Genomic DNA, 57,671 nt, shown 5'->3' with positions numbered 1-57,671 from the left:
CGCGCGTTCAAGGACCTGGGCTTCGACTCCCTGACGGCGGTCGAGTTCCGCAACCGGCTGGCCACGGCCACCGGCCTCACGCTGCCCACGACGCTGGTCTTCGACCATCCGTCACCGCGTGCCCTGGCCGATTTCCTGCGCTCGGAACTGCTGGGCGCGGACGCCCCCGCCGCCCCGGTCGCCGCCACGCCGCGCCGGGCCGACGAGCCGATCGCGATCGTGGCGATGGCCTGCCGTTATCCGGGCGACGTGCGCACCCCCGAGGATTTGTGGTCGGTCGTGTCGGGCGAGCGCGACGTCATCTCGCCGTTCCCGGCCGACCGGGGCTGGGATCTGGAGCGCCTGTTCGACCCCGACCCCTCCCACGCGGGCACCTCCTACGCCCGCGAGGGCGGTTTCCTGCACGACGCCGCCGGGTTCGACCCCGCCTTCTTCGGCATCAGCCCCCGCGAGGCGGTCAGCATGGACCCGCAGCAGCGGCTGCTGCTGGAGACCGCCTGGGAGGCGTTCGAACGGGCCGGCATCGACCCGGCCTCGCTGCACGGCTCGGCCACCGGCGTCTACGCGGGCGTGGTCTACACCGACTACGGCTCGCGGGTACGGCTCCCGCCGGACATGGAGGGCTATCTCGGCATCGGCAGCGCGGGCAGCATCGCGTCGGGGCGGATCGCGTACACCCTCGGTTTGCGCGGACCGGCCGTCACCGTGGACACCGCCTGCTCGGCCTCGCTGGTGGCCCTGCACCTGGCGGTCCGCGCGCTGCGCGACGGGGAGTGCGACCTGGCGCTGGCGGGCGGCGCCACCGTCCTGTCGCATCCGGACATCTTCATCGGCTTCAGCCGCCAGCGTGGCCTGTCGGCCGACAGCCGGTGCAAGGCGTTCGCCGCCGCCGCCGACGGCACCGCCTTCGGCGAGGGGGTGGGCCTGCTGCTGGTGGAGCGCCTGTCGGACGCCGTCCGCAACGGCCACCCCGTCCTGGCGGTCATCCGGGGGACGGCGATCAACCAGGACGGCGCGTCGAACGGCCTGACCGCGCCCAACGGCCCGTCGCAGCAGGCGGTCATCCGCGCGGCCCTGGCCGACGCGGGCCTGGCCCCCGCCGACGTGGACGCGATCGAGGCGCACGGCACGGGCACCCGCCTCGGCGACCCGATCGAGGCGCAGGCCATCCTCGCGACCTATGGGCAGGACCGGGACGAACCGGCCTGGCTGGGCTCGCTGAAGTCGAACATCGGCCACACCCAGGCGGCGGCCGGGGTCGGCGGCGTCATCAAGATGGTCCAGGCCCTCCAGCACGGGGTGCTGCCCCGTACGCTGCACGTCGACGAGCCCACCCCCCACGTCGACTGGACGGCGGGCGACGTGCGCCTCCTCACCGAGGCCCGCCCCTGGACCCGGGAGACCGGCCGGACCCGCCGCGCGGGCATCTCGGGTTTCGGCATGAGCGGCACCAACGCCCACGTCGTCATCGAGGAGGCCCCCGCCCCGCGCCCCCAGGCCGAGGCGTCCTTCGGGGATGCGCCGGTGCTGCTGTCGGCGCACAACCCGCAGGCGCTGAGGGAGCAGGCCGTCCGGCTGCGCGACCACCTGGCCACCCGCCCCGGCCTGCTGCCGTCGGACCTGACCCGCACCCTCGCCACCGGCCGCGCCGCGCTCGCCCACCGGGCCGCGGTCGTCACCGGCGACCGCGAGGCGCTGCTCGCCGCCCTCACCGCCCTGGCCGACGACCGGCCGGACCCGTTGCTGGTGCGGGGGCAGGTCAGGCCGCTGGGCAAGACGGTCTTCGTCTTCCCCGGCCAGGGCTCCCAGTGGGACGGGATGGCCCGCGACCTGCTCGCCACCTCCCCCGTCTTCGCCGACCACCTGCACGCCGCCGCCGACGCGATCGAGAAGTACGCGGGCTGGAACCTGATCGACGTGCTCGACGGCCCGTCGCCAGATCGGGTCGACGTCATCCAGCCCGCCCTGTTCGCCGTCATGACCAGCCTGGCCCGCCTGTGGGAACACCACGGCGTGCGCCCCGACGCCGTCATCGGCCACTCCCAAGGGGAGATCGCCGCCGCCCACATCGCCGGAGCCCTCACCCTCGACGACGCCGCCAAGATCGTCACCCTCCGCTCCAAGGCACTACTCGCCCTCGCCGGAACCGGCGGGATGGCCTCCGTCTCGCTGAGCGCGGCCGACGTGGCCGTTTACCTGGCGTCCTACGACGATCTGCACATCGCCGCCACCAACAGCCCCAACGCGACCGTCATCGCCGGGGACGCCGCCCAGCTCGACGACCTGCTCGCCACGCTCGACGCCCGGAGGATCCCGGTCGACTACGCCTCCCACAGCCCCCACGTCCACCGGCTCCGCGACGAACTCCGCACCCTCCTCGACGGCATCCGCCCCCAACCCGCCGCCATCCCCTTCTACTCCACGGTCACCACCGGGACCGCCGACTTCACCCCCGAGTACTGGTTCGACAACCTCGCCAACCCCGTCCGCTTCCACGAGACCCTCACCAAGCTCCTGGACGACGGCCACACCACCTTCGTCGAGGCCAGCCCCCACCCGGTCCTCACAACGGCCGTCCAGGACACCCTCGAACACCCGTCGCTGCTGGTCACGGGCACTCTCCGACGCCACAAGGGCACCCTCGACCAGTTCCACCTGAACCTGGCCGCCCTCCACGCCGACGGCCACCCCGTCACCTGGCACCTGCCGGAGCAGGGCGTCACCGACCTGCCGACCTACGCCTTCCAGCGCGAGCGCTACTGGCTGACCGGCCCCTCGGTGGGCGGTGACGCCGGGGGCCTCGGCCTGGACGCCGCCGAGCACCCCTTCCTGAGCGCGGTCACGGTGCTGGCCGAGACGGGCGCGCTGGTGGTCACCGGCCGGGTCTCGCGCGACTCCCACGGCTGGCTGGCCGACCACGCCGTGCGCGGCACGGCGCTGCTCCCGGCGACGGCGCTGCTCGAACTCGCCCTCCAGGCCGGGCAGCTCTCCGGGGCCGCGCTCCGCGTCGACGAACTCACCCTCGAAGCCCCGCTCCTCCTGCCCGAACACGGCAGTGTGCGCCTCCAGGCGGAGGTGAGCGCCGCCGACGGGTCCGGCCGCCGCCGGGTGACCGTGCACTCCCGGCGGGGCGGCGACGAGGAGTGGACCCGGCACGCCGCCGGAACCCTGACCCCGGCCACGCCCGGCGAACCGGACGGGGCGACCGCCTGGCCCCCGCCCGGCGCCGTCCCCCTGGTGGTCGACGACCTCTACGACCGGCTGGCCGACCTCGGTTACGAGTACGGTCCCGCCTTCCGCAACCTCACCGCCGCCTGGCGGGCGGGCGACACCGTCCACGCGGAGGTCCACCTGCCCGACGGCCACGACGACGACGCCGCCCGCTTCGCCCTCCACCCGGCGCTGTTCGACGCGGCCATGCACGCCATGGCCCTGGGCGGTTTCCTCGGCGAGGGGGTGCGGCTGCCGTTCGCCTGGTCGGGCGTCGACCTGTTCGCCACCGGGGCCACCGCCCTCCGCGCCACCCTGACCCCCGCCGGCGACGACACCGTCACCATCACGCTCGCCGACCCGGCGGGCGCGCCGGTCGCCCGGGTGGAGTCCCTGACCCTCCGCGCGGCCCCCACGGCGCGGACCACCGAACCCACGTCGCTGTACGAACCGACCTGGACCGAGATTCCCTTGGTGCCGGCGGAGACCCCGGACGTGACCGTGATCGAGTGGCCCGCCTCCTCCGCCGACGGCGGGCTCCCCCAGGCCGTGGCCGCGAACGTGCGGGCCCTGGTCGACCGGCTGACCGCCTGGCTGGCGGAGCAGCCCGACCCCGCGTCGCGCCTGGCGATCGTGACCAGGAACGCGGTGGCCGTGCGCCCCGGCGACCACGTCGACCTGGCGGCGGTTCCCCTGTGGGGGGTGGCGAGGTCGGCCGCGACCGAGAACCCCGGCCGGATCGTCGTCGTCGACGTCGACGACGCCTCGGCCGCCGCCCTCCCGGCGGCCCTGGCCGGTGGCGAACCGCAGATCGCCCTCCGCGACGGCGTCGCGCTGGTCCCCCGGCTGACCCGCGTGAGCCGGTCCGCCCCGCTCGACCTGCCCGACGGGGCCTGGCGGCTGGCGACCCCGGGCGGTTCGCCCGACGACCTGCACGCCGCGCCCTTCCCCGAGGCCCTGGCCCCGCTGGCCCCGCACCAGGTCAGGATCGAGGTCCGCGCCGCCGGGCTGAACTTCCGCGACGTCCTCACCGCGCTCGGCATGGTGCCCTCCGCGACCCCGCTGGGCGCGGAGGCGGCGGGCGTCGTGCTGGAGACCGGGTCGGCGGTCGCCGGTCTGGCCGTCGGCGACCGCGTCTTCGGGCTGGCGCCGGGCGCGGTCGGGCCGGTCGCGGTCGCCGACCACCGGCTGCTCGCCCGGATCCCCGAGGGCTGGTCTTTCGCCGAGGCGGCGAGCGTGCCGGCCGTCTTCACCACCGCCTACCACGGTCTGGTCACCCTGGCCCAGGTCCGGCCGGGGGAACGGGTGCTCGTGCACGCCGCCGCCGGCGGGGTGGGGCTGGCCGCCCTCCAGCTCGCCCGGCATCTGGGCGCGGAGGTCTACGCCACGGCGAGCCCCGCGAAGTGGGCCGCGCTGCGTGCCCTGGGCCTGCCGCCGGAGCGCATCGCCTCCTCCCGCACCGACGCGTTCGCCGCGAGCTTCGGCGAGGTCGACGTCGTGCTGAACTCGCTGACCGGCGACCTCCTGGACGCCTCGCTCGGCCTGCTGCCCCCGGGCGGCCGGTTCGTCGAGATGGGCATCGCCGATCCCCGCGACCCCTGCGCGCTGGCCGAGGAGGGGGTGGCGTACCTGCCGTTCGAGCTGCTGGACATGCCGGTCGAGGAGGTGGCCGACGCCTTCAAGGGTGTGCTGGCGCTGTTCGCCTCGGGGGCCCTGCGCCCGTCGCGGGTCGCCACCTGGGACGTGCGGCAGGCTCCGGCCGCCTTCCGGCACTTCGCCCAGGCGGCCCACGTGGGCAAGCTGGTGCTGACGCTGCCGCCCGTACGGGAGGGGACCGTGCTGGTCACCGGCGGGACCGGCACGATCGGGGCGGCGCTGGCCCGGCACCTGGTGGCCGCGCACGGCGTGCGGCACCTGCTGCTGACGAGCCGGCGCGGCCCGGACGCGCCGGGCGCGGCCGGCCTGGCCGCCGAGCTGACCGCGGCCGGGGCCGAGGTGCGGATCGCGGCCTGCGACGCGGCCGACCGGGCCGCGCTGGCCGACCTGCTGGCAAGCGTCCCGGACGACCGGCCGCTGCGCGCCGTGGTCCACACGGCCGGGGTCCTGGACGACGGCGTGCTCGCCTCGCTGACCCCGGAGAAGATCGAGGCGGCGCTGCGTCCCAAGGTCGACGCCGCCTGGCACCTGCACGAGCTCACCGGCGACCTCGACGCGTTCGTGTTGTTCTCCTCCGCGTCGGGCCAGCTCGGCGGCGCGGGGCAGGCCAACTACGCCGCCGCCAACGTCTTCCTCGACGCCCTCGCCGCGCACCGCAGGGAGCGCGGGCTGCCCGCGACCTCGCTCGCCTGGGGCATGTGGCGGGAGGCCAGCGGCATGACCGGTCACCTGGGCGCGGCCGACCTGGCCCGCATCGCCCGGGGCGGGCTCACCCCGATGTCGGCCGAGGAGGGGCTGGCGCTGTTCGACGCCGCCCTGCGGGCCGACCGGCCGCTGCTGGTCCCGGCCGTGCTCGACGAGGCCGCGCTGCGGGCGCGGGCCGAGGCCGGGGAGGTGCCGCCGGTCCTGCGCGGGCTGGTGCGCGCGCCGTCGGTGCGGCGGGCCGCCCGCCACGCGCCGGTCTCCCCCGCCGGCCTGGCCGAGCGGCTGGCCGCGCTGCCGGGGCCCGACCGGGAGCAGGCGCTGCTGACCCTGGTCAGGGAGCAGGTGGCGGCCGTGCTCGGGCACGCCGGAGCCGACGGGGTCGCCGCCGACCAGGCGTTCAAGGAGATCGGCTTCGACTCGCTGACCTCGGTCGAGCTGCGCAACCGGGTGGCGGCGGCGACGGGGCTGCGGCTGCCCACCACGCTCGCCTTCGACTTCCCGACCCCGGCCGCGCTCGCCGCCCACCTGCGCGGCCTGCTCGCCCCCGCCGACGCCACCGACGACACCTCCGACGGCATGGCGGCCGAACTCGACCGGCTGCTGGCCGCCGTGACCACCGACGGACCCGGCTTCACGAAGATCAAGGACCGGCTGCGCGCGGCGTTGTGGCGCTGGGAGGAGGGCTCCCGCCCCGCCGAGGAGCCCGACGACGACCTCGCCGCGGCGACCGACGAGGAGCTGTTCCGCGCCCTGGACGAGGAGCTCGACCCGCTGTGACCCCTGGAGACGACATGACCAGCAACGAGGACCGGCTGCGCGAGTACCTCAAGCGGACCACGACCGACCTGCGCCAGGCCCGGCGCCGCGTCCGCGAACTGGAGGACCGGCAGCACGAACCCATCGCGATCGTGGCCGCCGCCTGCCGCCTGCCCGGCGGCGCCGACGACCCCGAGGCGTTGTGGCGGCTGCTCGACGCGGGCGCCGACGCCGTCGGCGGCCTCCCCGCCGACCGGGGCTGGGACCTCGATTCGTTGTACGACCCCGACCCGGACCACGCCGGGACGGCGTACACGAAGGAAGGCGGTTTCCTGTCCGACGCCGCCCGGTTCGACGCCGCGTTCTTCGGCATGGGCCCGCGCGAGGCGACCGCCACCGATCCGCAGCAGCGGCTGCTGCTGGAGACGGCCTGGGAGACCTTCGAACGGGCCGGGATCGCGCCCGGATCCCTGCGCGGGAGCCGGACCGGCGTGTTCGCCGGCGTGGTGTCGCAGGCCTACGTGCCGCCGCCCGACCGGGTGCCGGACGGCTACGAGGGCCATCTGATGACCGGCAACGCGACCAGCGTGGCGACCGGGCGGATCGCCTACCACCTGGGCCTGGAGGGCCCGGCGGTGACCGTCGACACAGCCTGCTCGTCGTCGCTGGTGGCCATGCACCTGGCCGCCCGGTCGCTGCGGAGCGGCGAGTGCGACCTGGCGCTGGCGGGCGGGGTCACGGTGATGGCCACCCCGGTGCTGCTGGTGGAGTTCAGCCGCCAGCGCGGGCTGGCCCCCGACGCCCGCTGCAAGGCGTTCGCCGCCGCCGCCGACGGCACCGGCTTCGCCGAGGGGGTCGGCCTGCTCCTGCTGGAACGCCTCTCGGACGCCCGGCGCAACGACCGGACCATCCTCGCCGTGCTGCGCGGCTCGGCCGTCAACCAGGACGGCGCGTCCAACGGCCTGACGGCGCCCAACGGCCCGACGCAGGAGCGGGTGATCCGGGCCGCGCTCGCCGACGCCCGGCTCACCCCCGAGCAGGTCGACGCCGTCGAGGCCCACGGGACCGGCACCCGCCTGGGCGACCCGATCGAGGCGGGGGCGATCCTGGCGACGTACGGGCGGGACCGGGCCGAGCCCCTGTGGCTGGGGTCGGTGAAGTCGAACATCGGCCACACGCAGGCCGCCGCCGGGGTGGCCGGGGTCATCAAGGTCATCGAAGCGCTGCGGCACGAGACCCTGCCCCGCACCCTCCACGTCGACGAGCCGACCCCGCACGTCGACTGGGAGAGCGGCGCGGTCCGCCTCCTCACCGAGCCGGTGCCGTGGCCCCGGGGCGAACGGCCGCGCCGGGCCGGGGTCTCGTCGTTCGGCATCAGCGGCACCAACGCCCACGTCATCATCGAGGAGGCGCCCGCGCCCCCGTCCTCGCCCGATGGGGCCGAAGCCGGTTCGCCCGCCGCGCCGTGGCCGCTGTCCGGCCGCACCGAGACCGCCCTCCAGGCCCAGGCGGCCCGCCTGCTCGACCACCTGACCGCCCACCCCGGCCTGGACGACACCGGCGTCGGCCGCACCCTGGCGCTGGGCCGCACCCCGCTCAGGCACCGGGCGGTCGTGCTGCCCGGCGACCGCGACCAGCGCCTGCGCGCGCTGGCCGACCTCGCGGCGGGCCGCCCGTCGCGGCACCTGGTCCGCGCGGTGGCCGCCGAACGCGCCGGCACGGCGTACCTGTTCACCGGCCAGGGCAGCCAGCGCCCCGGCATGGGCCGCGGCCTCTACGAGGAGTGGCCGGCCTTCGCGGCGGCGCTGGACGAGGTCGCCGCCGCGTTCGCCCCCCACCTCGACCGTCCGCTCAAGGACCTGCTGTTCGGCGGCGACCCCGCCGCCCTCGACCGGACCGAGTACGCCCAGCCCGCCCTCTTCGCCCTGGAGGTCGCCCTGTTCCGGCTGCTGGAGCGGCTCGCCCCGCCGCCCACGCGGGTGGCCGGGCACTCGCTCGGCGGGCTGGCCGCCGCGCACGCCGCCGGGGTGCTGTCGCTGGAGGACGCCTGCGCCCTGGTCGCCGCGCGGGCCCGGCTGATGCAGGCCCAGCCGGAGGGCGGCGCGATGACGGCCGTCGAGGCGACCGAGGCCGAGGTCGCCGAGGTGCTGGAGGCCTACCGGGGACGGGTCGGCCTGGCCGCCGTCAACGGCCCGGCCGCCGTGGTCGTCTCGGGCGACGCGGACGCGGTCACCGAGATCGCCGCCGGGTTCACCACGCGGGGCCACCGCACCCGCAGGCTCCGGGTCGGCCACGCCTTCCACTCGCCGCACATGGACGGGGCCCTGGCCGCCTTCCGCGCGGCGGCGGCCCGGGTGACCTTCCACGCACCGGTCATCCCGCTCGTGTCGGAGGTGACCGGCCGCGAGGCGGCGTACGAGGAACTGAAGGACCCTGACTACTGGGTGCGCCACCTGCGCGACACGGTCCGGTTCGGCGACGTGGTCGCCTCGTTGCGCGCCGCCGGGGTGAGCACCTTCGTCGAGGTCGGCCCCGACGCCGTGCTCACCCCGATGGCGGCGCGCGCGCTGCCCGACGACGCGCTCGTGCTCCCGGCGCTGACCCGGGACCGGCCGGAACCGGAGGCGGTGGCGTCGCTGGTCGCCCGGCTGCACGCGGCGGGCGGCGAGGTCGACTGGTCGGCCTGGCATCCCGCGGGCCCGCCCGCCGACCTGCCGCCCTACCCGTTCGAACGGGAGCACTACTGGTGGGGCTCGGACCCGGGGACCGGCCGCCCGGAGGAGCGACCGGCCGAGACGACCCTGCTCGACCTGGTGCGGGTGCACGCCGCCGAGGTGCTCGGCCACGCCGCGCCCGACCAGATCGGCCCCGAGGACAACTTCCTGCACATCGGCTTCTCCTCCTTCAGCGCCCTGGAGGTGCGCAACCGGCTGTGCGAGGCGACCGGCCTGACCCTGCCGCCCGTGCTGCTGTACGACTACCCGACCCCCGCCGCCGTCGCGGGTTTCCTGGAAGAGCGGCTCACCACGTGACGGGCAGCCGGTGGATGCCCTGAACCGAACCGCCCGGCTTGACCCCGAGCGCCTCGACGGGCTCGGTGAGGCGCAGGCCGGGCACCCGGGTGACCAGCTCGCGCAGCCCGATCTCCAGTTCGGCGCGGGCCAGGTTCTGCCCGATGCACTGGTGCACGCCGTGCCCGAAGGCCAGGTGACCACGCGCGTCGCGGTTCAGGTCGAGCGTGTCGGGATCGGTGTAGACGCGTTCGTCGCGGTTGGCGGCGGCGTTGGGCAGGTAGACGGCGTCCCCCGCGCGGATGGTCGCCCCGCCGACCTCGATGTCGGCGGCGGCGACCCGCTGCAGCTCGTCGGCGACCGACAGGAACCGCAGCAGCTCCTCGACGTGGTCCTTGGCCCGGTCGGGATGGTCGCGCAGCACGGCGAGCTGGTCGGGGTGCTCCAGCAGCGTCAGGATGCTGAGCGCCATCATGTTGGCGGTCGTCTCGTGCCCCGCGACCAGCAGGAACATCGAGATCGACGCGACCTCGGCGCGGGTGAGCTGCCCGGTCGCCAGCCGCTCCCGGATGAGGGTGTCGACGACGCCCTCGCCGGGCTCGGCGAGCTTCAGGTCGATCAGTTCGTCGAAGTAGGCGGTGAGCGCCACGGCCGCGTCGGCCGCGTCCTGGGCGCTGCTGGTCGCCATCAGCATCTTCCTGGTCTGCGCCTCGAAGAAGTCGTGGTCGCCGTACGGCACCCCGAGCAGCTCGCAGATCACGGTCGACGGCACCGCGAGCGCGAACTCGGGCACCAGGTCGGCCCCCGGCCCCTTGTCGAGGATCGCGTCGATGCGCTCGGTGACGATGCGCAGGATCACCGGCCGCAGCTTCTTGAGCCCGTTGACGGTGAAGCTCGGGGCGAGCATGCGCCGCTGCACGTCGTGCTCGGGCGGGTCCATGCCGACGAGGGCGACCAGCTTCGAGGCGGCCATCCGGGGCACCAGCACCGGGAAGTCGGCCCGCGACCGGTCCGACGACAGGCGGGGGTCCAGCAGGAGCGCCCGCGTCTCGGGGTGCCCGGTGATCACCCAGGCGGTCCGCCCGTCGTACAGGCGGACGGGCGCGGCGACGCCGGTGGCCCGCAGCCGCTCGTACCCGGCGGGCGGGTGATAGGGGCAACCGCGGTTCATGGGGAAGTCGGGGATCTCACTCATCCGTTCCTCGCACAGTGTCGGTTGGTGGCTCGGTCGGTGGTGCGACGGAGCATGGACGGCGGCGCTGAAGTCGCGCTGAATTCAGCCGCGCTTTAACGGCAGCAGAGGATTCCCGTGATGGGGTTGGACTGTGGGAGCCGAGACGATCTCGCGGGTGCGGGCGCGTCCGGTGGTCGTCCCGATGGCGCGGCCGTTGCGCACCGCGTCGGGCTCGATCACGGCCGCCCCGCTGCTCCTGTTCGACGTGGTCACCGACGGCGGCGTGACCGGCCGCTCCTACGTGTTCGCCTACGATGCGGCGCTGCTGCCCGCACTCGCCTCCGTGGCCGGGGAGCTGGCCCCCGGGCTGGCCGGGAAGGCGCTCGCGCCCGGCGCCCGGATGCGGGAGTTCCAGGCCAGGTTCCGGCTGCCCGGCCTGCAGGGCGTCGCCGGCATGGTGGTGTCCGGCGTCGAGATGGCCCTGTGGGACGCCCTCGGCCACCTCACCGGCCTGCCCGTCGCCACGCTGCTCGGCGGGGAGCCCACGCCGCTGAGGGCCTATGACAGCTACGGGATGATCGACCCCGTCCGGGAGGAGCAGGCCCTCCGGGGCTCGGTCGAGAGCGGGTTCCAGGCGGTCAAGATCAAGCTCGGCCATCCCGACGCCGCCCGCGACGTCGAGGTGGTGGCGCGGGTCCGCGAGATCATCGGCCCCGACGTCGAGCTCATGGTCGACTACAACCAGTCGCTCACCCCGCAGGAGGCCCGCCGCCGCCTCGCCCGGCTCGACGGGTTCGGCCTCTACTGGGTCGAGGAGCCCGTCCAGGCGGAGGACCTCGCCGGGCACGCCTATGTGCGCCGCACCACGAACATCCGCGTCCAGACCGGCGAGAACTGGTGGTTCCCGGCCGGCTGCCACGCCGCCATCGCGGCGGGGGCCTGCGACTTCGCCATGTTCGACATCATGAAGATCGGCGGCTTCACCGGCTGGACCCTCGCGGCGGGCCAGGCCGAGGCGGCCTCGCTGCCCGTCTCCAGCCACCTGTTCGTCGAGGCGAGCGCGCACGCCATGACCGTCACCCCGTCGGCCGACTGGGTGGAGCACCTCGACCTCGCCGGGGCGGTCGTGCGGGAGCCCCACCGGCCGGTCGACGGCCGGATCACCGCGAGAGGGCCGGGCCTGGGCATCGCCTGGGACGACGAGGCGGTCGCGGCGTACACGCCGAGGTTTTGACCATTCCTGGATTGTGGGGAAAAACGTATTCTGCATACGTTTTTGTGATGAAGATCCTGGTCGTGGGGGCAGGAGCGGTCGGCGGCTACTTCGGCGGCCGCCTCGTTCAGGCGGGCCGAGACGTCACCTTCCTGGTCCGTCCCAAACGGGCCCGGCTGATCGGCGAACGCGGGTTGCGGATCGTGGGCCTGGGCGAGGACACGACGCTCCATCCCCGCACGATCCTGGCCGACGAGATCACCTCGACGTTCGACCTGGTCCTGGTCTCGGTCAAGGCCGCCGCGCTGCGATCGGCCATGGACGACTTCGCCCCCGCCGTGGGGCCGGACACGCTGATCCTGCCCGTGCTCAACGGGATGCGGCACCTCGACGAGCTGGCCGGGCGTTTCGGCGAGCGGCGGATCCTCGGCGGGGTCGTGATGGTCAGCACCACCGTCGACGCCGACGGCGACATCCTCCGGCTCGCCGACGTGCAGAGCCTGACCTACGGCTCCCGCACCGGCCCCCCGCCCGACGAACTGGTCGGCGTGCTCGGGGGCGCGGGCTTCGAGACCCGTCTCACGGCGGACATCGTCGGCGAGATGTGGGCCAAATGGGTGTTCATCGCCGCGACCGGCGCGGTGACGTGCCTCATGCGCGCGACGATCGGCGAGGTCGCCTCCACCCCCGGCGGGACGGAGTTCGCCCACGCGGTCGTGGACGAGTGCGCCGCCGTCGCCGAGGCCGCCGGCCACCCGGTGCCGAAGGAGTCGCTCGACGGCACCCGCAAGACGGTCACCGCCCCCCATTCGTCGCTGACGTCGTCGGCCTACCGCGACCTGGTCCGCGGCCGCCCCGTGGAGGTCGAGGAGATCTTCGGCGACCTGGTGCGGCGCGCCCGCCTGCTCGGCGCGCCGGTTCCGCTGCTCAGCCTGGTCACCCTCAACCTGCGCGTCTACCAGAGAACACGGGCATGAACCCGCGCTTCGGCGACTACCAGAACGACATCTACTCGGGCGGCCTGCACGGGCGGGTCCCCCCGCTGCCGATGGCCTTCGCCGAGCTGGAGGCCAGGGCCGAGGCCGCACTGCCGCCGTCGATCTGGTCGTACGTCGCGGGCGGCGCCGGCGACGAGCACACCCAGCGCGCCAACGTCGCCGCCTTCCGCCGCTGGGGCCTGCTCCCCCGCATGCTGGCCGGCGCCGTCGAGCGCGACCTCCATGTCGACCTGTACGGCATGCGGTTGCCCACCCCGATCTTCCTCGCCCCGATCGGGGTGGTCGGCCTGTGCGCCCAGGACGGCCACGGGGACCTCGCCACCGCCCGGGCGGCGGCCCGCACGGGCGTCCCGATGATCGCCTCGACGTTCTCCGTCGACCCTCTGGAGGACGTGGCCGGGGAACTGGCCCCGGCGCCGGGCTTCTTCCAGCTCTACACCCCGGCCGACCGCGACGTCGCCGAGAGCCTGATCCACCGCGCCGAGGCGGCCGGCTTCCGCGCCCTGGTCGTCACCCTCGACACGTGGGTGACCGGCTGGCGCCCCCGCGACCTGAGCACCGCCAACTTCCCCCAGCTCCGGGGCCACTGCCTGGCCAACTACACCACCGACCCGGTCTTCCGGTCCCGCCTGGCCCACACCCCCGAGGACGACCCCCAGGCCGCCACGGCGTACTGGGCGAGAATCTTCGGCAACCCGCTGACCTGGGACGACCTCCCGTGGTTGCGCTCGACCACCGACCTGCCGCTGCTGCTGAAGGGCATCTGCCACCCCGACGACGCCCGCCGCGCCGCGGACGCCGGGATCGACGGCGTCTACTGCTCCAACCACGGCGGCCGGCAGGCCAACGGAGGCCTGCCGGCCCTGGACGTGCTCCCCGAGGTGGTCGAGGCCGCCGGGGGCCTGCCGGTGCTGTTCGACTCGGGCGTCCGCTCGGGAGCCGACGTGGTGAAGGCCCTGGCCTTCGGCGCGACCGCCGTGGGCATCGGCCGCCCTTACGCCTACGGGCTGGCGCTGGGGGGCGCCGACGGGATCGTCCACGTGCTGCGGACGATCCTCGCCGAGGCCGATCTCATCATGGCCGTGGACGGCTACCCGACCGTCGCCGACCTGACCCCGGAAACGCTCCGGCCGGTGGTATCTGGATCATGACGCCGCGTCGACGGTCGCCTTCCGCCAGCCGGACGACACCGTGACGAGCGCCTTCGACGTGGCCGTGACCCGCCAGCGGATCTTCCAGCCGTCGGCCAGCAGACCGGCCGGCACCACCGCCTTCTTGACCCCGTTCGCCATGGTCCCCGGTTTGTAACCACCGCCCCAGATGGGCCCGGTCCCCTGGTCGGGTGCGTCCGGATCGTGCTCGATCTCGAACTCCCCCGACAGCCAGCCGCCGACGGGGTCGTCCATGACCATCACGAACCGGGGTGCCGTCGCGATGAGGGTGCTCTCGTCCGTCCAGAGGGGTTGCATGACGACCCGCCGGAACGCGGGCGCCGACGAGACGGTCATCGTGACCGTCAGTCGCGGCTGCGCCAGCTCGGTGTTCTGCGCCGACGCGAGGCGCGAGTAGCCGTCGTCGAGAGTCTCGTCAGGGTGCTGGAGGACGAACCCGTAGTTGGACGTGCCGTCGACCCACTCCTGCACGATGCCGGTGACCGGCCATTCCACCTGCTCGGCCGGCACGTCGCATCCGGCGGCGGCGATGTACGCGTCATCCGCCGTGGAGCCCGGCTTGTTGCCCCAGTGGAGGAAGCCGTCGGTCCAGGGCTCGACGACCCGCCGGACCTCGATCCCCTCACCGGTCTGGGAGCCGCACGACGGCGCGGAGTAGCTGGCGAGCCGGAGCGTGGCCGACGTGACGACGCCGGCCGGTAGCCCGGACGTGTCGAACCTCAGATAGGCCCGGCCTCTCGTGCTGTCGGGAAAGGCGCCGAGGAAGAGGAGTTCGTGGTCCGGCGGGGCCGGCATGGTCTCGTCGCTGTGCGACGCCACGCTGACGTCCTCGACGGCGGTCAGCAGAGGGAGTGCCCTCCTGCGCAGCAGGGACCGGCGTGACATCAGCGAACTCCTTGAACGGGGAGACGATTGACATTCCGGAATCACAATCGAATGGCCCGGCACCGCGGTCATGAACCCGACCGCGAAGAGGTCGGCCGCCGCGGCGACCGCCGGACGGGTGCGCCCCCGCAGGGCATCCGCCGACGGCCGCCGGGCTTGACCGGATCACTGGTCCAGGTCGACCGTGAACGTCCGCCACTCCGACTGCGACGCGAACGGCCCCCCGTTCGCGCGCACCCGCCAACGCAGCCGCCAGCCGTCCTGCAGCACCCCGGCGGGCACGGTGACCTGCGTTCGCGCCCCCGAGGCCGGGTCGTCCGGCTCGGCGCCCGACCAGATGTGGCCGGTGCCCTGCTCCGGCGCGTCCGGGTCGTGCTCGATCTCGAACGCCACGTACAACGAGTCGACGAACGGGTGGCTTGCGGTGGCGCTGAACGTCGGGGTGAGGCTCGTGGTCACCGTCACGCCGCCGGACTCCTGGGCCGGGGTCATCTCGGGTCCGGTGATCTCGGGGACGACGTCGGACAGGGTGGCGGACTGCCACGGCGACCAGGCGGAGACCGTGCCCGCCGTCACGTTGTGAGCGCGCACCCGCAGGCGGATCTGCCAGCCGAACTCCAGCAGGCCGGCCGGAACCCGGACCACCGGCTTGGGGGTGTTGGACGTCAGGGACGACATGGCGCTCCAGATCAATCCGGTGCCCTGAGCCGGGACGGCGGCGCCGGCGAGTCGTGGTTGTGGAGAGTCATGACGTGGACGTCGTCGACCGGCGCGAGGGTCTTCACGACGACGAGCGTCGGCGTGTCGGCCGTCCCGCCGGAGCCGGCGCGACGGCCGGTCCGGCCACGGTCAGGGCGGCGATCAGCACGCCGAACGCCCTCCTCCGCAGGAGGGATGGTGCAGACATCATCGAGCTCCTTGGGATGCGGAGATGATCTTTGGCATCGCGCAAGGACGCTAACAAAATCCCTGAACAATCGAAATATTGACATTCAGGAAATGAAATTCGAAAGGACCGACAAACCCCGTCTATTAATCACCGGTACGGGCCGGTCACCAGGAACCGGTCGGTCGACACGTATGCGCGTTCGCTCGTTTCCGGATTGATCAGCCGGCCCTGCGGGATGTGCGTCGCCCCCGCCCTGACCAGCAGCGTCGTGCCCGGGATGTGCGCCGTGACGCCGCTGCCCGAGTGGGTGAACAGACCGAGCGCGCGGCCCGGCGGCGGCTTCGGCGCGGCAACCTTCGTCCATTTCCCGGTGCGGTTGCGCCAGAGCGGCTGGTCGAGGCCGTAGTCGAACCACACGCCGCCCGCCCCGTCGGGTTCGATGGCGTCCGGCGCGTGGGTGCGCGGCGGGGTCAGGGTCGTCCACTTCCCGCCGCGGCGCTGCAGGACGGGCATGCGGTCTCCACCGAGCACCGAGTATCCGGCGAGCCACAGGTCGCCGCCCCTGCCCACCACGACGTCGTCGATGTTGAGGTGGCCGCGGACGTCCGCCCGCACGGGGACCGGCACCCGTTCGAGGGCGCGGCCGTTCCAGCGCAGCACGGCGGGCGTGCTGCGGCCGACCGGGGCGTGGTCGGCGGTGCCGGTCTCGAAGCGGCCGAGCACCCAGACCGTTCCCCCCTGGAAGCGGACGCCGCTGACCTTGAGGTCGGCCGGAGTGGGCACCGGGTGCCACCGCTTGCCGTCGTACCGGCTCAGCCGGTCCTTCTCCGACACCCAGGCCCCGCCGGGCACGGCGGCGAGCAGCACGTAGGCCTGCTTCGAGACCGACCGCATCGCCCGCCACCTCGTGCCGTCCCAGCGGTGCGCCCGACCGGACGTGAGCGCCCACACGTCGCCGGAGGGCGAGGCGGACAGCGCGGTGATCGCGCCGGGCATCGGCATCGGCCGCCACCGACTGCCGTCGAAGCGTTCGAGCAGGGCGGGTTGCGATCCGGCGGCCCAGATGTTCCTCGGGCCGACGGCCGCGACCGAGCTGAAGCTGTCGTGCCCCTTCTTCGGCGGGAGGGGGGCGTGCCGCCAGGGCGACGCCTCACCGGCCGAGGCCGCTCCCATGCCGCCCGCCAGCACCGCCGCGATCACGACTGCCCACACGAGCTGCCTCCATCGCCCCGGAAGGTTCCGATTATGGTGCGATCTGCCGTGTGACACGGGTGTTCCACCCAAGTGAACCGGCGAGGGAACGCCTGACCGGGTGTGAGGACGACGAGGTTTCTGGCCGCCGTGCTGGCGGTCGTCGCGGCGCTCGCCGCGTTCACGCCCGAATCCCAGTGGACGGGCGCCAAGTTCTGGGCCTGGGGGCTCAACTCAAGCGGGCAGTTCGGCGACGCGTCCACCGAGGACAGTCCCGTCCCGACGCTGGTGGGCCGGTTGCCCGGCCGTCCCCACGCGGCCCGCATCCGCCAGGTGGCGACCGGCGGCACGTTCAGCGCGGGGATCAACGACCGCGGGGTCGTGTACGTCTGGGGCGACCTCCCCGGCGTGGTCTCCTCCACCACCCCCCGTGAGGTGACCGGCCTGCCCTTCATCAGCTCCCTGTCCGTGGGCGACCGGCACATCCTGGCCCTGGACTCCGACGGCGCCGTCTGGGCGTGGGGCGACAACACCTACCGGCACCTCGGCGACGGGACGACCGTCGGCAGGCCCACCCCGATCCAGGTCCCCGGCCTGACCGGCGTGCGCAGCGTCTCGGCCGGATACCGGTACAGCCTGGCCGTCACGGCCGACGGGGCGGTCTGGGCCTGGGGCCACAACGGCTTCGCCGAGCTGGGCGACGGCACGACCGTCAACCGGCCGACGCCGGTCCGGCTCACCGGCATCTCCGGTGTGCTGACCGCGCACGCCTCCCGCAGCGGCGTGCACTCGGCCGCGCTGAGGTCCGACGGCACGGTCTGGACGTGGGGCTCCAACACCTCGGGCCAGCTCGGCATCGGGGCGGCCCCGAGGTCGTACGTGCCCGTCCGGGTGCCCGGCGTCGTGGACGCCCAGATGGTGCTGCCCGGCGAGCGGTCGACCTTCGCCGTCGCCGGGGGCCGCCTGTACGCCTGGGGCGACAACACCTCCGGCCGCCTCGGCGACGGCACGACCCTGCCCCGGCGCACCCCCGTCGTCACCCCGATCGCGAACCTGACGTGGGCCGATCCCGGCACCGGCGGCACCTCGGCCGGCGTCACGGCCGACGGGACCGTGCTGACCTGGGGCGACAACACCCACGGCGCACTCGGCACTGGTTCGACGGCCCCCTACGAGACGACCGCCCACCCCGTCGCCGGGCTCACCTCCCGGGTGAGCACGATCTCGGTCGGCCGCTCGACCACCCTGGCCCTCGTCGGCGCCCAGCCCGACCCGACCCCGACGGCCCCACCGGCGACCGTGCCCGTCCCCGACGTGACCGGCCTGTTCGAGGACACCGCGATCACCCGCATCACCGAGAACGGCCTGACCGTCGGCGCGGTGACCTACTGGGTCGACCGCCTCTGCAACGAGGTCGACCAGGTGACCGCCCAGGATCCGGCCCCCGGCGTCGTCGTGCCGCGCGGCCACGAGGTGGACATCACCGTCGCCGTCGCCCCGGACGGACCGTGTCCGTGACGAGCCGGACGGCCCCGCCGCCCCGGAACGACCAGCGCCGCCCGAAGCCGCCGCCGAAGCCGAAGAACGTCGGCGGTGCCCGTTAGGTTGACCCGGTGACGTTACCCCGCTCCGTCGAAGAAGCCGTCCACGCCGAGGCCTCCGGCCAGGCGCTCCGTTACCTCTTCTTCTGGGGCCACCGCCCACCCCGCGACGGCGGGGTGGGCGCGGGCTGCCTGAGCCAGTGGTGGGAGGCCGACTTCACCGAAGACGGCCACGTGTTCCGCTCGGCCGAGCACTACATGATGGCCCACAAGGCCTGGTTGTTCGACGACGCCGAGACCGCCGCCGAGATCCTCGCGGCGGCCCATCCGGGCGAGGCGAAGAAACTGGGCCGCAAGGTCCGCGGCTTCGACGACGACGCCTGGACCAAGCACCGCTACGCCATCGTCGTGCGGGGCAGCACCGCCAAGTTCGCCGCCCACCCCGACCTGCGCGCATACCTGCTCGGCACCCGCGACCGCGTGCTGGTGGAGGCCAGCCCCTACGACCGCGTGTGGGGCATCGGCCTGACCGCCGCCGACGAGCGGGCCGCCTCGCCGGCGACGTGGCAGGGGCTCAACCTGCTCGGCTTCGCCCTGATGGAGGCCCGGGATCGGCTGACGGAAGGGTGACCGTCATCGTCAGCCCGCCGCCCGGCGTCTCGTCCGGGGTGAGCGTGCCGCCCATCGCCTCCGCCAGCCCGCGCGACAACGCGAGCCCGAGCCCGACGCCCGCGTGGTTGTCGCGGTCGCCGAGGCGCTGGAACGGCTGGAAGACCTGGTCGTGGGCCTCGGGCGGGATGCCGGGGCCCCGGTCGACCACGCGGATCTCCACCTTGTTGTCGTGGGAGCTGGCCGTCACCAGCACATACTCGGGGCTGTAGCGGAGCGCATTGGAGACCAGGTTCGCCAGCACCCGTTCCAGCAGCGCCGGGTCGGCGGTCACCTCGGGCAGGTCGTCAGGCACGTCGATCCGCACCCGGGTGTCCTCGACCGCCCTCGGCAGCACCTCCGCCAGCGCGACCGGCTGGAGGGCCACCCCGAGCACTCCGGCCTGCAACCGGCTCATGTCGAGGAGGTTCTCCACCAGCCGGGTCAGCTTCACCAGCGACTCGTCGGCGGTGGCGAGTAGTTCGGCCTGGTCGGCGGCCGACCAGGTCACGTCGGTGCTGCGCAGGCCCTCGACCGCCGCCTTCGCCGAGGCGAGCGGGGTGCGCAGGTCGTGGCTGACGGCGGCGAGCAGGGCGGTGCGCATCCGGTCGGCCTCCGCGAGCGGCTTGGCCTGTTCGGCCTCCTCCTCCAGCCGGCGCTGGCGCAGCGCGACGGCCGTCTCGGCGGCGAAGGCCTCCAGGACGCGGCGGTCGGAGGCGCCCAGCAGGCGGCCCCTGACCGCCAGCACCAGGTTGTCGTCGATCACCACGTCGGTGTCGGCGGCCCCCGGACTCGTGCACGGCACCCCTCCGGAGGTGGCGACGATGCGCCACGCCTCGGGGTCGGCGCGGTCGTCGAGGGCCGGGGCGGCGGCGCGTTCGAGCAAAGTCACCGAGGTCAGGCCGTAGGTCTCGCGGAGGCGGGCCAGCAGGGAGGGCAGCGCCGCCTCGCCGCGCAGCACGTGGCCCGCCAGGGTCGACAGCACCTCGGCGTCGGCGCCCGCCATGGCGGCCTCGCGGGTGCGGCGGGCCGCCAGGTCGACGACCAGGCTCACCATGACGGCGACCAGGACGTACACGAAGAGCGCGAGCAGGTTCTGCGGGTCGGCGACGGTGATCTTGTCGACCGGCGGGGTGAAGAAGTAGTTCAGCAGCAGGAAGCCGACGACGGCGGCCGTGATCGCCGGGGACATGCCGCCGACCAGGGCGACCATCACGACCAGCAGCAGGAACAGCAGGATCTCGCTGGGCAGAGCGAGCAGGTCGCGCAGCGGGTAGACGACGGCGGTCAGCACGGGCATGCCGACCAGCGCGGTGGCCCATCCGGCGAGGCGGCGGGTGCGGGTCAGCGCGGCCCGCGAGCCGGGCCGGGGCAGGCCCCTGCGGGCCTGCTGATGGGTGATCATGTGGACGTCGATCGACCCCGACCGCGCGATCGTCTCGGCCCCCACCCCGCGGAAGAGGATCTGGGCCAGCCGCCCGCGCCGCGAGGCGCCCAGCACGAGCTGGGTGGCGTTCACCCCGCGCGCGAAGTCGAGCAGCGCCCGGGGCACGTCGTCGCCGACGACCTGGTGGTAGGTGCCGCCGAGCGCCTCGACCAGGGCCCGCTGCCGGGCCAGGTGGGCGGGGTCTCCCCCGACCAGGCCGTCGCCCTGGGTGACGTGAACGGCCAGCAGGTCGGCGCCCTTGGTGCGGGCGGTCACCCGGGCCGCGCGGCGGATCAGGGTGTCGCCCTCGGGCCCGCCGGTCAGCGCCACGACGACCCGTTCGCGGGCCTCCCACGTGGTGGCGATGCCGTGTTCGGCGCGGTAGCGGTCGAGCTGGTCGTCGACCCGCCCGGCCACCCAGAGCAGCGCCAGTTCGCGCAGCGCGGTCAGGTTGCCGACCCGGAAGTAGTTGGACAGCGCCGCGTCGACCTTCTCCGGGGAGTAGACGTTGCCGTGGGCCATGCGGCGGCGCAGCGCCTCGGGCGACATGTCGACCAGCTCGATCTGGTCGGCCCGGCGGACCACCTCGTCGGGCACCGTCTCCCGCTGGGGCACGCCGGTGATCTCCTCGACGACGTCGTTGAGCGACTCCAGGTGCTGCACGTTCACCGTGGTGACGACGTCGATCCCCGCGTCGAGCAGCTCCTCGACGTCCTGCCAGCGTTTGGCGTTGCGCGACCCCGGCACGTTGGTGTGCGCGAGCTCGTCGACCAGGGCGACCTTCGGGCGGCGGGCGAGCACGGCGTCGACGTCCATCTCGGTGAACCGGGTCCCCCGGTACGCCAGCTCCCGGCGCGGCACCTCCTCCAGACCGGCCAGCAGCGCGGCCGTCTTGGCGCGGCCGTGCGTCTCGACCAGGCCGACCACGACGTCGCGACCGCGTTCGGCGGCGCGGCGCCCCTCGCCGAGCATGGCGTAGGTCTTGCCGACACCCGGGGCGGCGCCCAGGTAGACGCGCAGGCGGCCCCGGACCGTCATCCGCCGAGGTCCAGATCGCGTGCCAGGGCGTCACCCATGAAGCCGAGAGCGGGGACGTCGGTAGGGCGGCGGATGAGGGAGCGGACCTCCTCGACCGGGCGGCCGCGTTCCCTCGCGACGCGGGCGGCCGGGAGGCCGGCGTACCTGACCGAGATGTGCGGGTCGAGGCCAGGCCCACCGGCCGTCACCGCGTCCGGCGGGATCGTCCAGCCGGCCGCATAGTTCTGTCCCATTTGGGCGCATTCGACGTTCACTCCCTGATATTCGGTCATGAAGGGCACCGCCGGGCACGCTTCGTTCACGACGAAGGCCGTCAGCACGACGAGGACGAGGTCACCCCACATGGACGTGCGGCCTCCTCAGTGGATCGGGCTCGGCGAGCCGCAGCACCTCGCGGGTCAGCGGCGGCACGTCGCCGCCGCCGAAGATCAGGTAGCGGAGCATCGCGTTGATCGGGTTGCCCTCGGTCCAGTGGAAGTAGATGTTGGGCACCCGGCCGGTCCGGTCGCGCAGGTAGAGCAGCAGCGCGGCCAGCGCGTTGGCGACGGTCGAGCTCTCGACGTTCAGCACCTTGTGCCCGAACCGCTCCTCGCCCCGGACGTAGAGCTCGGTCTCGAACTCCGAGGCGTCGTTGACGGTGACCTCGACGAACATCGCCTGCTCGGAGCTGCGCAGCCGGTGCATGAACCAGTTCTCGCGCAGCTTGTCGTTGTACTCGGCCTGGTCGCGGCGCTGCGGTTCGTTGGCGATGAGGTGCAGCTCGCCGGCGCAGCACTCGTTGACGAACTCCTCGGCCAGCGGGTCGAGCCGCACCCGCGTCACCCGCAGCTCGGTCGACCGGGTGGCCCGCGAGATCAGCGACGTGACCACGATGGCCACGATGAAGAACCCGGCGATCTTGACCCCGTCGGGCCGCTCGATCACGTTGTCGACCAGCGTGTACGTCAGCACGGCGCTGATCAACCCGAAGGCCCGCGCGGCCCCGCGCCGTCCCTTGGCCCGGGTCGACAGGCAGCTCGCGACGGCCGCCGACAACATCAGCACCAGCACGCCGGTGGCGTACGCGCCCGCCTGCTGGTCGACGTCGGCGTCGAAGATGAAGGTGATCACGAACGCGATGACGGTGAGGATCAGCACCAGCGGCCGGACCGCCGAGGTCCACTCGGGGGCCATGCCGTAACGCGGCAGGAACCGGGGCACCAGGTTGATCAGGCCGGCCATCGCCGAGGCTCCGGCGAACCAGAGGATGGCGATGGTGCTGACGTCGTACAGGGTGCCGAACCACTCGCCCAGGTAGGCGTGCGCGAGGTAGGCCAGGGCCCGGCCGTTGGCCGTGCCGCCGGGCTGGAACTCGTGCGCCGGGATCAGCAGGGTGGTCACGAAGCTGCTCAGGATCAGGAACACGCTCATGATGAGGGCCGCGGCGGTGAGCATCTTGCGGGCCGACCTGATCCGCTGCGGGATGTCGCCCCGGATCACGGGCATCACCGCGACCCCGGTCTCGAACCCCGACAGGCCCAGCGCCAGCCGGGGCATGACCAGCAGCGCCACCCCGATCATGGCCAGCGGGGAGGCGTGCCGGGCCTCCAGCAGCCGTTCCCACTGGGCGAACACGGCCGGATTGGCCACGACGTGCTCGACGGCCACCGCCACGACCACGGCGTTCAGCGCCAGGTAGAGCGCCACGAGGACGGTCGCCACCCCGACGGCCTCGGTGAACCCGGCCAGGAAGATCGCCCCCAGGGCGGCCAGCAGCACGAGCGTGATCGGGATCTCCTGGCCGTCGAGCCAGCGGGGCGCGAAGGGGTTCTCCACGATGTGGGCGGTGGCGTCGGCCGCCGACAGGGTCATGGTGATGACGAAGTCGGTGGCGGCGAAGCCGAGCAGGCAGAGCACGAAGAGCTTGCCCTGCCAGGCCGGGATGAGCCGTTCGAGCATCGCGATGGACCCGGCGCCGCGGGGGCTCTCCCCGGCGACGTACCGATAGACGGGCAGCGCCCCGAACAGGGTGAGCACGACCAGGAACAGCGTCGCGACCGGCGACAACGCGCCCGCCGCGAGGGCGGCGATGCCCGGCTGGTAGCCCAGGGTGGAGAAGTAGTCGACGCCGGTCAGGCACATGACCCGCCACCAGGCGTGCTTCTCCGCCGGGCCCTGCTCTACGTGGCTCCGGTCGGCCGTGAGCCCGTTCAGGAGCCACCCCCGCAGGGCCACGGCCACCCCCCTCATCTGTGGAGGGGGAGATTTCTCATGATCGCAGGTGGCCGTCGAAGAAGCCGACGGGGGTGGCCTGTTCGCGGTGGGGGACGCCGTCGAGCCGCCCGCCCAGGGTCTGGGTGAAGGCGAGGAAGCTCTCGAAGCGCATCAGGATCTGGAGGTCGTCGGTCGTGACGACGTGGACGAAGGTCAGGCCGTCGTCGAGCCGGTAGGACTGGTAGGTGATCCCGCCGGGCCGCTCCCGGGCCAGTTCGGCGAAGACCTCCTGAAGGAGGCGCACGTTCTCCTCCGCCTTCTCCTGGTCGGCGACGCGGTAGCGGATGATCTGGGTCGGCATGAGCGGACCCTATCGAGTGGAGTCACGGGCGCCCCATTTCGCCGGAAATACTCCTCTTTCCAGGAGGCTTCGGGAGCGATCTTGGAAAAACTGTCGGCAGGACGTGACAGAGTGTCGTCATCCGAAAACCTGTTCGAAGGAGCTCGCATGCTCACGACCGACTACCTGCCGGGCGCCCCCTGCTGGGTCGACCTCGGCTCGCCCGACACCGACGCCTCGACCACGTTCTACGCCGCCGTGCTCGACTGGGACTTCCAGTCGGCCGGCCCCGGCTCGGGCGGCTACGGCTTCTTCCTCCACGACCGCAAGATCGTCGCCGCGGTCGGCCCGCTGACCGAAGAGAGCACCAGCTCGGCCTGGACGATCTACTTCGCCACCCCCGACGCCGACGAGACCGTGGCCCGCGCCGAGAAGGCCGGCGGCACGATCAGGGTCGCCCCCTACGACGTGTTCGACCAGGGCCGCACCGCCGCGCTGACCGACCCGGCCGGCGCCGACTTCGCGATCTGGCAGGGCCGGGCCCGCAAGGGCCTCGACGCCGTGACCGAGCCGGGCAGCCTGGGCTGGACGGAACTCTACGTCGCCAGCCCGCCCGCCGTCGCGCCCTTCTACGCGGCGGCCCTCGACCACCAGTCGATCGAGGCCACCGTCGCCGGCGTCGGTTACACCACGATCCGGCTGCCGGGCGGCGACCGCCCGACGATCGGCGGCGTGATCACCCTCAACCCCGGCACCAAGCCGTTCTGGCTGCCCTACTTCGAGGTCAGAGACGTCGACGCCGCGGTCGAGGCGACCGTCACCGAGGGCGGCACCATCCTCGACCCGCCCGTCTCGGTCGAGACCGTGGGCCGGTTCGCGGTCCTGGCCGACCAGTTCGGCGCCCGCTTCGCGGTGATCACCAGCAGCTGAACCGGACGATTTAACACTGGGACCTCCCGTTTCACATCGTGTTCACAAACGGGCAACGGACCCGAAATGGCTTCTTGGCAATCTCGGCGTGGCGGCCAATCAACGCGGTCCGCCTCCGAGGAAGGGAAAGACGTTGGCGTTCAAGGCCGAGTACATCTGGATTGACGGCACTGAGCCGACCCCGAAGCTCCGGTCCAAGACCAAGGTGCTGGCGGACGGTGCCGAGCTCCCCACCTGGGGCTTCGACGGTTCGAGCACGAACCAGGCCGAGGGTCACGCCTCCGACTGCGTGCTCAAGCCGGTCTTCTCGTGTCCCGACCCCATCCGGGGCGGCGACAACGTCCTGGTGCTGTGCGAGGTCTACAACGTCGACGGCTCGGCCCACCCAACCAACACCCGCGCGCTGCTGACCCCGATCGCCGAGCGGTTCGCCGACCAGGAGTCGTGGTTCGGCATCGAGCAGGAGTACACGTTCTTCAAGGACGGCCGCCCCTACGGCTTCCCGGTCGGCGGCTTCCCCGGCCCGCAGGGCCCCTACTACTGCGGCATCGGCGCCGACGAGGTCGTCGGTCGTGACATCGTCGAGGCCCACATGGACGCCTGCATCGAGGCGGGCCTGGCGATCTCCGGCATCAACGCCGAGGTCATGCCCGGCCAGTGGGAGTTCCAGATCGGCCCGGCCGGTCCCCTCGAGGTCTCCGACCACCTGTGGATGGCCCGCTACCTGCTCTACCGGATCGCCGAAGACTACGGCGTGTCCGCCACCCTCGACGCCAAGCCCGCCAAGGGCGACTGGAACGGCGCCGGCGCCCACACCAACTTCTCCACCAAGGCCATGCGCGAGGGCTACGACGCGATCATCGCGGCCTGCGAGGCGCTCGGCGGCGAGGGCAAGGTCGAGGAGCACATCGCCGGCTACGGCTTCGGCATCGAGCAGCGCCTCACCGGCCACCACGAGACCGCGCCCTACAGCGTCTACAGCTACGGCGTCTCCAACCGCGGCGCCTCGGTCCGCATCCCGTGGCAGGTCGAGGTCGACAAGAAGGGCTACATCGAAGACCGTCGCCCCAACGCCAACGCCGACCCCTACGAGGTCACCCGCCTGCTGGTGAACACCTGCTGCTCGGTCCTCGAGACCAAGGGCCTCGTCTAACCCAAGGCCACGACTTCGGCCCCTCCGCGCATCAGCGCGGAGGGGCCGCGTCCGTTGGCCCACATCCGCAGACCCGGGCAGCCGCAGACTCCAGCGGCCGAAATCCGGGAATCGGGCATGCCCCTGGTTGCCCGTTCGCGCCAGAAGCAACGGCGTCGCGCAAGAATCAGGCGGGTGCCCGTCACGATTTGCATGACTATGCGTTGAATGCGGCGGTGATGCGGGTTAATGCCGGGCATCGTTTTCGCCGTCGCTGTAAAGTCGCTGTGAGATACCAGGCAAGTGATCATGGTGCCGCCGATGAATGATCATTCTGCCCCCCTGGTCGGCCGGCGGGACGTGCTGAATGATCTTCGGGGGTCGCTGGACGCGATCGTGAGCGGAGAGTTCCGGCTGCTCGCGCTCGTCGGTGAGCCCGGAGCCGGGAAGACCCGGCTGCTGGCCGAGCTCGAACGGCTCGCCGGGGAACGCGGCTGTCTCACCCTGTGGGGCAGGGCCGCCGAGTTCGAGCAGGTCATGCCGTTCTCCGCGCTGGTCGACGCCCTCGACGGCCACCTCGACGACACCCGCCACGAGCACCTGGGCCACCAGGACACGCCCGGTCCGCACGACCAGGGCGCGTCTCCCCAAGCCGGGCATGACGCCCAGTTGCTCGCCTCCGTCTTCCCCGCCCTGGGCGCCACCGCCGAGCCCTCCGACGACGTGTCGGCGCTCGCCCGCTATCGCCTCTACCGGGCCGTCGCCCAGTTGCTCGCGCGGATCGCCCGCCCGAATGGGTTGGTGCTGGTGCTCGACGACGTCCACTGGGCCGACGACGCCACGATCGAGTTCCTCGACCACGTCAGCCGCCACTCCCCCAAGGCGCCGCTGCTGGTCGTGGTGGCCTACCGGCCGAAGCAGGCCCCGCCGCGGCTGGCGCTCGGCGGGTCGCGCGTGACGATCGGGCCGCTCTCGGAGGAGGAGGCCGGGGAGCTGCTCGGACCGAACGTGAGCAGGAGCCGCAAGAAGGCCCTGTACGACGCCAGCGAAGGCTACCCCTTCTATCTGCAGGCCCTGGCGAGGGTCGAGGCGGGCGACTTACCCGGCTCCAAGAACGACGCGCTCGCCCTGGAGCTGCGCGACCTGTCGGGCGACGCGCTGATCGTCGCCCAGGGCGCGGCGGTGGCCGCCGACGAGTTCGAGGCCGGTCTGGCCGCCGTGGCCGCCAAGGTGCCGCTGTCCACCGCCCTCGACGCGCTCGACGAACTGGTCGACCGCGACCTGGTGCGGCCGGGCGCGGGCGGGCGGTTCCGGTTCCGTCATCCGCTGGTGCGGCAGGCGGCGTACGAATCGGCCAAGGCCGGGTGGCGGCTCTCGGCCCACCGCCGGATCGCCGAACGGCTGGCCGAGGTCGACGCCCCGGCCCCGCTGCGCGCCGTCCACGTGGAACGTTCGGCGGCGTTCGGCGACCGTGACGCGGTCGACGTGCTGGTCACGGCCGCCCGCCAGGTGGCCACCACCGCCCCGGCGACCTCGGCCCACTGGCTCCAGGCCGCGCTCGGGCTGCTGCCCGACACCACCGACCGGCTCGACCTGCTGCTGGAACTGGCCCGCAACCAGACCGTCAGCGGACGCCTCACCGAAGCCAGGAACACCGCCTACGAGGTGCTGCGGCTGCTCCCCCGCGACGACTACGGCCGCCGGGCCCAGGCCGCCCGCTTCTGCGCCCTCGTCGAACGGCTGCTCGACCGGCCGGGCGAGGGCCGGGCCGTGCTGGTGTCCGAGCTGCGGGAGATCCCCGAGCCGCGCCTCCCGGCGGCGCTGCCGATGCGGTTGCGCCTGGTGGCCGAGAGCCTGATGCGCGGCGACCACCGCGCCGCCCAGGCGGTGCTCGACTTCATGCCCGACGACGGCGACGACCCGGGCCTGCGGCTGGCCATCGCGATGTTGCGCCCGATGACCGCCTACGCCGGACACCGCGTCGAGGAGGCGCTGCGCCACGTCGCCGCCGCGCAGGCGCTGGCTGACGCCACCCCGGAGATCCACCAGCTCGCCTGGATGGACACGGTCGCCTGGATGTGCTGGTCGGAGATCTGGCTCGGCCAGCACCGCCCGGCGCTGGCCCGGTTCGAGCAGGCCATCGCGGCGGTGAAGGCGACCGGGCAGACCTTCATCCTGACCAACATGCTGGCCGGGCTGGCCCGCCTCAACGGCGTGCTCGGGCGCATCCCCGAGGGCCAGATCGCCGCCGAGGAGTCGGCCGAGATCGCCCTGCTGCTCAACTCCGGGTACGCCCGCGTGGTCGCCATGGCCCAGCAGAGCCTCCTGGCCGGCGCGGCGGGCGACGACGAGGACGCCATCCGCCTGGGCCACGAGGCCGCCACCTCCGGCGTCAGCGTCAGCGAGTGGCCGGGCGCGCAGGCCCGCTTCGCCTACGCCACCGCGCTGGCCAACTCCGGCCGCATCGACGAGGAGGCGATCGCCGCCGTCGAGGAGGACTTCGCGGGCGACCGGCTGGAGGAGTTCAGCATGCTCGCCTTCTGCGAGACCATGGCCTGCGCCCACGCCGCCAGGAACGAGCCGAAGGAGTCGGCCGCCTGGGCCGAGCGGGCGGCCACGATGATCCGTCCGGAGCTGGAGCTGACCGACGGGCTGGCCCGGCTGGCCCGCGCCCACGCGACCATCGGCCCGGAGGCCGAGGAACTGGCCCTGACCGCCGCCGAGATCCTCACCAAGGCCGGCCACCGGCTCGACGCCGGGCGCGCGCTGCTGCGGGCGGGCGTGGCGTGCGTCGACGGGGGACGCAAACGGGCCGCCCTGCCGCACCTGGAGGCGGCCCACGAGATCTTCACCGCCTGCGGCGCCCGCGGCATGGCCGCCGCCGCGGTGCGGGAGCAGCGCCGGGCCGGCAAGCGGGTGGCGGCGGCGCGGGCCACCGGGGCCCACGGGCTGACCGGGCGCGAGCTGGAGATCGCCCGGCTGGTCGCCGAGGGGTGCAGCAACCAGCAGATCGCGGCCCGCCTGCACATCTCGGTGCGCACCGTCGAGACCCACCTGACCAGGGCGTTCGAGAAGCTCGGGGTGACCTCTCGCGGCGGCATGACGGCCGCGCTCGGCCAGCTCGGCTGAATGTACGAGTTTTCCACGATGTAGGGGTGGGCCGCGCCTTGGCATTGTGGGACCCGAGAGGAGGCGGACTCATGCGCATCGCCCGGTTCACCAACGACGGCGTCAGCGACGCCGAGATCACGATGTACCCGTTCCCCACCGACGACGGGCTGGGACTGGAACTGACGCGGTTCTTCCGGGCCGACTCCGACGACGTCGTGCTGCTGCTGCACGGCCTGCCCGCCTCCACCGACATGTTCATCATGCCGGAGCACGTCAACCTGGTGACCTTCCTGCTCAACAACGGGCTCACCGACGTCTGGTCGCTCGACTTCCGGATGAGCTGCCGCCATCCGTACGACACCGAGACCCACCGTTTCACCCTCGACGACATCGCGCTGTTCGACCACCCGGCCGGCCTGGCCGAGCTGCGCCGCCACATCGGGCCGCACAAGCGCATCCACGTGATCGCGCAGTGCCTCGGGTCGGTGTCGTTCATGATGAGCCTGGCCGCCGGCCTGGTCGACGGGATCGCCAGCGTCACCTCCAACAGCGTCGCCCTGGTCACCCACGTGCCGACCTGGTCGAAGCTCAAGCTGGCGTTCGGGCCGGGCTTCTTCGACTACGTCGCCGGGGTGCCGTTCCTCGACCCGAGGTTCGGCGACGCGCCGGTCATGACGCGCGGCTGGATGATCTCGCGCATGGTGTCGCTGTTCCACCGCGAGTGCGACGTGCGGTCGTGCCACATGATCAGCTTCATGTGGGGCGCCGGAAACCCGGGCCTGTGGAGCCACGAGAACCTGGCCGAGGAGACCCATCAGCGGGTGGCCGACCTGTTCGGCGCGAACGGCGTCCACTACTACCGGCACATGCGGAAGATGGTGCGCGCCGGGCACGCCGTCCGGCACGACGACCGGTTCCGCGACCTGCCCGCCGACTACCTGGAGGCGGCCTCCGACATCGACGTGCCGGTGCTGTTCCTCACCGGCGACCGCAACCACGTCTTCACCGACTCCAACATCGTCTGTCACGAGATCATGTCGCGGCACAACCCGGGCCTGCACGAACTCCGGGTCCTCCCCGGCTACGGCCACGTCGACCCCATCATCGGCAAGAACGCCCACGTCGACGTCTTCCCGCACATCCTCGACTTCATCACGAGGAGCGGCAGTGGAGCACGTTGACGCGGTGGTCGTCGGCTCCGGCTTCGGCGGAGCCGTGGCGGCCTACCGGCTCGCCGAGGCCGGCCTGTCGGTCGTCGTGCTCGAACGCGGCCGTCCCTACCCGCCCGGCAGTTTCCCGCGCAGCCCCGCCCAGATGGGCCGCGCGTTCTGGGACCCGTCCGAGGGCCTGCACGGCATGTACGACGTGTGGAGCTTCGGCTCGTGCGACTCGATCGTCTCCAGCGGCCTCGGCGGCGGCTCGCTCATCTACGCCAACGTGCTGCTGCGCAAGGACGAGGAGGCGTTCGTCACCGAGTCGCCGCTGCCCGGCGGCGGCCACGAGCACTGGCCGATCGGCCGGGCCGACCTCGACCCCCACTACGACGAGGTCGAGCGCATGCTCGGCGCCACCACCTACCCGATCGACCGCCCGGCCTACCGCGACACGTTGAAGACGCGGGTCGTCCAGGACGCCGCGGCCGAGCTGGGCCTCGACTTCTCGCTGCCGCCGCTGGCGGTCGCGTTCGCCCCCAAGCCGGGCGCCGAACCGGGCCTCGGCCTGCCGATCGTCGAGCCCGAATACGGCAGCCTGCACGCCACCGGCCGCCGCACCTGCCGGCTCTGCGGCGAGTGCAACATCGGCTGCAACGAGGGCGCCAAGAACAGCCTCGACCACAACTACCTGGCCGCCGCCCGCCACATGGGCGCCGACATCCGGACCCTGCACGAGGTGAAGTCGATCACCCCGCGCACCGGCGGCGGCTACGACATCGGCTACGTGCAGCACGACCCCCTCACGGGCCCGCACACCATCAGCTGCGACGCGCTGGTGCTGGCCGCGGGGACGTACGGCACGGTGAAGCTGCTGTTGTCGAACCGGCACGCGCTGCCCGGCATGAGCCACATGCTGGGCACCCGGTTCTCCGGCAACGGCGATCTGATCGCGTTCCTGCTGCGGGCCAAGGACCGGCCCGTCGCGGCGTCGAAGGGACCGGTTATCACGAGTGTGGTCAGGTTGCCGGGGTCGGCGTACATCCAGGAGGGCGGGTTCCCCGCCTTCATCGACTGGATCGCGGAGGCCGCCGACGTCGGCGACGAGTTCAAGCGGGCGGTCAGGTTCGCGCTGGAGCGCGTACGGGGACTGGTCACCCGCGACCACAACCTGTCGGCCGAGTTCGCCCGCCTCATGGGGAGAGGCGAGCTCTCGGACCGGTCGCTGCCGATGCTGGCCATGGGCCGTGACGTGCCCGACGGCATCCTGCGTCTGTCGGGCGACCGGCTGGTTCTCGACTGGACGGCCGAGACCAGCGACGCATATTTCGACCGGGTGCGCGGCACGATCCGCCGGATCGGCGACGTGCTGGGCGCCGACTACTCCGACGCGCCGCTGAAGCGGGTGGTCACCGTCCACCCGCTCGGCGGCGCGCCGATGGGCCGCCACGTCGGCGAGGGCGTCGTCGACGCCGACGGCCAGGTCTTCGGCCACGAGGGCCTGTACGTCGCCGACGGCGCGGCCATGCCCGGCCCGGTCGGGGCCAATCCGGCCCTGACCATCGCGGCCATGGCCGACCGGCTGGCCACCCGGCTGGCCGACCGAATGATCACGACGAAGAAGGCACGTCTGATGGGAATCCGCACGGTCACCTCGCTCTCCTTCACCGAGGAAATGCGCGGTTCGCTCGACGGAAGCGATCCGATCAGCTTCCGGATCACCATCACGGCCGACGACGTCGACCGCTTCCTCGCCGAGCCCGAGCACACGGCGCGGGCCGAGGGATGGATAGACGCCGCTGTCTGCGGGGGCCGGCGTCCCATCGAGCGGGGCTGGTTCAACCTCTTCGCACCCGGAGAGGCGCCCGATCGCCGGGAGATGCGCTACCTGCTGCACTTCCGCGACGGCGAGGGCCGGCCCCGCACTCTGGCGGGGGTCAAGAACGTCGAGCACGGCCCGCCCACGCGGCTCTGGCTCGACACCTCGACGCTGCACACGCGGCTGCTCGAAGGCCACGTGCAGGACGACGACCCGGCGAAGCCGCTCGGTTCGGGGACCATGCACATCTCGCCGTCCGACCTGGCGCGCATGCTGACCACGTTCACGACGACGGGGCCGAACGGGCTGGCGGCGCTGGCCCGGTTCGGCACCTTCTTCCTTGGCGAGCTCTGGGACATCTACGGCCCGGGGCGGTAGGCGGCCCACGGGTCGAAGTCGACTTCGAGGGGCTCCTGCGGGGGCCTCTCGTCTTCCGGCACGTGCTGGAGGTTGACCCGGATGCGGGTCCAGGTGGACGAGCGGCCGCGCATGGAGTCGACGAGGACGTCGGCGGGCTCCAGCCGCGCGGCCGCTTCCGGGTGACGCCTCTTCCAGTTCTCCAGGGCCTGGAGAGCCGGTTCCTTCTTCTCGGAGCGGGCGATCTCGATGACCGGGAACTTCTTGGGGTTCTTCGGCCGGGGCCCCTGCGCCTTGGCCAGCGCGAGCAGCGAGTCGAGTGAGCCCGCCACGCCGTCCATGGCGGCCCACGGGTCGCCGCGTTCCTCGAAGCGGGCGGTGACCGCCTCCATCGTGAACTCCGTGGGGTCGCATGACGGCACTTCGTCCCAGGTCAGCGGGGTCGACACCCAGCCCGTGGGGCGGACGGAGTAGGCGCTGACGGTGGTGCGGTCGCGGGCGTTCTGGTTGAAGTCGACGAAGACGCCCTGCCGCTCCTCCTTCCACCAGTGGGAGGTGGCGATCTCGGGGGCGCGGCGCTCGACCTCGCGGGCCACCGCCTCGGCGGCCTTGCGCACCTGCGGGTAGGTCCATTCGGGCGCGATCGGCGCGTAGACGTGGAAGCCGCGTGAGCCCGACGTCTTCGGGAACGGCGTCAGGCCGTGCTCCTCCAGGACGTCGCGGGCGGTCAGCGCGACCTCGATGATGTCGGGCCACGGCACGCCCGGGACCGGGTCGAGGTCGACGCGCAGTTCGTCGGGGTGGTCGATGTCCGGGAAGCGCACCGAATGGGGGTTGAGGTCGACGCAGCCGAGGTTGACGCACCACACGACGGTCGCCAGGTCGCGCCCGACCACCTCTTCGGCGCTGCGCCCGCTCGGGTAGCGGAACTCGGCGACGTCGATCCAGCCGGGCCGCTTGGCGGGCGCCCGCTTCTGGAAGAACGGCTCCTCGTCGACGCCGTGCACGAAGCGTTTGAGCACGGTCGGCCGGTCGGCGACGCCGCGCAGGGCTCCCCCGCCGACCGACAGGTAGTAACGGACCAGGTCGAGCTTGGTGTGGCCGGTGCGCGGGAAGACCACCCGATCGGGATTGGTGATCGTCACCTCGCGCCCGCCGGCCTCCACGATCTCCGCGCCGGGCATGGTTCTCACCTTACTTCGGCGTCGATCTCCTCTCTTGTCGGCATCGAGGTCGACGCGCCGGGCCGCTGGACCGACAACGCGGCGGCCGCGGTGGCGAACTCCAGAGCCTCCTGGGCGGTACGGCCCTCCGTCCGCGCGACCGTGAACGCCCCCGCGAAGGTGTCGCCGGCGGCGGTCGTGTCGACGGCCTCGACCGGGCGGCCGGGCACCCGGAGGCGTGAGCCGTCCCGTGAGCCGTAGATCGCCCCGTCGGCACCAAGAGTGACCACCGCCTCGGGAACCAGCGCCAGAAGGGCTTCCAGCGCCTCCTCAGGCGCTGGGAGACCGGTGATGGCGGCAGCTTCGTGCTCATTGGGCAGGAGAAGCCCCACGGCGTCCAGAAGCTCCCGCGGCAGCGGCACGACCGGCGCGGGCGTCAGCACCACCAGCCCGGAGAAGGCCCGGGCCGCCGCGACGACGGCGGGCATGGGCAGTTCCAGCTGGAGCAGAAGGGCGTCCGTCGTGCGGCCCGCGGCGGAGCGGCCCTGCGGAGCGTCCGCGGAGACGGTCCGGGCGTCCTCCTCGGACACTTCTCCGTTGGCGCCCGGGACGACGATGATCGAATTGGCTCCGCCGTCCTCGACGACGATGTGCGCGATCCCCGACGGCCCGTCGACGGTCCGGAGCGCGCGGGTGTCCACTCCCGACCGGTCGAGCGCCTCGCGGAGATCGGCGCCGAACCCGTCGGAGCCCACCGCGCCGACGAATCGCACATCTCCGCCCGCAAGTGCCGATGCAATTGCTTGGTTGGCTCCTTTTCCGCCACAAATCGTCCGGAATTCCCGTCCCGAGACGGTTTCGCCCAGCTCAGGGGCCCTTTCAACGTACGCCACAAGATCCATATTGGCGCTGCCGAACACAGTGATCATGGATTCCATCGTCCTCTCTACGAACGACTCGGCCCGTCGACTCCACGAAATCGCCCGCTTGGTCCTAGAATCCGCCGGTGTGAACGAAGGTCATGACGTTCCGGCGAAGCTCCCCACACGGGAGCGCTCGTCCCGCCCGGGTGGAGGCGGCCGCCACCGGCGCCCGCTGCCCGTCACGCTGCCCGCCGACGCGCCGGTTCTGGTGCTCGCGGTCCCGGGCGCGGTCGACGACGTCGTGACGGAACTGGCGACCATGATCCGGGTCGACAACCCGACCCTGGACCTGCGCCTGATCTCGCTCAGCGACGGCGGGGCCGACCTCGCCAAGGAGTTCGCCGCCATCGGCAACGCCCGCACCGCCGACGGCCACGCCGCCATCACGGTACCCCTCGTCACCGGGCCCCACCCGCGCGTCATGCGCTCCGTCCGCGAGGCCGCCCGCGAGAGCGAGGCCGACGTGGTCGTCACCGACCCGCTCGGCCCTCACCCACTGCTGGCCGAGGCCCTGCACGTCCGCCTCGCCGAGAAGGGCCTGGCCCGCGCCGACCGCATCCGGCTGTTCAACGTGACCTCTCCGGTCGACGGCATCATCGTGGCCACGGCCGGGGGCGACGAGTCGGCCCGCGGCGCCGACGCGACGGCGGTCCTGCTGGCCGCCCGCCTGGCCCTGCCGGTCGTCCCGGCCGCCTTCGACGGCCGCCCGACGGTGGCCGACGCGGCCGAGCGGCTGCGCAACATCGGCGCCTCCCGCATCGCCCTGGCCCCGTTCATCATCGGCCCGGAAGCCGACGCCGAGCGGGTGAGCGCTCTCACGGAGAACTTCAACTGCGCCGCCCCCCTAGGCGCCCACGAGGCCGTCGGCCGCCTGGTGACCCTGCGCTACGGCACCGTCTGGGGCAGCCTCGACCCCGACTACGACGAGGAGTTCGTCGAAGACGACCCCCACTAGACCGCAAGCCGGTCACAAGTCGGCCCGGCTACCAATGGGGACGTGAAACGACGCATCCTCACGGCCGTCGCGGCCGCCGCGCTGACCCTGACCGCCACCCCCGCCCACGCCGCCCCGACCACCTGGAAGTGGGGCGGCATCCACTCCACCGACGGCTGGGCGACCGCCTGGGGGAAGATCACCGTCGGCCAGTCGGGCCACCGCATCTCGGGGAACCTCGACGACTCGCGCGGCAGGACGTGCTCCTGGTTGCTGATCAAGTCGATGAGCGCCACCAACGGCAGGTGGCGGACGCACGGGATCTACAACTGCGTCGCCGGCACCGGCACGTTCACCAAGAACCTGGGCGGCGTCCTCCAGATCCGCGCCCAGGTCTGCCGCGGCACCGCCAAGAAGCCCGTGAACAAGTGCTCGAAGTGGAAGACGATCTGGACCCAAGGCGGATAGCGAGACGCGGACGGCCTTCGGCCGTCCGCGTCTCGCTTTGTGAATCTGCCTAAGAGACAGGCAGGCGGCGGCGGCCGGCGAAACCCAGCGCCGTCAGGTGGTACCACGACAACGACGACTCGCCCTCCAGCCAGCACAACCGGACCGACTCGCCGTCGAGGACCGACGGGAAGTCGATGAGGAACGGGGCCAGGCCCTTCACCTCGATGCCGGTCTCGGTGAACCAGCCGATCGTCTCGGCCAGCCGCGCCTCCAAGGCCTTCGACTCGGCCAGCCCGCCCAGCCGGGAGTGGCCGGAGGCGCGCAGGTCGAGGGTCAGCTCGGCCAGGTCGGCCCGCAGGTCCACGAGAACGATGGCGCGGGCCAGCACCTCGGGCATCAGGGCGTCGGCCTCGTCGAGGTCGAAGGTTCGATCCATATCAGAGATCATTCACGGTGTCGCGGAGGATCGTCCAGCCGAACGCGTCGTCGTCGCTGCCCGTGTGGGGCAGGGTGAACCTCCGCGCCTCCTCAGCGACGTCGTTGAGCCGCCAGCGCAGCCGGTAGAGGTCGAGCAGCCACGGGAGCGCGCCCTCGGTCTCCTCCAGCAGCCACAGGTCGCGCTCGGGATGGCTGATCAGGGCGGTGTCCCAGTCGATGAGCCGCCAGCCGTCGCGGGTGCGCATCGTGTTGCCCGGATGGGGCTCGCCGTGTGTGAGCACCATCCGGTCACGCAGCTTCAGGGCGTCGCGCACGAGGGCGTCGTACCGGCCGAAGTGGGATCTGAGCACCTCGGCGCACCCGGCGAGCAGGTCGGCGGCGCGGGCGCCGAACGGGCCCTCTCCAGGGGTGAAGGCCAGGGCGGCGGCGCGCCCGGGGATGTGGAACGTGTCAAAGCGGGCCTGACAGACGGGCGAGCGGTGCACCTCGCGGACCATGCGGAGGGTCGCGGCGCGGTGTTCGGGCGAGCGGAACTCCCCCCATTCGAAGCTCTCTCCCTTCAGGTACGGGTAGAGCTGGAGCGTCCACCGCCCGACGGTCACCAGAGGAGCGGCCGGCGCGACCCCGACGGAGGGCGGGACGGCGCTGAGCGCCGCCGCCAGCGCGTCGTGGGGCTTGTCGTCGGCGGTCACGAACCACTCGTCGCCGATCGTCCAGTGGTGGCTGCCGAAGCCCACGGGAAGGTAGCCGAGCCCCGTCGTGTCCAGATTCCATGACCGCTGGATCACAGTCCGGAGAAGATCGGCTGGGAGTTCCCGGGGAGGCGTGAGCATGACTTGAGTACTAACAGAGTGACGGTTGATCCCCCAAACGCGCTTATATAACGTGACATTTTATGAAACGCCCCCTCAGGCTGCTGGTCGCGGCAGCGCTGCTCGCACCCCTCGCCTTAGCGAACGCCACCCAAGCGTTCGCCGCTGAACCCCTCCCCGACACGGAGACCCCGTGGCGGTACGACCACTGGCCCCAGACCCAGCCCTGGCAGCAGGACGAGCCGGCCGCCATGACGCGCAAGCTCGGCGGTCACGCGGAGATGCCGAAGCCGATCGACCCGCAGAACTGGGAGAACCCCGACCACATGACGTGGTCGGACTACAAGAAGCCTCCCGGCACCAACTGGAACGACCCGAGCGTGAAGGGCAGCGACCGCACCTTCAAGGGCGCCCTGGTCCTGCTCGACTACCCGAACCAGCCGTTCGTCGTGACGCAGCCGCAGGGCTCGACGGTGTTCAAGAACCCGTCGGCGCAGGCCCACGACATCCCGCGCGAGCAGGTCGCCAAGTTCTACCAGGACTTCCTGAACACCCCGAACGACCTGAACAAGGGCCACACCATCCACGAGTACTGGATGGAGGACTCGGGCGGCCGCATCGGCGTCGAGCTCACCGGCTTCGGGCCTTACCAGATGCCGGGCAAGGACCACGAGTACGCGCTGGAGTACCAGCGGGCCGCGTGCCCGGCCGGCGACACCTGCAACAAGAACCTGCGCACCGACGGCAACACGGCGTGGCTGAACGCCGTCGGCCAGGAGGTCGCCGACCAGTTCGACTTCGTCTTCTACCTGAGCGCCGGTCAGGACGAGTCGTCGACCTGGCAGGAGTTCGGGATGATGAAGTTCCCGACCAAGGAGGACGTGACCGACGAGTTCGGTCCCGACGACCCGGCCCTGCCCAACTGGTCGGCCACCCGCTACGTCGACTGGACCTCCTGGCAGGCCGGCTCGACCTTCTGGCCGAACGCCCGCTTCGGCGTCGACTCGGTCCAGGCCGAGAGCTCGGGCATGGGCGTGTACGCCCACGAGCTGTCGCACATCTTCGGCATCGCCGACAACTACAACAACCCCTATGGGGTTCCGGTACGCCGGGCGTACACCGGCATCTGGGAGATGCTCAGCCGCGGCAGCTTCAACGGCCCCGGCGGCCCGCACAGCCGCTGGCTGATCCCGCCGACCGGCGGCGGCTCGATGGGCGCCCAGCACATGCTGCGCAACAAGATCAAGCTGAACATGGTCGACGAGCAGAACGTGCTGCGCCTCAACCGTGACCAGCTCGACGAGTCGGGCCTCGTGGTGGCCGACGTGACCGCCCGTGTCGTCCAGCCCGGCCCCACGGGCCTGTCGGGCGTCAACATCGCCTTCCAGAGCGGCGACAAGTCCCCCGCCTGCCAGTGGCAGACCGACCCGCTGTGCGACGGCGGCAACTACAACAACTACACGGTCGAGGTCGTCGACCGCATGGGCGCCGACTCGTTCACGCCCGACTCGGGCGTCCTGATCGCCAAGACCAAGGACCAGGACTCCGCGCCGTTCGAGTGGGTCGTCGACGCCAACCCGCAGGACATCGGCATGACCGACTACGTCCTGCCCGACGGCACCGCCGTCCCGATCACGATCGGCGACTACCGCCAGCTCTCGGACGCCCTGTTCAAGGCCGGCGCCGACTCGGGCTCGGAGTACGAGTTCAAGGACGAGGCCAACCGCCTGCACTTCTACGTCCTGGACCTCAAGCGCGCCGAGGACGGCACCCTGTCCTACAAGGTGGCCGTGCGCTCGCTGGACGGCTCGGGCCCGCAGAAGCGCGGCGTGCGCGTGCTCCCCGCCGCCGGGGTGACCCTGGGCGACGGCATGGCGACCTGCAAGTTCCAGCTGATGAACACGGGCAAGGCGGCGGCCTCGACCGCCGCGCACCCCGAGGACGTCTCGGCCTACACCAAGAGCGACGTGTACCGCCTCTCGACCACGGTCGACGGGAAGGGCTGGTCGGTCAACGTGCCGAACTTCCTAACCTCGGCCGAGTTCGGCAAGAAGGTGACGGTGCCGGTCCACGCGATCCGCGCCAAGGGCGGCAGCCTGCTGGGCACGATCAAGCTGACCGCGACGTCGGAGAGCGACCCGACGAAGAAGGCCACGGCGACCTGCCTGGCCGTCGGCCGGTAGTCATCCCGCTCACGTGAGACCAGGGCGGCCCCTCTCCCCAGGGGCCGCCCTTTTCTCGTCCGCCTCGCTCAGTGGTCGTGGTCGAGGCCCGGTTTGTGCTCGTAGAGCCACTGGACGTTGGCCCGGCTCGCGTCGTCGGCCGGCGTGTACACCACGACCCTCGACTCGGCCGGGGAACCCAGTGCCAGGCTCGTGCTGGCCAGGTTCAGCAGGCCCACCGCCGGATGCTTGAGGATCTTCGTCCGCCGCCACGACCGGGTCACGTCGTGGGTCGCCCACATCCGGGCGAACTCGGCGCTCTCCACCGTCAGCCGGTCGATGAAGGTCGTCCACGCCGGTTCGCCGAGGTGGCGGGCGTAGGCCGCGCGGAAGGTCGCCACCATCTGAGGCAGTTCCTCCTCGCGGTTCATCATCACTGCGCAGCACGACGGCCCGATGAGCATCTGCCAGAGCGCGTTGCGCTCGCACCGGGGGACCGTCACCATACGGCAGAAGATCGCCGCGTACGCCTGGTTCCAGGCCAGCACGTCGTAGCGGGCGTTGTAGACGGCGGCGGGCAGTGGGTCGAGCCCGGCGAGGATGTCGCGGACGGCCTGGTCGAGCTCGTCGTCGGCGGGGCCGCCGGCCACTCCCCCGGGCACGTCGGCCAGGCGGTAGAGGTGCTCGCGCTCGTCCGCGTCGAGCTTCAGGGTGCGGGCGACGGCGTCGAGGACCTGGCCCGAGACGTTGATCGGGCGGCCCTGTTCGAGCCACGTGTACCAGGTCACGCCCACCCCGGCCAGCTGGGCGACCTCCTCGCGGCGCAGGCCGGGGGTGCGGCGGCGGGTGCCGGGCGGAAGGCCGACGTCGGCCGGGGAGATGCGGGAGCGGCGGTTCTTCAGGAAGGCGGCGAGTTCGTGGCGGACCATAGGTGGTAGCCCCAATACCAGGATAAGCAGGCTCTTAGTAACTGGATAAGCGCAGAGCCACCATACAGGGCATGTCCCTCGTAGAAACCCGGTCGCGCCCTCTGCTGGGGCTCATCCTGACCGGTCAGTTCATGGCGATCCTCGACGTGTCGATCGTCAACGTCGCCGCCCCCACCATCCAGGCCGATCTCGCGGCGTCCGGAGCCGAGCTCCAGTTGATCGTCGCCGGATACACGATCGCGTACGCGATGCTGCTCATCACCGGCGCCCGTCTCGGCGGGCGGTCGGGGTATCGCCGGTGGTTCCTCGCCGGGCTCGCCGTGTTCACCGTGGCGTCGCTGCTGTGCGGGATCGCGCCCGGGGCGGCCACCCTCATCGCCTTCCGGCTGCTCCAGGGCGCGGGAGCCGCCCTGATGGTGCCGCAGGTGCTCAGTCTCATCCAGGTCGGCGTTCCGCAGGCGGGCCGCGCGCGGGCGCTGGGCGTCTACGCGGCCGTCATCTCTCTCGCGGCGGTCGGCGGGCAGATCCTCGGCGGCCTGCTCGTCACGCTCGACCTGTTCGGCACCTCGTGGCGGCCGATCTTCCTGGTCAACGTGCCCATCGGGTTGGCGCTGCTCTGGCTCGGGGCCAGGAATCTGCCCGCCGACGAGCCCCAGCCCGGCCGGGGGCTCGACCTGCCGGGGCTGCTCACCCTGTCGCTGGCGACGAGCCTCGTCGTGGTGCCGCTCGTGCTGGAGCGCGGCTGGGCGGTCATGATCGCGGGCTTGCTGGTCTTCGCCGGGTTCGTGGTGATCCAGCGCCGGGTCGCGCATCCGCTCATCCCCGGCCGGCTGCTCAGGGTGCCCGGGCTCGTGGCGGCAGGGGTCGCGATCTTCGGGGTGATGGCCGTGTACGGCGGATTCCTGTTCTCCAACGCCCTGCACCTGCAGCACGACCTCCACGACAGCCCGCTCCGGGCGGGGCTGACCTTCGTGCCGATGGCGGGGGCGTTCGGGCTGGTGAGCATCAACTGGAAGCGCATCCCCGCCAGGCTGCACCGGCGGCTGATCGTGTCGGCCTCCGTGGTGGTGGGGCTCGGGCTGGTCGCGCTGGCCGGGGTGTTCTCCGGAGGCGGGCACGGGCTGCCGTACCTGCTGATCGTGCTGGCGGTGATCGGGGCCGGGATGGCGGGGGCGTTCAGCCCGCTCATGACGGTCGCGCTGGCTCGGGTGGCGCCCGCCGACGCGCCGGACGCCAGCGGCCTGCTCGCGATGATGCTGCAGCTCGGGCAGGTCGTGGGGGTGGCCGCGTTCGGGACGCTGTTCCTGTCGACCGGGTCGATCTCGGTCACGATGGTATGCCTGGCCGCGACCGCGTTCGCGTCCGCCGTCGCGGCCAGGTGGCTTCAGGACTAGAGGCGGGCCCGCCAGATGTCGAGGGCCATGTAGGGCCGCATGCCCATCGACGTGTACAGCCCCAGCGCGGGCGTCACGTTGTTGGTGTCGACGTCGAGGATGGTGCCGACCCGCCCGCGCCGGAAGTCGGCGGCGAAGGCCCGACTGAGCAGCAGTTTCCCGAGGCCACGGCCGCGGTGTTCGGGCAGCACGGCCAGCCGCTGGACGTAGCCGCAGTTCTCGTCGGGGACGAAGTTGTCGGTCCCCATGAGGGCTGCGGCCGGTTTCCCATGCAGGCGGGCCAGCAGCATCTGGCCCCAGTCGGTGGAGCTGGACGCCGCGCGCGACTCGTACCACTCGTCGTAGGTGCGCTCGTAGGCGCCGAAGTGCTCGGCGAAGCCGCGTTCCAGTACGTCGTGGACGTCGCGGAGCATGCTCTCCTTGTCCCAGGCGCCGGCCTCCACGGTCACGCCGGGCAGGAAGACCACTTCGGGCTGCTCGTGGTGGTCGATGCGCATGCGGTGGAAGGTCGTCGCGTAGGTGAAACCGCGCGACTCGACGGCCTCCCGCTGGGCGGCGTCCTGGGCGTACACCCCGATCTCGGCGGTGACGCCGGTGAAGCGGCCCAGGACCCGCTCCCACAACGCCTCGGCCGCGGCGGTGGTGCGGGCGCGGACGTCGAGCATGACCTCGTCGCTGCGGCCCTTGCGCATCGCCTGGCCGAAGCCGGTCAGGCGGCCGTCCTCGTAGCAGAGCCAGCCGTCGGTCGCCGGGTCGAAGTCGGGGTCGACGAGCAGGTCGGCGATGTCGTCGAGGGTGGAGTCGGGCCGCCCGACCACGATCGTGTCGAGTTCGGCGATCAGGGCGTGGATCGCCTGGGCGTCCGCCGGTTTGGGCCGCGTGAGTTCCATGGCTCTTTTATAGGATTGCCCGCTTGTCGGTGGCTTGCGAATTCATTGGAGACGGTATGGCCAGAGACAGGGCGACGGTCCGCGACGTCGCGGCGGCGACCGGGTTGTCCATCGCCACCGTCTCCCGCGTGCTCAACGGGCAGGCCAACGTCGCGCCGCACACCCGTGAGCTGGTGCTGGCCGCCGTCGGCCGCCTCGGCGACCAGGCGCCCCGGCCGCGCGCCGAGCAGGCCGCCGGGGCGGTGTTCGTGCGCTGCCCCTACCTGCTGACCGACTACTTCGGCCTGATCGTGTCGTCGGTCGCCGAGACCATCGACCTGCACGGCCGCCAGATGATCCTCAACGCGGGCGAGGCCGCCCAGCCGGCCGAGACGCTGGGCACCCTGCCGGGCCGCTCAGGGATCGCGGGCGCGATCCTGATCCTGCCTCCGGAGGAGCCGTCGGTTCTTGTACGGCTTCGCGATCGCGGCTTCCCCTTCGTCGTCGTCGACCCCCGCACCCCGCCCGCCAAGGACATGGCCGCCGTGTCGGCCGCCCACTTCGCCGGGGGCCGGGCCGTGACGTCCCACCTGGTGGGCCTGGGGCACCGCCGGGTCGGCATCATCGGCGGCCCGGTCGAGTGGCTGGCCTCCGAGGCCCGCCTGGCCGGCTACACCGCCGCGCTGGCCGGGGCGGGCGTGCTGCCCGCGCCTGAACTGACCCGGGCGGTCGTCGAGCCCAACACGCGCAACGGCCACCGCGCCGCGGCCGAACTGCTCGACCTGCCCGAGCGGCCGACGGCGCTGGTGGCGTTCAACGACAAGATGGCCGTCGGCGCCATGTGGGCCGCCGCCGAGCGCGGCCTGTCGATCCCCGGCGACCTGTCGATCGCCGGGTTCGACGACATCGACGTCAGCCGCGCGACGACCCCGGCGCTGACGACCGTGCGTCAGCCGCTGCAAGAGATGGGCCGAACGGCGGTCACCCTGCTCATGCGGATCCTCGGCCGGCAGGCCGTCGAGGCGCTGCACGTCTCGCTGGGCGCCGAGCTGGTGGTGCGGGGATCCACTGGACCGGTCCCGTCTGTTCCATCTGTTTCACACTGACCTTGACAGGTTTTCCCGTGCGTGTTGTGCTGTGGCGCACAGCAAGGTTTCTTTCCTGTTTCATTTGTTACATGGTCCGCCAGCCGGCGTCCCGCGGACCGCGAAAGGAATCACGGTGTTACCTCCCCTTCGCCGGGCCGTCGCGATCGGCGCCGCCCTCGTCACCACCGCGGCCCTGATGACGGCCACTCCCGCCGCGTACGCCGCCAACGAGACCGTCAACATCTGGCTCACCACCACCTCCGACGGCGGCGGCCGGAACGTCACCCGCGGCCTCCAGCAGCAGTCGCCCGTCACCTTCGGCACCACCGCCGGTGGGGCCACCCACACGATCACGGTCAACGAGAACACGACCTACCAGACCTTCGAGGGCGGCGGCGCGTCGATCACCGACACCACCGCCCACCTGTTCCGCGGCGGCGCGATCAGCGCGGCCACCCGCGACGCGGTGATGCGCCGCCTGTTCCACCCGGTCGACGGCATCGGCCTGTCGTTCGTGCGCAACCCGATCGGGGCCTCCGACCTGTCCAGGCCCGGCAACGTCTCGCTCGACGACACCTGCTGCAACCTCAACGACTTCGGCGCCAACGGCTACGACACCAACGTGCGCCTGCTCACCCAGCAGGCCAAGCAGCTCAACCCGCAACTCCGGGTGAAGGGCGTGCCGTGGAGCGCCCCCGGGTGGATGAAGGACAACGGCCGGATGGACCAGATGGGCTGGCTCCGCTCGGAGTACTACTCGATGTACGCCCAGTACTTCGTCAAGTACATCCAGAGCTACCAGGCCATCGGCGTGCCGGTCGACTACGTCTCGGTGCAGAACGAGCCCAACTGCTGCCAGGCGGGCAACCCGACCGCGATGAACTACCCCGGCATGAGTTGGAACTCCTCCGGCCTGGTCGAGCTGACCAAGAACCACATCTACCCGGCCTTCCGCGCGGCCGGCATCACCACCAAGGTGATGGTGCACGACTGGAACTACGGCGACTACAACCAGATCGGCGCCGGCCTGCTGGCCGACCCGGCGGTCCGCAACGACCCCCTCTTCGCCGGCATCGCCTGGCACGGCTACTTCGGCGACCCCAACGTCGGCACGCAGGTGCACAACCAGTACCCGAACGTGAACCAGTTCTCGACCGAGCACTCGGGCGGCACCTGGATCGGCAACCAGCACAACGAAGACATGTCCGACATCGTGAACTACACCCGCAACTGGTCGAAGAGCATCGTGAAGTGGTCGCTCGCCCTCAACCAGTCGATGGGCCCGCACAACGGCGGCTGCGACGTCTGCACCGGCCTGGTCACCGTCCAGGAGGGCGGCGCCCGCGCCGGGCAGGTGGACAACACGATCGAGTACTACACGACCGGCCACCTGACCAAGTTCGTCAAGCCCGGCGCGGCCCGCATCGACTCGACCGCCAACGGCACCGTCCAGAACGTCGCCTGGAAGAACACCGACGGCTCCAAGGCCCTGATCGCCCACAACGGCACCACGTCGGCGCAGTCGGTCCGCGTCAACTGGGGCGGCCAGGCCTTCACCTACACCCTCCCTGCCCGGACCACCGCGACCTTTACCTGGACCGGCACCCAGAGCGGCGGCGGAGGCGGCACGACGGGTCAGATCACCGGACTGGGCGGCAAGTGCATCGACGTGGCCGGGGCCAGCACGGCCAACGGCGCGGCCGTGCAGCTCTACACCTGCAACGGCACCGCCGCCCAGCAGTGGACCCGCCCCGGCGACGGCACCATCCGCGCCTTCGGCAAGTGCCTCGACGTGACCGGCCAGAGCACCGCCAACGGCGCGCAACTCCAGTTGTGGACGTGCGGCGGGACGGCCAACCAGCAGTGGACGTACACCTCGGGCCAGGACCTGGTGAACCCTGTGTCCGGCAAGTGCGCCGACGCGACGGGCAACTCCAGCGCCGACGGGACCAGGCTCCAGATCTGGACCTGCACGGGCGCGGCCAACCAGAAATGGAACGCATAGCCATCTGAATGGGGAGTGAAGGGGTGGCCGGACCTCGGGGGGTCCGGCCATCTTCGTGTTCCGGTCGGTCGTCTCGGCTGTTCATGACCGGGTCTGGCGGGTGAAGCCCCTGCTTTTTCGGGTGGTCTGAGTTGCTCGTCGACGGCCGCTCACCGCGCGGCCGGTTCGCGCCGGGTGCGGCGGGAGGCCGGGCGGCGGGCGGTGCCGGGGTGGGCGGGAGCCGTAACGGAGAAAAGCGGTTTTAGGGGGTCAACTAACGATCGGTTTGCCCTTGCCCTTGAAGAAGATGCCGGGGAAGCCGGAGGTCTCGAAGCCGAGGCTCGGGTTGTTGCGGAGCTTCGACTTCGTGATGTGCAGGGTGCCGGTGTTGTCGTTGCTGACGAAGAAGATCGCGCCGCCGCCCTCGTTGGCGCGGTTGTTCTGGATGGTGGAGCCGCTGATCTTGACGGTGAAGAGGTTGCCGTCCATGTAGAGGGCGCCGCCGCTGCCGCCGCCCGGTTTGCCGCTGCGGGCCGGGTTCGCGCCCGTGCCGGTCGCGCGGTTGCCGGTGAAGACGCTGTCGACGACCACCCACGAGACGCCGATGCTGCTCAGCGCGCCGCCGTTGGCGCACGTGCCGTCGGTGAACCGGCTCTTCCTGACGGTGACGGGCAGGTCCCGGTACTGGTCGAGCACGCGGATGGCCGCGCCGCCCAGGTCGGGGCCGCTCGCCTCGCAGCGGTTGCGGGTGAAGGTGGCGTTGCTGACCGACAGGCGGCCGCCCCGGACGAAGACCGCGCCACCGCCGCCGCCCTCGGCGCGCTGTCCGATGGAGTTCCCGTCGGCGAAGCCGATGTTCTTGATGGTCAGGCGCGGGGTGGCCTGGTCCTGGCAGTGGGAGGTGGTCCACACCTGGGCCCGGTCGCAGGTGTTCATGTAGAGGATGCGGCGTTTGCCCATGCCGCTGAGGGTGACCTTGCCGCCGCCGTCGATGACGACGTCGCGGCTGGTGTTGCGGACCTTCGCGGTGGCGGTCATCTTGATCGTGACCGGCTTCGGCCCGCACGCGAACCGGATGGTGCCGCCCTTCGCCACGGCGTTCACGACCGCCTGGGAGGTGCAGCTCTCGGGGGTTCCCTTGCCGATGACCTGGACGGCCGCCGCCTGGGCCGGCGCCGCCGGGAGCACGGAGGCGAGCAGGACGGCGGGTAACAGGAGACGCATTCGGCGAACGTTACTCCTGGGGCGTTCCGGCGTGAAACGGCACGTTCCACGCCGGAACCGTCTACCACCAGGTGTTGTTCCCCCTGGCGAGCCGCCAGAGCCGGTCGGTGGAGTTCTGGTCGGCGTCGAGGTAGAGCGAGTCCCGGCTCCCCCCGGCCTCCCACGTCGCGATCGTGATCGCCAGGCCCGGGTTGAGCCGGGGCCGGAAGGTCCCCCACCCGGTCGGCGTGTCGGCGTAGGTCTCCTCGGCCCGGCGCGACCAGTCCTGCAGCTTCGACCCGTCGCAGGTGCGGATGACCAGGGCGTCGCCGGCCACCGGGTTCGCGGTGCCCGGCTGGAGGCACTTGTTGGCCAGTTCGTTCTTGAAGACGGTGTAGCCGTCGGACCGTTCGTCGACCGTCCAGCGCGCGGTCGTGTACTGCCAGGCGGGCGACCGCAGGCTGATCACCCGGGCGCCCTCGGCGGTGCCGTTGTCGGCCACCGCGAGGCGGCTGCCGTCCATCCGGTTGTAGACGCGGATGTCGGTGGTGTGGTCGGCGTACGCCGGACTCGCGGCCCCCAGCAGACAGACCACCACGATCGGCACGATGCTTCGCACAGTCGGCTTCCCCTTTCCCAGGCGGACGCCCTTCCGGCTCCACTTATACACACCCTCCGCCGGATACCGTCGGACCTGGGATTTTCCGCACGCCCGGACGTGGCCGGATGACCCCGGACGTTCACGGATATCACCGGAATTTCCTCGCCATATCCGCACATCGGCTCACCGATCGAAAATCAGTAATCAATGGTGCATGCCATCACGACAGGTATTACTCTCACAATTGCCACGGTTATCACCGCGTCCAGAAACGGATCCCCCCAATGCGTGATGAGCTCGCCGGCAAGGCCTCACGAGACCTGCTCCGCGACACGTCGGTCGGCCTGCGCGTCGACGCCGGCAACCCGTCACTCAAAGAGGTCGAGAAGGCCGCCGCCGCCCTGTGCGCGGAGGAGGAGAACGCGGGCTGGGTGCGGTTACCCGACTCGACCCTGTCCGACTACCTGTCGGGACGGCGCGACGTGCTGCCCGACTGGCGGTTCATCCACACGTTCGTGGTGGTGTGTCACCGGCTGGCGATCGCCAACGGGCTCGACCCGGAGCCGCTGCGTGACCTGAAGGCGACGTTCGGGGCGTTGTGGAAGGCGGCCAAGCACAAGGAGAAGGGGTCGCTGACGGTGATCACTCCGCTGCCGTACCGCCAGTACGACATCCTGGAGCCGACGATCTGACCGGCGTGACCGTGGCCGAGGCCAGCAGGGCGAGCTTCTCCGCGCCCTCGGTGCCCGGCTCGGGATGGTAGACGACGAGCATCTGACCGTCCGTCCCGCTGATGGCCAGCTTCTCGCGGTCGAGCCTGAGCTCCCCCACCTGGGGATGGTTGAAGGTGAGCGTGGCGCCGAGCCGCCCGGCGACGTCGTGGCGTCCCCACAACCGGCGGAAGTGCTCACTGGCCAGGGAGAGCTCCCCCACGAGCTCGATGAACCGTGGATCGTCGATGTCGCCGCCGACCGACTGCCGGAACCCCGCGAGCAGCACCGCCGAGGCCCGCTCCCAGTCGGGGAACAGCGCCTGCTCGGCCGGATCGAGGAAGACGTCGCGCAGCCGGTTGCCGCCCACCCGCAGCCGCGGCGACAGTGCGGTGGCGAGGGCGTTGGCGGCCAGTACGTCGAGGTAGCGCCCCTCGACGAAGGCAGGATACGGCAGTGACGCCACCAGCCGGGCGGTGCTCGGCGGCACGACCTCCCTCCGGGGCCGCCGCCGGGCCCGGCGGGGCCTCTCCTCGGCGAGCCCGAGCAGGTAGGAGTCGTCGTCGAGCCGCAGCACCCGGGCGATCGACCGCAGCACCTGCACCGAGGGGTGGCGGTCGCGGCCCTGCTCCAGCCGCAGGTAGTACTCGGCGCTGATCCCCGCGAGCATCGCGACCTCCTCGCGCCGCAGCCCCGGCACCCGCCGGGTGCCCAGGGACGGGATGCCCACCTGCTCCGGGGTCACGAGTTCGCGCCGGGCACGGAGGTACTCGCCCAGCAGGTTCGGCTCGACGGTCATGCCTTCACGGTATGCGGGGTGGCCGGATGCCTGCCTGTCCCCGTCACTACCAGTGTCGGGAGGGACCTGGCTCGGCCGGAGCCGGGCGGCGGACGATGCGGCCATGACTCGCCAACGTGTTCTCGTGACCGGCGGATCCGGCTTCATCGCCGGACACTGCATCCTTCAGCTTCTCGACCGGGGCTACTCCGTCCGCACCACCGTCCGGTCCCTGACGGGGGAGGCCGCCGTCCGGGCGGTGCTCGCCGACGCCGGCATGGCCGACGGCGACCTGAGTTTCGTCGCGGCCGACCTCATGACGGACGAGGGATGGGCCGACGCCGTCGAGGGCGTCGACTTCGTGCTCCACGTGGCCTCTCCCGTGCGCCTCGGACCGGTCGACGACGAGAACGAGGTGATCGCCCCCGCGCGGGAGGGCACCCTGCGCGTGTTGCGGGCCGCCCGCGACGCCAGTGTCCGGCGGGTCGTGCTCACGTCGGCCTTCCACGCCGTCGGCTTCGGCCACCCGCCCAGCGACCACACCTTCACCGAGGAGGACTGGTCCGTCCTGGACGGCCCCGGCATGGACGCCTACGGCCGGGCCAAGACGCTCGCAGAGCGGGCGGCCTGGGACTTCGCGGCGGACGGCCCGATGGAACTGGTCACCCTCCTGCCGGTCGCGGTGATGGGGCCGATCATGGGCGCCGACGTCTCGGGCGCCAACCACATCGTCCAGCGGCTGCTCGACGGCGAGCCGGCCGCGCCGCCCGGCATGTGGATCCCGATCGTGGACGTGCGCGACGTCGCGAGCGCCCATGTCCTGGCCATGACCGAGCCCGCGGCGGCGGGCCGGCGGTTCCTCCTGTCCAGCGGCCCGGCCCTTACGGTGCGGCAGATCGCCGCCGTCCTGAGCGCCCACCTCGCGGACTCCGTTCCCGGGCTCGCGACCCTCTTCCCGCCGGGCGAAGACGACTCCGGCCCCGCGAAGAAGGTCTCCAGCGAGCGGGCCCGCAGTGTGCTGCGATGGCGGCCCCGCGACGCCGAGGAGGCGATCAGGGCGGGCGCGGACAGCATGATCAAGCCCAGCCCTTATAGCGTGGCCGATTAAACGTTTCGTCACGGCACCTGCCAAACAGCCACATCGTCACTACCTATGCCATCCAATTTTGTGTCAGTTTGACAAGAAGCTACGGTAGGCCGGGTGAGCGACTGGGAGGCACCTCGTGTACTACTGGCGGTGGATCTGGTGATCCTTACCGTCCGCGGCTCTTCGCTGCAGGTCCTGCTCGTGGAGCGCGGTGTCGAGCCGTTCGAGGGTGCGCTCGCCCTGCCCGGCGGATTCCTCCGGGACGTTGAAGAAGACATCCCGGCGGCCGCCCGGCGGGAACTCGAAGAAGAGGCCGGGCTGGCCGACGAGCCGCACCTCGAACCACTCGGCGTCTACGGCGAACCGGGACGCGACCCACGCGGTCGGGTTATCTCGGTGGCCCATCTGGCGATCGCGCCGCGTCTGCCGGAGCCGGTGGCGGGCACCGACGCGGCTCAAGCGTGGTGGAAACCGGTGGACGACGTCTTGTCCGGCCGGCTGGAACTGGCCTTCGACCATCGGCGCATCGTCGCCGACGGCGTCGAGCGGGCCAGGGCGAAACTGGAGCATTCGGCTCTCGCCACCGCGTTCTGTGGCGACACCTTCACCATCGCCGAACTGCAACAGGTCTACGAAGCGGTCTGGGGGGCCCAGCTCGACCCCCGGAACTTCTACCGCAAGGTCCAGGCCGCGCCGGGGTTCATCGTGCCCGCAGGCGATGAACGCCGCCCCGGCAACGGCCGCCCGGCCCGGCTCTTCAGGGCCGGTCCCACGGACTCCCTCAATCCCCCCATGGTCCGCTCCGCCCAATAAGGAGACGCACGTGACCAAGCCCTCCACGGTCATCCTCACCGCCCTCGACCTGGAGTACGAGGCGGTCAAGGCACACCTCACCGGCATCGAGACAGACGCACCGCCACCGGGCCGACACCCTCTTCGAGACCGGCCGCCTCGGCGCCTGCCGAGTCGTACTCGGCCTGGTCGGCACCGGTAACCAGGCAGCCGCGATCATCACCGAGCGAGCCATCACCGACTTCGACCCGTCGGCCGTGCTGTTCGTCGGCGTGGCCGGAGCGCTGTGGCCCCACATCAAACTCGGCGATGTCGTGGTCGCCAACCGGGTGTACGCCTATCACGGCCTGACCAGCGAGGACGACGGCGACAAGGCACGTCCCCGAGCTTGGCAGACCTCCCACTGGGCCGAGCAGATCGCCCATCATCTGGTTCGCGGCAACACCTGGACCAGATATCTGGCGCCCGGAGAAGAGGCCCCGAAAGTCCACTTCGGACCGATCGCGGCGGGTGAGGTCGTGCAGGACTCGGCCATCTCCGCGCACGCCAAATGGGTGCGGCAGACCTACAACGACGCCAAGGCTCTACCAGACCTCTTACCAGCTTCCCCCGACGGCCTCTCCTCGGGAGCGCTTCGAACTGGGCGTCGCCTATCTGCGCGGCGGAATGCCCGACAAGGCGAGGGAGTACATCAGCGACGCGGTGGCGCGTGACCACGTCTCCAGCCGCTCCTATTTCTATCTGCTCCTCGCCCTGCTGAGCGGGCGCACGCTCCAGCAGTCCCGAAAGCGGAATTCGACCTGCTGCGCTCCACGCAGAGCCGTCTCGACTCCCAGGCCGACGATTCCTGGTCACGGGCGATCCGCGCGGTCAACGATCTCCTGGCCGCCCTGGTCAAGGAAGACCTGAACGCGGAGGCCGTCGACGAACGGCTGAAAGGGATCCCTCCCGAGCGAAGAGAGGAGATTCTCCGTCACCTTGACATGTTCCTGAACGGCCCTATCCTCGACGGCCTCTGGGCACGGGCATTCGACTCGGCGAACGAGAACCGATACGAAAACGACCGGCTCGGCCGAGCCTGGAAGTTCTTCCACCCCGACCCCGCCGGCCCACGAGCCCGACACCCGGTTCCGCCCCGGGTCACGTTCGGAGACCGGGCGCGCCTGTGTGCGTGCGCCGCCTTCGGCGCGGGGTCACTGGGCTGGCTCGCGGTGCTCGCCTGGCCGGGCAACGGGCCGTCGGTGATCATCGGGCTCCTGCTCTTCGCCACCGGAGCCCGTCTTGCGGTCCGGAACGGTCTCGAATGGCACTACCGGGTGACGCGACGATGGCGCGGCCGTCCGGAATGGCGCTCACTCAGCTATCGACCGGCTCCCCCGCCGAAGGGTTTCGCGGACAAGGTCGACCAAAAGTTCGACTACTACTTCGGTAAGTACGTCCCGGCGAACACCGCCCGGGAGGTCTGGCTGAGCCAGACAGAAGGCGTGCGGCACGACCTCCGGGACGAGATCGTCGAAATTTACCGAGAGGACAAGGTCACCGCCGATCAGGTCGCCTGGCTCATCCGGCACATGGTCAAAGACGTCCAGAAACGCTGGCTCGACGGCACTCTGTCGGATCGCCACAAGGTGCCTCACGTACCCAGGACCATAAAAGTGCCGGTTTACGCAGGGATCGCCGTGCTGCTCGCCAGCACTGGGATCATGACATGGAGCGCCCTCGACGGGTACGCCGCGATCAGCCCACTCATCACCTTCGCTCTCCTCCTTGGCGGCTGGGGTGCCGCCGGAAGGTGGTCGCACATCCGGTCCGAGCACCGGAGGTTCGAGACCGACGAGCAGGAGCGCGCCGTCGTACTGGCCGAGCGTCTGATCGCCTTCGAGAAGTGGCGAGAGGGGCTGGCCGACCGACCTCAGGACGTCGAAATGGCCGGGTGGCTAGACCACGACCGCAAGGCCTTGATGGCCAGGGCTATGACCCGCTACAAACTCACCGCGCGAGACATCGTCGCCCACGCCTTCATCGAACGGCCGGCCAAGGGCTACAAGAGAGGTCGCGTCAAGAACGGGCCGCGGCGGTTCTCGTGCTATCGAATCCAGGTGATTCTGCTGACCCGCGAGGGAGTCAGGCAGATGGCCATGACCCTCGACTTCCTCACCACCGACATCCGGCCGGGACGCGTTTCGGCTACCAGTACGAGAAGGTGGTGGCCGTGAAGGTGGATTCCGGCTTGGGCCGGAAGACCTTCGAGCTCACTCTGATGAACGGTGATCCGTACAAGATCACGGTGACGGGCGAAGAGGAGGGCCTGCTTGAAGTATCCGAGTTGACGCTCGACACGGCCGGAATGGGGAACACGCTGCACCTGCTGGAAGGGATCGCGACCGAGGGGAAGAAGTGGATAGACAATGAGCGGGTCCGGGAAATGAAGAAGGTGACCCAGCTCGCAGAGGCATCAGGCACGGTCTTCGATCAGTCGCCCCCGGAGCAGGACCAGGAGGAGGCGCCAGAGGGCTGACCCCCTCGACCACCCGTGCCCAAGCTCACGGTCTAGGGTCGAACCCATGGATTGTGCACGTCTGGGCACCACGGGCCTGAACATCAGCCGTATCTGTCACGGCATGATGAGATACGGTCGCCCCAGCGAAGGCGCGGAGTGGATGCTCCCCGAAGACCAGTCCGAAGCCCTGGTCCGCCAGGCCCTGGAAGTGCACGTCACCTTCTTCGACCCCGCCAACATCTACTCGCCGGCGCCTCGTAGATCGTCATGGGCAACCTGCTCAGGAAGTTCTTCGCGGCAAGAACGCGCCGACCGCCTGCACGACCTCGGGGAAGCCTGGGTCCCGGCAGGGTCAGCGCCGCGCGACCGCAGGTCGACCTCACCACGATCGCCCACCAGGGCCATCGCTCGGAAGCCGTGCCCCTTCGGTTCGAAGATGTACCGCCCCCCGTCCGTCAGGGAGGTGGTCCATGGCTCGGGCCAGCATCGGCTGCTAACTGATCGAAGACTCGAATGAAGGATCGCCTGATCCGGAGCACGGGCCGCGCCCCTGGGTGCGGTCTGAGGTCACAGGGGCGCGGCCGCGTCGGTTCTCCCGTGCCTAGTCCTTCGGCACGTACAGCCGGATGTTGTCGATGCGGGCCTGGCCCTCGCCGACGTTCGTGTACGGCTCACCGATGACGAAGTAGTCAGGGTAGGCCGAGCCGGCCGGCCACTGGTTGTCCCACGTCTTGGAGCCGAAGGCGCCCCCCGCGGTGTGCGAGGTGTTGAACTGGCCGTTGTACTCCGAGGCGTCCACGTTGTAGTGGAAGATCGGGACGTTGGCCCCGATCACGCCGGCGTCGTCGTCGATGAAGCCCCGGGTGAACCGGTAGGTCTGCTTGCCGACGTGCTTGAAGACGCCGCTGACCTCCATCGTGTAACCCGCCGGGGTGCGCTCGATGGCGAAGGAGTAGTCCTTGTGGGGCATCAGCTCGGGCTGCAGTTCCACGGCCGACTTCTGCACGCCGGAGACCGGGCGGCGGTCGCAGCTCGTCACGAACGTCTGCGACTGACCGAGCGAACCCGTGAAGTAGAGCATGTTGACCGTGGTCTTGTTGCTCTGGTCCCAGGGGTACTTCTGACCGGTCAGCGAGTTGCAGACGTCGTAGCCGGTGGTGTTCCGGGACGGGGCCGGGCTGAACTGGTCCATCAGCACCTTGCGGTGCCAGTGGTACATCGCCAGGTTCCGGGGCATCGCCGGGAAGTCGAGGATCGACATGAAGTGGAAGGCGTTGTACGCCTCGTTGCTGTCCTCCCGCACCGAGCGGGTGGCGCAGGGGTCGTTCGGGTCGATGTCGTTGGGGTTGCTGACCCAGGGGTAGAACGTCTTGCACTCCCCGAGCTTGTAGCCGTTGTACTTGCCGTCGTAGAACAGCGACCCGTTGCGCAGGCCGCCGAAGTCGAGCGTCTTGAGCTCGTACTCGATGCGGTAGTACTTCGGCAGCGGCTCGGTGTTGCGGATGATCGCGCCACCCGTGTAGTGAGGCACCGTGATGTTGGCGACGGCGCCCACGGTGTCCAGCTTCTCCGTCTTGATCGACGGACGTTCGGCGGTGTCGGTGTAGCTGTCGTCGACCCGCCCGCCGCTCTCACGCGTGGAGAGGGACGCCGTGAGCCAGCCGTCCTTGCCGAACTCGGTCTCCTGCCGGTAGGTCCGCATGGTCGCCATCGACGCGTCGAACTCGGGACCGAGCTGAAGTCGGTAGAGGTCGCCGTTGTCGTCGTTGTAGTCGTCGACCGGGTCGCTGTAGTCGTCGAGCACCCACGGGCTGGCCTCGGTGCGGATCTTCTTGTTGAACGGCTCGTCATACTTGAGCCGCCAGCGGATGGGGGTGGGCTCCGGCTCGGGCTCGGCGGCCGCGCACGGCGGGGTCACGCCGTCGTCGTCCTGGATGATCGTCAACTTCACGTTCTGCAAGGTCACCCCGGTCGTGCCCGCCTCGACGCGGAAGTCGGCGCCGCCGTTCTCGCGGTTGGCGAACCGGGCGTCCATCAGCTCGAAGCCCGCCGTCTTCCACGTGTTCGACCCGGTGCGGTTGACCGAACCCGTCGAGCCGTAGGCGCTGCTGGTCGAGTCGTACTGGACGCGGAAGGTGGCACCGCCCTCGTCGAAGTACTCGACCTGCAGGCACGCGACGTACGCGCCGTCGAAGGCGACCGCGTCGTCGACCTGGAAGTACATGTGCTGCGCCGGCGCCGAGGTCTGCACGGTCTTGCGGGCGTTCCGCCCGCCGACCGTCACGGGCGCGGTCGTGCCGTCACCCTGCTCGATCTGGCGAAGACCGTTCTCCTCGTTGACCTCGCCTAAGACGATCGAGGCGACGGTCCCCTCCGCGGCGGCCGACGTCGCGGCGGTCGGCGTCGCGTTGAGGAGCAGAGACGCCCCCAGGGTGACCACGCTCAGGGCCGCCACGGTCGAGCGACGTCCACGATTGCGAGTTGTTGCTTTCAATGCACTTCCTTTTCGGTTGAGCAAGGCGTCCGTTCGTGCCGCTCCGGGCCTCGGGACCGCGCCCGCGGCGCGGCCCCCGTCACGGGTGCCGATGTGCGCTGGTTCGATTCACTCGTCGGTCGCGCTCGCGCGCGGCAACTCCTTCCCGCCACCATCGGTGAGCACGAGCGTCGCGACAGGTGCCGGGAGTCCGTGCGAGACCGGTACTCGTAGCTCTTGGCCGTGCCGTGTGTCCTGGAACACCGTGTACGCATATCGGCTGGGCCGGTCGGGTCCTTCTCCAGGACGCCGAGCTCGAGCAGGGATGCGGCGGAGCGATGGCACGCGGCTGCCGGATCGCACGCGCTCGCACCCGTCTCCAGCAGCTCGAACACCTTAATCGTATTCGACGACTTCCTCGTCGCCGTCATTCCTGTCGCCACCATTCGAATAACTCGAATCCTCTTCGATTTGCTACCTCACCACAGCCTCGATAAATGCGAGACACCTTGTCAAGGGTTTCGATTCGCGGACTTCCCGGCCGATCGACCGGGCATTCGAGAATGTCGAATCGACGGTTCATCCCGACACCGGCGTGGGCCGTCGACGGTCGAGGGCCATAACGATGGGGACCGCGAGGTAACGCCGCTCGTCGAGACAGACCCGGTCATCGGCAGGCGGTGTTCGAAGGACGTCGGGCCGCACGCTTGCCCGCGACGCATCAGCCGCGTTTTCAATGGCCGATTTCCAAGGGAATCAGGAGGGCCTGGCATCAATCATGAGAGCGTCCAGGTCGCTACGAAGCGGGATCTCCCGCGTGGCAATAATGCTCCTCCGCGGTCTCTATCGGCCGAATCCTTCAATGGTCACGGAATGGCGGCACAAGGCGACGCAGTGATCATCCTGGCGCAGATAGCGGGCCTGCCCATTAAGTAATGGCGTTCCAGCGCCTTTTGATGACGGGCGGCCAGGTGCTGGGCGTGGCGGGCGCAGAAGTCGTCGCCGTCTTCCCGGTAGTCGGTATTTCCAGCGGCTTGCCGTCGAGTCGCACCGTCCGGCGGATGAATGCCTGTCCTTGCTCGGCATGCACAGGTCCTCCAGGGGCTTCGTCCGTCAAGCTCTGGCGATCCCGGATAAGCCGTCATTCGGCAGGCAGGCCAGAGATGAGGCCATGGACCCCTGGCATCCCGGCCCTGATCACGATCTAGGGTCGCACTTATGGAATACGTACGTTTGGGACGAACAGGACTCAAGGTCAGCCGCATCTGCCTCGGCATGATGAGCTACGGCCAACCGAGCGAAGCCGCGAGCTGGATCCTCCCCGAAGACCAGGCCGAACCCCTCGTCCGCCAGGCCGTCGAAGCGGGCATCACCTTCTTCGACACCGCCGACGTCTACTCAGCCGGCGCCTCCGAAGTCGTCACCGGCAATCTGCTCAGGAAGTTCTTCGACCGCCGCGACGACTACGTCCTCGCGACGAAGGTGTTCTTCCCCGTCCGCCAGGGCCACAACGACAAGGGCCTGTCGCGCAAGCACATCATGGCCGCCATCGACGACTCCCTCACCCGCCTGGGCACCGACTTCGTCGACCTCTACCAGATCCACCGCTGGGACGACGAAACCCCCATCGAAGAAACGATGGAGGCCCTGCACGACGTCGTGAAGGCAGGCAAGGCGAGATACATCGGCGCGAGCTCCATGCGCGCATGGCAGTTCGCCAAGGCCCAGCACGTCGCCGAGGTCAACGGCTGGACCAGGTTCGTGTCGATGCAGAACCACTACAACCTCCTCTACCGCGAGGAGGAGCGCGAGATGATCCCGCTCTGCGCCGACCA

The 57,671-nt window shown here is 71.3% G+C and carries 43 protein-coding genes and 1 pseudogene (2 of these 44 running past the window's edge); 25 read left to right on the top strand and 19 right to left on the bottom strand.

The features are described 5' to 3' along the window. Both GT755_RS09500 and GT755_RS09495 read left to right on the top strand, forming a co-directional pair. Window positions 1-6,348, top strand: partial view of an SDR family NAD(P)-dependent oxidoreductase gene (locus GT755_RS09500; RefSeq protein ID WP_328794265.1) — the 3' portion only. Its footprint begins 231 nt before the window's first position; only the last 6,348 of its 6,579 coding nucleotides appear in the window; the start codon falls outside the window, past its left edge; the stop codon is at window positions 6,346-6,348. Between the two features lie 14 nt (window positions 6,349-6,362). Beyond that, complete coding sequence (locus GT755_RS09495; RefSeq protein ID WP_161479303.1) at window positions 6,363-9,359, top strand: type I polyketide synthase; 2,997 nt, start codon at window positions 6,363-6,365, stop codon at window positions 9,357-9,359. On the opposite strand, the gene GT755_RS09490 is transcribed toward GT755_RS09495, so the two are convergent. Beyond that, window positions 9,349-10,533, bottom strand: a complete 1,185-nt coding sequence (locus GT755_RS09490) for a cytochrome P450 (RefSeq protein WP_161479302.1) — start codon at window positions 10,531-10,533, stop codon at window positions 9,349-9,351. The two genes, GT755_RS09495 and GT755_RS09490, sit on opposite strands and share 11 nt — an antisense overlap. Before the next feature lie 130 nt (window positions 10,534-10,663). Between GT755_RS09490 and GT755_RS41040 the strand changes: the two genes are divergently transcribed. The 3 genes from GT755_RS41040 to GT755_RS09475 are packed head-to-tail and all read left to right on the top strand — an operon-like array spanning window position 10,664 to window position 13,874. Then, window positions 10,664-11,746 (top strand): enolase C-terminal domain-like protein, encoded by a 1,083-nt coding sequence (locus GT755_RS41040; RefSeq protein WP_161479301.1) that lies wholly within the window; start codon window positions 10,664-10,666, stop codon window positions 11,744-11,746. A 47-nt stretch (window positions 11,747-11,793) separates the two neighbouring features. After that, window positions 11,794-12,702 (top strand): ketopantoate reductase family protein, encoded by a 909-nt coding sequence (locus GT755_RS09480; protein WP_161479300.1) that lies wholly within the window; start codon window positions 11,794-11,796, stop codon window positions 12,700-12,702. After that, complete coding sequence (locus GT755_RS09475) at window positions 12,699-13,874, top strand: alpha-hydroxy-acid oxidizing protein (protein ID WP_161479299.1); 1,176 nt, start codon at window positions 12,699-12,701, stop codon at window positions 13,872-13,874. The genes GT755_RS09480 and GT755_RS09475 overlap by 4 nt, the downstream gene beginning before the upstream one ends. Here GT755_RS09475 and GT755_RS09470 read toward each other — a convergent pair. The 4 genes from GT755_RS09470 to GT755_RS09460 form a co-directional block, all read right to left on the bottom strand. Further along, window positions 13,869-14,780: a DNRLRE domain-containing protein gene (locus tag GT755_RS09470; RefSeq protein WP_161479298.1), complete on the bottom strand. Its 912-nt coding sequence runs from the start codon at window positions 14,778-14,780 to the stop codon at window positions 13,869-13,871. The two genes, GT755_RS09475 and GT755_RS09470, sit on opposite strands and share 6 nt — an antisense overlap. A 165-nt stretch (window positions 14,781-14,945) precedes the next feature. Then, on the bottom strand, window positions 14,946-15,458 hold the full coding sequence (locus GT755_RS09465) for a hypothetical protein (RefSeq protein ID WP_161479297.1): 513 nt from the start codon (window positions 15,456-15,458) through the stop codon (window positions 14,946-14,948). A gap of 103 nt (window positions 15,459-15,561) precedes the next feature. Next, window positions 15,562-15,687: a hypothetical protein gene (locus GT755_RS40480; protein WP_268903140.1), complete on the bottom strand. Its 126-nt coding sequence runs from the start codon at window positions 15,685-15,687 to the stop codon at window positions 15,562-15,564. Between the two features lie 129 nt (window positions 15,688-15,816). After that, complete coding sequence (locus GT755_RS09460) at window positions 15,817-16,881, bottom strand: ligand-binding sensor domain-containing protein (RefSeq protein WP_161479296.1); 1,065 nt, start codon at window positions 16,879-16,881, stop codon at window positions 15,817-15,819. A 102-nt stretch (window positions 16,882-16,983) separates the two neighbouring features. Here GT755_RS09460 and GT755_RS09455 point away from each other — a divergent pair, with 102 nt between their 5' ends. Further along, a complete protein-coding gene (locus tag GT755_RS09455; RefSeq protein WP_161479295.1) occupies window positions 16,984-18,378 on the top strand; it encodes an RCC1 domain-containing protein in 1,395 nt (464 codons plus the stop codon). Between the two features lie 95 nt (window positions 18,379-18,473). Continuing rightward, the gene (locus GT755_RS09450; protein WP_161479294.1) at window positions 18,474-19,031 is read left to right on the top strand and encodes an NADAR family protein; all 558 of its coding nucleotides are present in this window, start codon (window positions 18,474-18,476) and stop codon (window positions 19,029-19,031) included. Here the strand turns inward: GT755_RS09450 and GT755_RS09445 are convergent. From GT755_RS09445 to GT755_RS09430, 4 genes are read right to left on the bottom strand one after another with little or no spacing between them, the layout of a single operon-like run. After that, window positions 18,976-21,513: a sensor histidine kinase gene (locus tag GT755_RS09445; RefSeq protein ID WP_161479293.1), complete on the bottom strand. Its 2,538-nt coding sequence runs from the start codon at window positions 21,511-21,513 to the stop codon at window positions 18,976-18,978. The genes GT755_RS09450 and GT755_RS09445 overlap by 56 nt on opposite strands. Next, on the bottom strand, window positions 21,510-21,857 hold the full coding sequence (locus GT755_RS09440) for a potassium-transporting ATPase subunit C (RefSeq protein WP_161479292.1): 348 nt from the start codon (window positions 21,855-21,857) through the stop codon (window positions 21,510-21,512). Before GT755_RS09440 ends, GT755_RS09445 begins: the two co-directional genes overlap by 4 nt. Further along, entirely contained in the window at window positions 21,847-23,742 is a 1,896-nt protein-coding gene (locus GT755_RS09435; RefSeq protein WP_161479291.1) for an APC family permease, read from the bottom strand. The genes GT755_RS09440 and GT755_RS09435 overlap by 11 nt, the downstream gene beginning before the upstream one ends. A 19-nt stretch (window positions 23,743-23,761) precedes the next feature. After that, window positions 23,762-24,067 (bottom strand): hypothetical protein, encoded by a 306-nt coding sequence (locus GT755_RS09430; protein WP_161479290.1) that lies wholly within the window; start codon window positions 24,065-24,067, stop codon window positions 23,762-23,764. A 147-nt stretch (window positions 24,068-24,214) separates the two neighbouring features. Here GT755_RS09430 and GT755_RS09425 point away from each other — a divergent pair, with 147 nt between their 5' ends. From GT755_RS09425 to GT755_RS09405, 5 genes are all read left to right on the top strand, one after another. Beyond that, complete coding sequence (locus GT755_RS09425; protein WP_161479289.1) at window positions 24,215-24,976, top strand: VOC family protein; 762 nt, start codon at window positions 24,215-24,217, stop codon at window positions 24,974-24,976. A gap of 133 nt (window positions 24,977-25,109) precedes the next feature. Beyond that, window positions 25,110-26,129, top strand: a complete 1,020-nt coding sequence (glnII, locus tag GT755_RS09420) for a glutamine synthetase GlnII (RefSeq protein WP_161479288.1) — start codon at window positions 25,110-25,112, stop codon at window positions 26,127-26,129. A gap of 300 nt (window positions 26,130-26,429) precedes the next feature. Further along, the gene (locus GT755_RS09415; RefSeq protein ID WP_161479287.1) at window positions 26,430-29,237 is read left to right on the top strand and encodes a helix-turn-helix transcriptional regulator; all 2,808 of its coding nucleotides are present in this window, start codon (window positions 26,430-26,432) and stop codon (window positions 29,235-29,237) included. A 71-nt stretch (window positions 29,238-29,308) separates the two neighbouring features. Continuing rightward, the gene (locus GT755_RS09410) at window positions 29,309-30,400 is read left to right on the top strand and encodes an alpha/beta hydrolase (RefSeq protein WP_161479286.1); all 1,092 of its coding nucleotides are present in this window, start codon (window positions 29,309-29,311) and stop codon (window positions 30,398-30,400) included. After that, complete coding sequence (locus GT755_RS09405) at window positions 30,387-32,567, top strand: FAD-dependent oxidoreductase (protein WP_161479285.1); 2,181 nt, start codon at window positions 30,387-30,389, stop codon at window positions 32,565-32,567. The genes GT755_RS09410 and GT755_RS09405 overlap by 14 nt, the downstream gene beginning before the upstream one ends. On the opposite strand, the gene GT755_RS09400 is transcribed toward GT755_RS09405, so the two are convergent. Both GT755_RS09400 and GT755_RS09395 read right to left on the bottom strand, forming a co-directional pair. Next, window positions 32,549-33,730 (bottom strand): DNA polymerase domain-containing protein, encoded by a 1,182-nt coding sequence (locus GT755_RS09400; RefSeq protein WP_161479284.1) that lies wholly within the window; start codon window positions 33,728-33,730, stop codon window positions 32,549-32,551. The two genes, GT755_RS09405 and GT755_RS09400, sit on opposite strands and share 19 nt — an antisense overlap. Window positions 33,731-33,735: 5 nt before the next feature. Next, complete coding sequence (locus tag GT755_RS09395; protein WP_161479283.1) at window positions 33,736-34,638, bottom strand: ribokinase; 903 nt, start codon at window positions 34,636-34,638, stop codon at window positions 33,736-33,738. Between the two features lie 79 nt (window positions 34,639-34,717). On the opposite strand from GT755_RS09395, the gene GT755_RS09390 reads away from it, so the two are divergent. Continuing rightward, complete coding sequence (locus GT755_RS09390) at window positions 34,718-35,587, top strand: sirohydrochlorin chelatase (protein ID WP_051760398.1); 870 nt, start codon at window positions 34,718-34,720, stop codon at window positions 35,585-35,587. Between the two features lie 42 nt (window positions 35,588-35,629). Continuing rightward, window positions 35,630-36,034 carry a hypothetical protein gene (locus GT755_RS09385; protein ID WP_161479282.1) on the top strand — a complete coding sequence of 135 codons (405 nt, stop codon included), beginning with the start codon at window positions 35,630-35,632 and terminating at the stop codon, window positions 36,032-36,034. 49 nt (window positions 36,035-36,083) lie between these two features. Here the strand turns inward: GT755_RS09385 and GT755_RS09380 are convergent, their stop codons facing one another. Both GT755_RS09380 and GT755_RS09375 read right to left on the bottom strand, forming a co-directional pair. Then, window positions 36,084-36,452 carry a DUF2203 domain-containing protein gene (locus GT755_RS09380; RefSeq protein ID WP_161479281.1) on the bottom strand — a complete coding sequence of 123 codons (369 nt, stop codon included), beginning with the start codon at window positions 36,450-36,452 and terminating at the stop codon, window positions 36,084-36,086. A gap of 1 nt (window position 36,453) precedes the next feature. Beyond that, a complete protein-coding gene (locus GT755_RS09375; protein ID WP_161479280.1) occupies window positions 36,454-37,242 on the bottom strand; it encodes a phosphotransferase in 789 nt (262 codons plus the stop codon). A 107-nt stretch (window positions 37,243-37,349) separates the two neighbouring features. Here GT755_RS09375 and GT755_RS09370 point away from each other — a divergent pair, with 107 nt between their 5' ends. Further along, window positions 37,350-39,449, top strand: coding sequence for a M6 family metalloprotease domain-containing protein (locus tag GT755_RS09370; RefSeq protein WP_235966208.1), 2,100 nt, complete (start codon window positions 37,350-37,352; stop codon window positions 39,447-39,449). Between the two features lie 68 nt (window positions 39,450-39,517). Here the strand turns inward: GT755_RS09370 and GT755_RS09365 are convergent, their stop codons facing one another. After that, window positions 39,518-40,357, bottom strand: a complete 840-nt coding sequence (locus GT755_RS09365) for a helix-turn-helix transcriptional regulator (RefSeq protein ID WP_161479279.1) — start codon at window positions 40,355-40,357, stop codon at window positions 39,518-39,520. Between the two features lie 71 nt (window positions 40,358-40,428). Here GT755_RS09365 and GT755_RS09360 point away from each other — a divergent pair, with 71 nt between their 5' ends. Continuing rightward, the gene (locus tag GT755_RS09360; RefSeq protein ID WP_161479278.1) at window positions 40,429-41,751 is read left to right on the top strand and encodes an MFS transporter; all 1,323 of its coding nucleotides are present in this window, start codon (window positions 40,429-40,431) and stop codon (window positions 41,749-41,751) included. Here GT755_RS09360 and GT755_RS09355 read toward each other — a convergent pair. Next, complete coding sequence (locus GT755_RS09355) at window positions 41,748-42,641, bottom strand: GNAT family N-acetyltransferase (protein ID WP_161479277.1); 894 nt, start codon at window positions 42,639-42,641, stop codon at window positions 41,748-41,750. The genes GT755_RS09360 and GT755_RS09355 overlap by 4 nt on opposite strands. Before the next feature lie 56 nt (window positions 42,642-42,697). On the opposite strand from GT755_RS09355, the gene GT755_RS09350 reads away from it, so the two are divergent. Further along, window positions 42,698-43,726 carry a LacI family DNA-binding transcriptional regulator gene (locus tag GT755_RS09350; protein WP_161479276.1) on the top strand — a complete coding sequence of 343 codons (1,029 nt, stop codon included), beginning with the start codon at window positions 42,698-42,700 and terminating at the stop codon, window positions 43,724-43,726. 115 nt (window positions 43,727-43,841) lie between these two features. Then, entirely contained in the window at window positions 43,842-45,713 is a 1,872-nt protein-coding gene (locus GT755_RS39365; protein ID WP_328794264.1) for a ricin-type beta-trefoil lectin domain protein, read from the top strand. Window positions 45,714-45,962: 249 nt separating this feature from the next. On the opposite strand, the gene GT755_RS09340 is transcribed toward GT755_RS39365, so the two are convergent. Together GT755_RS09340 and GT755_RS09335 are read right to left on the bottom strand one after the other, a co-directional pair. Then, window positions 45,963-46,916 carry a hypothetical protein gene (locus GT755_RS09340; protein WP_161479275.1) on the bottom strand — a complete coding sequence of 318 codons (954 nt, stop codon included), beginning with the start codon at window positions 46,914-46,916 and terminating at the stop codon, window positions 45,963-45,965. A 61-nt stretch (window positions 46,917-46,977) separates the two neighbouring features. Beyond that, window positions 46,978-47,514 carry an RICIN domain-containing protein gene (locus tag GT755_RS09335; RefSeq protein ID WP_161479274.1) on the bottom strand — a complete coding sequence of 179 codons (537 nt, stop codon included), beginning with the start codon at window positions 47,512-47,514 and terminating at the stop codon, window positions 46,978-46,980. Window positions 47,515-47,780: 266 nt separating this feature from the next. Between GT755_RS09335 and GT755_RS09330 the strand changes: the two genes are divergently transcribed. Further along, on the top strand, window positions 47,781-48,188 hold the full coding sequence (locus tag GT755_RS09330) for a hypothetical protein (protein ID WP_030454114.1): 408 nt from the start codon (window positions 47,781-47,783) through the stop codon (window positions 48,186-48,188). Here the strand turns inward: GT755_RS09330 and GT755_RS09325 are convergent. Further along, window positions 48,139-49,005, bottom strand: a complete 867-nt coding sequence (locus GT755_RS09325) for a helix-turn-helix domain-containing protein (RefSeq protein ID WP_161479273.1) — start codon at window positions 49,003-49,005, stop codon at window positions 48,139-48,141. The two genes, GT755_RS09330 and GT755_RS09325, sit on opposite strands and share 50 nt — an antisense overlap. Here GT755_RS09325 and GT755_RS09320 point away from each other — a divergent pair. From GT755_RS09320 to GT755_RS09300, 5 genes and pseudogenes are all read left to right on the top strand, one after another. Continuing rightward, complete coding sequence (locus GT755_RS09320) at window positions 48,929-50,092, top strand: SDR family oxidoreductase (protein WP_456319068.1); 1,164 nt, start codon at window positions 48,929-48,931, stop codon at window positions 50,090-50,092. The two genes, GT755_RS09325 and GT755_RS09320, sit on opposite strands and share 77 nt — an antisense overlap. A 129-nt stretch (window positions 50,093-50,221) precedes the next feature. After that, the gene (locus GT755_RS09315) at window positions 50,222-50,884 is read left to right on the top strand and encodes an NUDIX hydrolase (protein ID WP_328794263.1); all 663 of its coding nucleotides are present in this window, start codon (window positions 50,222-50,224) and stop codon (window positions 50,882-50,884) included. Between the two features lie 158 nt (window positions 50,885-51,042). Next, window positions 51,043-51,576: pseudogene (locus tag GT755_RS09310) on the top strand (5'-methylthioadenosine/S-adenosylhomocysteine nucleosidase family protein); the annotation flags it as partial. Window positions 51,577-51,846: 270 nt separating this feature from the next. Further along, window positions 51,847-53,079 carry a hypothetical protein gene (locus GT755_RS09305; RefSeq protein WP_161479270.1) on the top strand — a complete coding sequence of 411 codons (1,233 nt, stop codon included), beginning with the start codon at window positions 51,847-51,849 and terminating at the stop codon, window positions 53,077-53,079. Further along, window positions 53,076-53,381 carry a hypothetical protein gene (locus tag GT755_RS09300; protein ID WP_161479269.1) on the top strand — a complete coding sequence of 102 codons (306 nt, stop codon included), beginning with the start codon at window positions 53,076-53,078 and terminating at the stop codon, window positions 53,379-53,381. Before GT755_RS09305 ends, GT755_RS09300 begins: the two co-directional genes overlap by 4 nt. Before the next feature lie 583 nt (window positions 53,382-53,964). Here GT755_RS09300 and GT755_RS09295 read toward each other — a convergent pair. Beyond that, complete coding sequence (locus GT755_RS09295) at window positions 53,965-55,818, bottom strand: hypothetical protein (protein ID WP_161479268.1); 1,854 nt, start codon at window positions 55,816-55,818, stop codon at window positions 53,965-53,967. Between the two features lie 1,236 nt (window positions 55,819-57,054). On the opposite strand from GT755_RS09295, the gene GT755_RS09290 reads away from it, so the two are divergent. After that, window positions 57,055-57,671: the 5' portion of an aldo/keto reductase gene (locus GT755_RS09290; RefSeq protein ID WP_161479267.1), read on the top strand. The gene runs 358 nt beyond the window's last position; the window shows 617 of its 975 coding nt (coding positions 1-617); it begins with the start codon at window positions 57,055-57,057; the stop codon falls past the right edge of the window.

Origin of the sequence: Herbidospora solisilvae (assembly GCF_009901565.1) — a bacterium.
GTDB classification, from domain to species: domain Bacteria; phylum Actinomycetota; class Actinomycetes; order Streptosporangiales; family Streptosporangiaceae; genus Herbidospora; species Herbidospora solisilvae.
Note: the sequence above shows the minus strand (reverse complement) of the source record. Positions and strands in the feature narration are given on the sequence as shown.

Coding starts and splice junctions, on each gene's coding strand:
- GT755_RS09495 (WP_161479303.1), top strand. CDS start 6,363: ATGACCAGCAACGAGGACCGGCTGCGCGAGTACCTCAAGCGGACCACG.
- GT755_RS09490 (WP_161479302.1), bottom strand. CDS start 10,533: ATGAGTGAGATCCCCGACTTCCCCATGAACCGCGGTTGCCCCTATCAC.
- GT755_RS09480 (WP_161479300.1), top strand. CDS start 11,794: ATGAAGATCCTGGTCGTGGGGGCAGGAGCGGTCGGCGGCTACTTCGGC.
- GT755_RS09475 (WP_161479299.1), top strand. CDS start 12,699: ATGAACCCGCGCTTCGGCGACTACCAGAACGACATCTACTCGGGCGGC.
- GT755_RS09470 (WP_161479298.1), bottom strand. CDS start 14,780: ATGTCACGCCGGTCCCTGCTGCGCAGGAGGGCACTCCCTCTGCTGACC.
- GT755_RS09465 (WP_161479297.1), bottom strand. CDS start 15,458: ATGTCGTCCCTGACGTCCAACACCCCCAAGCCGGTGGTCCGGGTTCCG.
- GT755_RS40480 (WP_268903140.1), bottom strand. CDS start 15,687: ATGTCTGCACCATCCCTCCTGCGGAGGAGGGCGTTCGGCGTGCTGATC.
- GT755_RS09445 (WP_161479293.1), bottom strand. CDS start 21,513: ATGACGGTCCGGGGCCGCCTGCGCGTCTACCTGGGCGCCGCCCCGGGT.
- GT755_RS09440 (WP_161479292.1), bottom strand. CDS start 21,857: ATGTGGGGTGACCTCGTCCTCGTCGTGCTGACGGCCTTCGTCGTGAAC.
- GT755_RS09435 (WP_161479291.1), bottom strand. CDS start 23,742: ATGAGGGGGGTGGCCGTGGCCCTGCGGGGGTGGCTCCTGAACGGGCTC.
- GT755_RS09430 (WP_161479290.1), bottom strand. CDS start 24,067: ATGCCGACCCAGATCATCCGCTACCGCGTCGCCGACCAGGAGAAGGCG.
- GT755_RS09425 (WP_161479289.1), top strand. CDS start 24,215: ATGCTCACGACCGACTACCTGCCGGGCGCCCCCTGCTGGGTCGACCTC.
- GT755_RS09415 (WP_161479287.1), top strand. CDS start 26,430: ATGAATGATCATTCTGCCCCCCTGGTCGGCCGGCGGGACGTGCTGAAT.
- GT755_RS09410 (WP_161479286.1), top strand. CDS start 29,309: ATGCGCATCGCCCGGTTCACCAACGACGGCGTCAGCGACGCCGAGATC.
- GT755_RS09400 (WP_161479284.1), bottom strand. CDS start 33,730: ATGCCCGGCGCGGAGATCGTGGAGGCCGGCGGGCGCGAGGTGACGATC.
- GT755_RS09395 (WP_161479283.1), bottom strand. CDS start 34,638: ATGATCACTGTGTTCGGCAGCGCCAATATGGATCTTGTGGCGTACGTT.
- GT755_RS09380 (WP_161479281.1), bottom strand. CDS start 36,452: ATGGATCGAACCTTCGACCTCGACGAGGCCGACGCCCTGATGCCCGAG.
- GT755_RS09370 (WP_235966208.1), top strand. CDS start 37,350: ATGAAACGCCCCCTCAGGCTGCTGGTCGCGGCAGCGCTGCTCGCACCC.
- GT755_RS09365 (WP_161479279.1), bottom strand. CDS start 40,357: ATGGTCCGCCACGAACTCGCCGCCTTCCTGAAGAACCGCCGCTCCCGC.
- GT755_RS09360 (WP_161479278.1), top strand. CDS start 40,429: ATGTCCCTCGTAGAAACCCGGTCGCGCCCTCTGCTGGGGCTCATCCTG.
- GT755_RS09355 (WP_161479277.1), bottom strand. CDS start 42,641: ATGGAACTCACGCGGCCCAAACCGGCGGACGCCCAGGCGATCCACGCC.
- GT755_RS09350 (WP_161479276.1), top strand. CDS start 42,698: ATGGCCAGAGACAGGGCGACGGTCCGCGACGTCGCGGCGGCGACCGGG.
- GT755_RS09340 (WP_161479275.1), bottom strand. CDS start 46,916: ATGCGTCTCCTGTTACCCGCCGTCCTGCTCGCCTCCGTGCTCCCGGCG.
- GT755_RS09330 (WP_030454114.1), top strand. CDS start 47,781: ATGCGTGATGAGCTCGCCGGCAAGGCCTCACGAGACCTGCTCCGCGAC.
- GT755_RS09320 (WP_456319068.1), top strand. CDS start 48,929: ATGCCCACCTGCTCCGGGGTCACGAGTTCGCGCCGGGCACGGAGGTAC.
- GT755_RS09325 (WP_161479273.1), bottom strand. CDS start 49,005: ATGACCGTCGAGCCGAACCTGCTGGGCGAGTACCTCCGTGCCCGGCGC.
- GT755_RS09305 (WP_161479270.1), top strand. CDS start 51,847: ATGTTCCTGAACGGCCCTATCCTCGACGGCCTCTGGGCACGGGCATTC.